The organism is Heliomicrobium sulfidophilum, assembly GCF_057715735.1.
This window is the reverse complement of the sequence record NZ_JBVTZZ010000005.1, coordinates 459,302-516,972: the sequence shown is the minus strand read 5'-3', so window position 1 is coordinate 516,972 and position 57,671 is coordinate 459,302. Positions and strand designations below refer to the sequence as shown.

Sequence of the window (57,671 nt, the reverse complement as noted above, 5' to 3'; positions counted from 1 at the left end):
TGGCGATCAGTTTCGCGTAGAACAATTTTTCCTTCATAGGCATCCCTTTCATGTGGCAGTACCGGTTTAGTCGGTGCAACACCTGGCTTTCGGTCATGACCAACACCTCGCTTCTTTTACTGCTTTGATTTTAGAGTATTACGATAAATATATAAAATAACATGCGCAAAGTCAAGAAAAAAATTCCGAAAAAAGAAAAATCACCGAAAAATAACCATCTGTGCTGAAAGAGTGAGCCAGTCCTTGGATACAGGTCAGTAGCAAGAGCATGCTCAATGTATGGGACAGTGGTATCCCTTCCAGAGAATAGGTTTCTGTAAAAACTTATGAAGATAAAGAGGGATTGAGGAAGGATTTCAATGAATTTTTAAAGAAATTATGGATAAATCTTTGAGTCAGAAATGGACGTTCAAATAAAGAAGAAGCAGGAGCGATTCAGAATGAAGCTGTTTTTTGAGTGCATTCCTTGTGTAGTCGGCCAATTGAAACAGACGGCAGAACGATTTATCGAGGACGAAGAAGCGCGTTACCGCGTCATCGATGACACCTTGCGCCGCTTTGCCGGTCAGATCCGCCGGGACACAAGTGCGCCGGCTCTTGCCTTGGAATACCAGCAAGTCATTCAAAAACACCTGGCTGTGGATGATCTCTACTTGGAAGAAAAGCAGTTGTATAACCGGGAAATGGAAAGGCTATCACAGCGTTTTCGCGCCATGATCGATGAAAGCGCTGACCCTTTGAAACAGGCCATCTGCCTCAGCGCTGCCGCAAATATCATTGACTTTGGGATTATCGGCGATCTGGAACCCGACTATGTGCAGTCGATGATCCTGGAGAAAGCCAAAGCAGACGAAGAATACTCTGACTTGGATTCATTGAAGAAGGAATTGGCTGATGCTCGTCGGCTACTCTACATCGGGGACAACTGTGGAGAGGTGGTCTTAGACCTCCTTGTGCTGGAGACCCTGCGCCGCCTCTATCCCCGGTTGGAAATCCTTTTTGCCGTTCGGGGTCAGCCCATCCTCAATGATGTGACCATGAAAGAAGCCCTCGAAGTCGGCATTGACCGTTTTGCCACTGTTGTATCCAGTGGTTCTGTCGTGCCAGGCACCATCTTAGAGCAATGCACACCGGAATTTCAGCAGTTATACCGGGAATGCGACCTGGTCTTGCTGAAGGGAATGGGGAACCTGGAGACGGCAAAACAAGACGAAAGAAGCGCCTATTTTGTCTTTATGGTCAAATGCCCCTTCATTGCCAGTCACTTGAAGAAAAACATGCACGATATATGTGTGCTCAAGGGGAACCACCTCTATCTAGAAAACCGAAGATCATAGCCTTGGCCGAGCCCCTGCAGGTGAGCCTGGAAGATGATTGAAGTCATTTTTCAAAAGGTCTTGACAGTACTTTGATATAAAACTAAAATAAGAGCATAAAGTTTGATATCAAACTAAAAACGGGGTGTCAAGAGCAGGCGAAAGGGAGTGGGGACCTGCGAGAGGAAGTGTGCCATGCGAAAGAACAGCGCCATCTATCTGATCGGCCGCGTCCGGGGAAAGGTTCATCAGTTTCTGGAGCAGCAACTGAGAGATCAGGGGATTGACGATATCATCGTCTCCCAGGGCCACATTCTTGCCGCCTTGTACAAGAACCAAGGCCAGTTGACCATGAAGGACCTAGCGCAACGGGTCAAGCGAGATAAATCGACGATAACCTATCTGGTCGACAAGTTGATCCGCAATCACTATGTGATCAAAGTGAAATGTCAAGAAGATCAACGGGTCACCTGGGTCAAGCTTACAGATAAAGGGATTGCTTTTCAGCCGATCTTCGACGAGATATCTCGTAAATTGATCGAGCAATTCTATCTTCCTTTCACGGAAGAAGAAGCAGTACTGCTGGAAAGGCTCCTGGAGAAGGGGAACGTACACTGGCCTGATTGATGGCTGTAAGGGTCATCAAGGAGAATAAAAGGAAAAGTGGAGGGTTTTAACATGAAGATCGTTGCCTTGATGGGAAGTCCGCGCAAGGGCGTCAATACAGAAGCACTGGTGCAGGAAGTGGCTCGTGGCGCCGAAGAAAAGGGCGCTCAAGTAAAGCAATACCACCTCAACGAGATGCAGATCAAAGGCTGCCAAAGCTGTTTTGGATGCAAGCGACAGGAGAACTGTGTCGTTCGAGATGAGGCGGCTGCGATTCTCGAAGATATCAAGGATGCCAAGGCCGTCATTTTCGGCACGCCTGTCTATATGTGGCAGATGACAGGTCAGTTGAAACTCCTTGTCGATCGACTTTTTGCCTTCATGAACGCTGATTACAGCAGCAAATTGACACCAGGCAAGAAGGTGCTCTGGGCGGTGACGCAAGGCCAGCCAGACAAAGGCGCATTCATGCCCTATTTCGAGAATGCCGGGAAGATGTTGCAAATGGTCGGTTTTGGCGAATACAAAATCCTCGCGGCAGGTCGTTGCGGTATGCCTGGTGATGTAGAGAAGCAAAAAGAGACCCTTGAAGAAGCGCGCGCGCTCGGCCGTTGGTTGGCAGAATAACATATACAAAGTGGTGGATGTTTGATAATGAAGCCCCTGGCCATTTGATGGTCAGGGGCTTTTGGGTGCGCCCCTTGCTTATGGCTCCAGCGTAAACTCCCAGGCGCAGTAACCGTCGCTCTTGGGATCAGGCGGGCACTGGAGGCAGCGTGTCTGGATCCGGGAGTCGATGGCTTGGGCAAAGGTCGTATACTCGACGATACCGACTTCCTTGCAGGGGAAGAGGTCCATCTTTTTTCTCTCCCGGGCAGACTGCACCCGGCAGTCAATCATCCGGAAGATGAGTTTGTTTGGCGACTCGCGGACGATCGATTGTTCATTGATAAAGGCATAGAGCCGGTATTGCAGCGCTTGCTCCAAAGCATCAAGGCCGCCCTGTTCAGGTAATCCCAAGAATTTTTTGATGCGCTGGGCTTCGATGGGGCTGAAGCGTTCCCAGGCGGCTTTGTCTGCCTCGATGGCAGCGGCCATGCCGTATGTTTTCTCGATGGCCTGAAACCAAAGCCCATCATGGGCCAGCCAGCGCTTGGCTAAGTCTTCGATAAATTCTGAAAACTTCTCCTTTTCCCAATCCAATGGCTTCATTACCGTACCTCCAAAACATTTTTCCTGGCCAATTCTCTTGGGAGAGAACCGCTATGGCTATATATACGAGCAAAGCCAAGAAAAACCTTTTATTGCCGTACAAGAGTATTGACAAAATTTTTCGAAAATTATTAAAATAGTGACTGTGCTCTTGATGACAGGTCGGCGCAAAAACCGGAGTCACCATGAGCAACTTGCTTCGTTCTGGAGGTGAGCGGTTGTTCAAAAAAATTCTCATCGCCAACCGCGGAGAGATCGCCCTTCGCATCATCCGAGCGGCCCGGGAACTGGGCATCGGGACGGTAGCTATCTACTCCGATGCCGACGCCGAATCGGCCCATGTGCAAGGGGCAGATGAAGCCTACCCGATTGGTCCGCCGCCAGTGGCGCAGAGCTACCTGAATGGGGACAAGATTATCGCAACGGCGCTGGCTTGCGGCGCCGACGCCATTCATCCCGGCTACGGATTGCTATCGGAAAACCATGGTTTTGCCCAGGACTGTGCGGATGCGGGACTGACCTTCATCGGCCCTTCACCGGCGATCATCCATGACATGGGCAACAAGGTGCAGGCGCGCCGCATTATGTCCACGCTGGGGGTGCCTGTCGCGCCGGGGACTTTCGAACCAGCCGCTTCCTTTGACGAGGTGTTGCAGGCGGCGCAAGCAGCGGGATATCCCGTCCTTGTCAAAGCCGCTGCTGGCGGCGGCGGCATTGGGATGCAGATCGCCCAGAACGAAGAAGAATTGACAGCGGCATGGGAAGGTTGCGCCAGTCGCGCTGTTCGATACTTTGGCAATGGCATGGTTTTCATCGAAAAATACTATCGCGCTTGCCGCCATGTGGAGATCCAGGTGCTGGCTGACCGCTACGGCAATGCCATACACCTGGGAGAAAGGGAATGCTCGATTCAGCGGCGCAACCAAAAGGTGGTCGAAGAAGCGCCAGCGCCGTTGGTGCCGAGAACGCTCATTGCGCAGATGGGCAACGTGGCTGTTCAGGCCGTCAAGTCCCTAGGTTATGTCAATGCAGGCACAATGGAGTTTCTCGTCGATGAGGACGGGCGTTTTTATTTTCTTGAAATGAACACACGCTTGCAAGTAGAACATCCAGTGACCGAGATGGTGACGGCTGTGGACATCGTCAAGGAACAGATCGCCATTGCTGCAGGGGAGCGGCTGACATGGGACCAAGCGTCCATTGCCCCCAAAGGGCATGCCATCGAGTTTCGCCTCTATGCGGAACATCCGGTCACATTCCTGCCTTCGCCAGGAACGATCACGAAGCTGTCTTTCCCAGAAGGACAGGGTGTCCGCGTCGATAGCTGGGTTTCGGCAGGCAGCCGGATCACCCCCTACTATGACCCCTTGATCGCCAAGATCATTGTTCACGGCGGAAGCCGGCAGGAGGCGATTGAGAAGTGGAAAGAGATCCTTCCCACCATTGTCGTCGAAGGGATTCAGACGAACCTACCCTTGTTGCAGGAATTGCTGACCCATGAGGAATACCTGGCCGGGCGGGTGACGACACGTTTTCTGCAGGAACACCTGGGGAGACGGCAGTAAGGGAAAGGCCAGAAAAGGGCGGAGAGATGGATACCATAGCCGTCCAGAAGGCCGATTGAATCACGGGATCGACAGCATGGGCGGAAGGAAAAAACAGGAGGGATGAAGGCGATGAAGAAGATCCTAGCCGATATGGCGGGCACCGTTTTTCGAATCCACGTGGAGCCGGGCGCGTCTGTTCAAGCCGACCAGGATGTAGTCATCTTGGAATCGATGAAGATGGAGATTCCCGTCCAGGCCAGATTGGCCGGGACTGTCGTAGAAGTGAAGGTGGCTGAGGGTGACTTCGTCAACGAAGGCGATGTCCTCATGATTGTCGAATGAGCACAACCGTAGAAAGTCCCAGTTCAACGGTCCAAGTGTGCCTGCAAGGCTCTGTGGCGATCGTGACGATAAACCGGCCTGAGGTCATGAACGCGCTGGACCTGAAGACGCTGCAAGCCATCCGGACGATTTGCCAGTCGCTGCGGTTTCAGCCGCAGGTTCATTTGGTCGTCTTCACCGGCGCCGGCGAAAAGGCCTTCAGCGCCGGCGCTGACTTAAAAGAGCGAGCCGCCATGACGCCCTTGCAGGTGCGCGAGTATATATACATGATTCGAGAGACGATGAACGACATTGAAACACTGCCGCAACCGGTCATTGCGGCAGTCAATGGCATTGCCTTGGGCGGCGGGACGGAGCTGGCCCTGGCGGCCGATCTCCGCATCGCTGCCCATCATGCCGTGCTGGGGCTGACGGAGACGCGGCTGGCCATCCTGCCGGGCGCTGGCGGCACCCAGCGGCTGAGCCGTCTGATCGGCGCCGGTAGAGCGAAGGAACTGATCTTTACGGCCCGTGTCATCAAGGCCCAAGAGGCGGCCCACATCGGCCTGGTCAACCAAGTCGTGTCGGCGCCGGAACTGATGCAGGCTGTCCAAGGGCTGGCCGAGGAAATTTTGAAAAATGGGCCCGTCGCGCTGCAGCAGGCCAAGTATGCCATCAATTATGGCATCGAAGCGGAACTCCGCACGGGATTGGCGCTGGAAAGCAAGGCCTATGAGGTATGCATCCCCACAGCCGATCGCACGGAAGCCCTGCAAGCCTTTAAGGAGAAGCGGGCGCCTCAGTTTCGGGGAGAATGAGGGGGGAGATAGACCATGGCGAAGGCGCAACAGAGGGATCTCGATGAATTGATGGAAAAAGCCTATGCCGGCGGCGCCGAGAAATACCATGCGGCCAATGCTCGTCTGGGCAAAAGCTTTGCCCGTGAACGGATCGCCCGACTGCTCGATCCAGACAGCGCTGTGGAAGATGCTTTGCTGGCCAACTGCCTGGCTGAGGACCTGCCTGCCGACGGCGTCATCTGCATGGTAGGCACCATCCATGGCCGTCCCGTCTGTGTCATGGCCAACGACTCCACCGTAAAAGCGGGCAGTTGGGGGCAGCGGACGGTAGAAAAAATCCTTCGCATCCAAGAGACGGCCCTAGACTTGAACATTCCGATCCTCTATCTTGTCGACTCCGCCGGCGCCCGGATCACCGATCAGGTGGAAATGTTTCCTGGGCGACGAGGCGCAGGGCGTATCTTCTATCATCAGGTGATGCTGTCGGGACGGGTGCCCCAGATCTGTCTGCTCTTCGGCCCTTCGGCCGCTGGCGGCGCCTATATTCCGGCTTTTTGCGACATCGTCGTCATGGTTGAAGGCAACGCCAGCATGTACCTGGGATCGCCGCGCATGGCCGAAATGGTCATCGGCGAAAAGGTGACCCTGGAAGAGATGGGTGGAGCCCGCATGCACTGTTCCGTTTCCGGTTGCGGCGATTTTCTCGTCAAAAGCGAGGAAGAAGCCATCGAACTCTGTCGCCGGTATCTCAGCTACTTCCCTCAAAACTGCCAGGAAAGCCCAGCCGCCGTCGAGGCCGTGCTGCCGAAGGAAGGTAAGCGGCCCATTACGGACATTATCCCGACGAACATCAACGCGCCTTTTGACATGCACGAATTCATCGAAGCCATCGTCGACGGCGGGAGTTTTCTGGAAGTGAAAAAACTCTTTGCCGGCGAAGTGATCACCGGATTGGCGAGGCTGGGAGGGAAAACGATCGGGATTGTGGCCAACCAGCCGCGGGTCAAAGGCGGTGTGCTCTTCATCGATTCAGCCGACAAGGCGACCCGTTTCGTCCAACTCTGTGACGCTTTCCACATTCCCCTGCTCTTTCTGATGGATGTGCCCGGCTTCATGATCGGCACTAAGGTTGAGCGCGCCGGTATCATCCGTCACGGCGCCAAGATGATCTGCGCCATCTCGGAAGCGACGGTGCCCAAGATCTCCGTTGTTGTTCGCAAAGCCTACGGGGCCGGCCTCTACGCCATGTGCGGCCCTGCCTTCGAGCCGGACGCTTGCCTGGCCTTGCCGACTGCCAGCATCGCCGTGATGGGACCCGAAGCGGCAGTGAACGCCGTCTATTCGAAAAAAATTGCCGATCTCCCGCCAGAGGAACGTCCTGCCTTCATCGAAGCGCGCCGACAGGAGTATCAGGAAGACATCTGCCTGGCCCACTTGGCGTCGGAGCTGGTTGTTGACGCTGTCGTCCGGCCGGAGCGGCTCCGGGAAGATCTGATCCGGCGTTTTGGATTCTACCAGAGTAAAAAGATGGTTTTTTCGGAACGCAAACATGCGGTGACGCCGGTCTAAACCGGTGTCACCGGGTGTAAAATATTCAGAAATTTCAAAATAAATGGAGGTGCTTTGCCGTGAACTTTGCCCTTTCACCTGAACAGGAAGCGGTGCAGCTACTAGCGAGGGAGTTTGCTCAGGAAAAAATCGCGCCAGGGGCGGCTGACCGGGATAAGACAGGGGAATTCCCCATCCATATCTTCCGGCAGATGGGTGAACTGGGGCTTTTGGGATTGCCTTTTCCCGAAGAGGTGGGCGGAGCCGGCGGTGACACCACCGCCTATGCCTTGGCTGTGGAAGAGATCGCCCGTTGCTGTGCTGCGACAGCCCTCTCCTATGCGGCCCATATCTCCTTGGGCTGCTCGCCCTTCTATCTCTTCGGGACGAAGGAACAACAAGAAAAATGGCTGGCGCCCCTGTGCCGCGGCGAATTCCTGGGCGCCTTCGGCTTGACCGAACCGAACGCCGGCTCTGACGCCGGCGGCACCCAGACGAAGGCCCATCTGGAAGATGGCCACTGGGTGATCAACGGAAGCAAGTGCTGGATCACGAACGCCTCCTATGCCGGTTGTGTCGTTGCCACGGCAGTCACCGACAAGGGCAATGTCTATGGATCGATCAGTTCCTTTATCATTCCTACCGGAACGCCGGGATATACGGTCCGTTCCCGCTACGAAAAGCTGGGCATGCGGGCTTCAAACACCTGTGAACTTTTTTTTGATGAGGTGAAGGTGCCAGAAGAGAACCTGCTTGGCCAACGGGGACTGGGGTTTAAGCAGTTCCTAAAGGTCCTCGACGGCGGGCGCATCGCCATCGGGGCGCTGGCCGTCGGCATCGCCCAGGCTTCATTGGATGCGGCTCTCAAGTACGCCAAAGAGCGAAGCCAGTTCGGGCAGCACATCTCCAAATTTCAAGCCATCGCCTTTAAGCTTGCCGATATGGCCATGCAGGTAGAAGTGGCTCGCAACATGGTTCACAAAGCAGCATGGCTGAAAGACAACGGACGTTCCTACAGCAAAGAGGCGGCCATGGCGAAACTGTACGCCTCGGAAATCGCTACGAAGGCGGCCTTGGAAGCGATTCAGATCCATGGCGGCTATGGCTATGTGAGCGAATTTCCGGTAGAACGGTACCTGCGCGACGCCAAGCTTTGCGAGATCGGGGAAGGAACCTCTGAGATCTTGCGCGTCGTCATCGCGCGACAGTTGGGTTGTTTTACTAAGGAAAAAAAGGACGTCATGGCTGACAGTCCGGTCAATCAAGAGACGCAGCAGAAGCGGCTTGCTGCCCGCTAACCGGAACAGGGGAGGAAAGGCCATGCGAGAAGCGTCATGGATGAAAAACTGCCCTTTGCCGCAGAAGGCGATCATTGGAGAATGCTGGGCCCGCGATGGCCTGCAAAACGAAGGCGCCTTCATTCCCACGGCGGACAAGGTGCGCATCATCAACCGGATCCAGCAGGCCGGTTTCACCCGCCTGGAGGCGACCAGCTTTGCCCATCCCCAGTACCTGCCGCAGTTTAACGATGCGGAAAGGGTGTTGCAATCGATCGACCGCCTTCCTGGCGTGCGGTTTCGCGCCATCGTTACAACAAACCGGGCCATGGCGAGGGCGGTGGCGGCCAAGGCGGAAGGCTATGGCGTCGACGAGATCTCCCTGGTGCTCGCCGCTACAGATGCCTATAACCGCCACAATGTCAAGATGGACCGCCAAGAGAACATGCAACGCTTGGAGAGCTTGGCCCGCCAGGCCGTCGACAGCGGTCATGACGTCATTGGCTGGGTGCTGACGGCTTTCGGCTGTCCCTTTATGGGTGATGTGCCCTTTGAAGAGGTGGCGCGGTTGGCCAGGTGGTGGAAGGAATGTGGCGCTGCCCAGATCGGGCTGGGTGACACGACAGGGATGGCCAATCCCCGCCAGGTCGCCCAGTTGCTCGATTTTCTGCGTGATCAGGGGTTTGTTGAAACCGATCTGATCCTTCATTTCCATGACACCCGCGGGACAGGGTTGGCCAACAACCTGATGGCCCTGTTGAAGGGTTTTGTCTACTTGGACAGTTCCCTCGGGGCTATCGGCGGGCAAGCGCGAACGGGCGCCGCGCCCAGCCAGGCCGGACATGGCGGCAACACCTGCACGGAAGACCTGGTGGCGATGCTCCAGGAGATGGGGGTAGAGACGGGGATTGACCTTCCCGGTCTATGCGGACTGGGCGTCGAAGTGGAACAAGTGATGGGGAGGACCCTTCGCGCCAACGTGCTTCGTTGTGGACCTGTATGCCATTCGCCCCGGCGGGAGCAGGGGGCACTGGATTAAAGGATGGAGAATGACCAGAACCGATGGAAACTGATTCAAAATCACGGGAAGACCGATGAAACAAGGAGGCTGCTTATGCCCGACTTGCTGCGTTGCACCATCGGGGAGTTGTTGGATGACAGGGCAAACAAGTTTGCCGAACGGGACGCCCTTATCTACACCGATTACCGGAATTTACGCCTCAACTACCGGCAGTTTAAGGAAAAGGCCGATCAGGTGGCCAAAGGCTTGATGGCCCTTGGCGTAAAAAAAGGGGACAACGTGGCCATCTGGGCGACCAACTACCCCGAATGGCTCTACCTCCAGTTTGGGAGCGCCAAGATGGGCGCCGTGCTAGTGACGGTGAACACCAACTACCGCACCTATGAGTTGGAATACCTCCTGCGCCAGTCCGACTCAACGACCCTCTTATTGATCGATGGCGTCCGCGACAACCGTTACATCGACAGGATCAACGAGATCTGCCCGGAGTTGCATGAGAGTGAGCCCGGCCATTTGAAGAGCTCGCGCCTTCCCTTGTTGCGCAATGTCGTTTTCATTGGGCGCGATCCGGAGGAGAAACATCCGGGCATGTTCAGTTGGAACGATCTCCTCCGGTGTGGTGAAGGGGTGTCCGATGAAGCCGTGGCGGAGCGCCAGCGTTCCTTGCACCCGGATGAGACGATCAACATGCAGTACACCTCCGGGACGACGGGATTCCCCAAGGGCGTCATGTTGAGCCACTTCAACATCATCAATAACGCCAAAGCCGTCGCTGAGAGCCAGAACCTGACCGAGCAGGACCGCCTTTGCTTCCCTGTGCCGCTGTTCCACTGCTTTGGCTGTGTCATGAGTTCTCTCGCCTGTGTCGTCAAAGGCGCCGCCATGATCCCTATCGAGACCTTTGATGCGAAGGCTGTCCTGGAAGCCGTACAAAAGGAAGGCTGCACCGCCCTCTATGGCGTTCCCACCATGTTCATCGCCGAGCTAGCCCATCCTGAATTCCGCCAATTTGATCTCTCGTCGCTGCGCACGGGAATCATGGCTGGCTCGCCATGCCCCATTGAGGTGATGCGCAACGTAGTGAACCAGATGGGCGCCAGGGAAATCACCATCGCCTATGGGCTGACGGAGTTCTCGCCCGTCATCACCCAGACCCGAACAGATGATTCCTTGGAGCGGCGTGTGACAACGGTGGGCAAGGTTTTGCCGGGTGTAGAGGCGAAGATCGTCAACCCTGCTACAGGGGAGGAAGTCCCACCAGGGATGCAGGGGGAACTCTGCGCCCGTGGTTTTGGCGTCATGCAGGGGTACTACAAAAATCCAGAAGCCACCGCTGTTGCCATCGATGAAGAGGGCTGGCTCCATACGGGTGATCTGGCTGTCTGTGACAGTGAGGGCTACTACAAAATCACCGGACGGGCCAAGGATCTGATCATCCGTGGCGGCGAGAACATCTATCCTCGCGAGATCGAAGAATTCCTCTACAGCCACCCGAAAATCAGAGACGTGCAGGTAGTCGGCGTGCCCGATATGAAGTACGGCGAAGAGGTGCTCGCCTGTATCATCCTCAAAGAGGGCGAGACGATGACCGAAGAGGAATTGCGCCAGTTCTGCCTAGAGAAGATATCGAGACACAAAGTTCCCCGCTACATCCGGTTTGTCGATTCCTATCCCATGACAGCATCCGGCAAGATCCAAAAATACAAACTCAAGGAAAAGTACATTCAAGAGTTGGGGCTGACAGAGGCGCAACAGGTGGAAACGGCATGAGCGGCGCGCCGCTCTGGCAGCCGAGTCCCGAACGGATCGGCCAGTCCAACCTGACTGCCTTCCAAGCCTTTGTCTGGAAAAAGACCGGACGGCGATTTGCATCCTATAAGGAGATGCATCGTTGGTCCATTGAGGAAAAAGGCGAGTTTTGGGGCGCTTTTTGGGAGTACGCCAAGATCATTGCCTCACAGCCCTATGAGAAGGTCTTGGAAAACGAGGGGGATATGGCGAAGGCACGCTGGTTTAGGGGCGCCCGGCTCAACTTTGCCGAAAACCTGCTTCGCTACCGCGATGACCGAACAGCCCTGATCTTTCGCGATGAGGCCGGACAGCGGCGCACCATAACCTATGGTGCCCTCTATGCCGCCGTTACCGCCTTGGCGACACAGCTGCGCCGCCAAGGCATCCAGCCAGGAGACACTATCGCTGGCTATATGCCCAACCGGATCGAGACGGTCATCGCCATGGCGGCCACGACGGCCATCGGCGCCATCTGGTCTTCGGCGTCGCCTGACTTTGGCGTCCATGCCGCCGCAGACCGCTTCGGCCAGATCGCGCCGAAGCTCCTCTTTGCCGTTGACAGCTATGTCTACAACGGCCGCCAACATGACTGCCTGGAGCGGGTAATCCACCTGGCAGAAAAAATTCCTTCTATTAATAAAGTGATCATGGTCCCCTATGGGCAGGAAGGATCGGACATAGCGGCACGGCTGACATCGTTTCCGAAGGGGAGCCTCTATGGAGATTTTCTTAGAGATCTAGCGCCTTGCCCGACATCTGCAGGCGCGCCTGCACATCGTCAACATTCAGAGCCTCCGCCTCTTGAGAAGGATGCTTTCCCCTTTGCGCAACTGCCGCCCGATCACCCCGTGTACATCCTCTATTCCTCCGGCACCACCGGCGCGCCGAAAGCCATCGTCCATAGCGCCGGCGGCACACTGATTCAACACTTGAAAGAGCTATGCCTGCATACCGACCTAAAGCGCGACGATGTCATCTTCTACTACACCACCTGTGGCTGGATGATGTGGAACTGGCTCGTCAGCTCTTTGGCCGTCGGCGCAACAGTCCTCCTCTATGACGGTTCACCCTTTTCCCCTCGGCCGGACCATCTCTGGCAGATCGCCGACGAAGAGGGCGTCTCTATCATGGGCGTCAGCGCCAAATACATTGCCGCCATGGAACAGGAAGGATTGGCGCCGCGAAAAACCTTTCCATTATCGCGGTTGCGGACGATCCTGTCGACTGGTTCGCCCCTTTCGGCCAACAGTTTTCGTTACATCTACGAAGGCATCGGCGGCGATGTCTGCCTCTCTTCCATCTCCGGCGGCACCGATATCATCTCCTGTTTTGCCCTCGGAAACCCCACATTGCCTGTCTACCCCGGCGAAATCCAGTGCATCGGCCTCGGGATGGATGTGGCAGCCTTCAGCCCTGAGGGCAAGGTGGTCTACAGGGAAAAAGGGGAGTTGGTCTGCCGATCGGCCTTTCCCTCCATGCCGCTCGGCTTTTGGAACGATCCTGACGACCAGAAGTATCATGCCGCCTATTTCAGCGCCTACCCCGGCGTCTGGCGCCATGGCGATTTTTTGGAGGTCACCGAAAGAGATAGCCTGATCATCTACGGCCGCTCTGACGCTACCTTGAATCCTGGAGGTGTCCGCATCGGCACGGCGGAGATCTACCGCATCGTGGAGAAACTGAGCGGCGTCGAGGACGCGCTGGCCGTCGGATATAGGAGAAACAATGATGAGCGTATCATCCTTTTTGTCAAAACAGAGAAGGATGCGCCACTGACAGCGGATATGACAAAGGCCATCTGCCAAGCTCTGCGCCAGGAGGGCAGCCCCCGTCACGTCCCTTACCGGATCTTCCAGGTCCCCCTGATCCCCTATACGATCAATGGCAAAAAGGTCGAACTGGCTGTCAAAGACCTGCTTCACGGCCAGGAACCGTCCAATGGGGACGCATTGGTCAACCCGGAGGCCTTGGCGTGCTATGGGGTCTTTCGGGAACTGTTGGCTCAATCGGGGTGAAGGCCGTGAACCCGCATTTTATCGGTGGAGATGGAGCCAAGGCTGAGTGCGACGGGAAAGGTGTATCGTTGGAGCGAGGAATTGAAGCAAAAGAACCCATTGACAAAACCATATCAAAGGAATATAATTCGATATACATAAAAACATACCTGAATAGTATGGATTGACCAAATGCACGGTTCATCGGGCTGATCAGAAAGACTGAAGGCCTGTTGCAGCGTTCTCCTTCTTCTCGAAGAAAAGGGAGAGCTGTGACAGGTCTTTTTTCTTTTAAAAAATGACGACGAAGAAGGACGTGGCATTTTCTTGAGTGAGAGACGATATTGGGATAAGTCGATAGAGACCTTATCTCGGAGCGAGCTGGAAGCATTTCAGTTGCGCCAGTTGCAGCAACATCTTGAGTGGGCCTATGCAAAATCCCCCTACTACCGGGAAGCCTTCGACCAAGTTGGCGTTCAGCTTGGCCAGTTGACGAGGCTGGAGGATCTGCAGCGTTTTCCTCTTACCAATAAGCAGGTGGAGCGGGAACGGCAAGCCAAGGTTCCTCTTCTCGGCGATATGCTGGCCGTGCCGGAAGAAGAGGTCGTCTATATCTCGGCATCAAGCGGTTCCACGGGGATGGCCACCTTGAGCCCGTTTACTGCCGAAGACTTTGAAGACTTCCAGGAAGCCCAGGCACGCCTTTTCTGGGCGGCCGGGATGCGGCCTCGTGATCGCTATGTGCACGCCTTGAACTTTACCCTCTTTGTCGGCGGGCCGGACGTCATCGGTGCCCAGAAGCTAGGCGCCTTATGCATCTGGGCAGGCGCGATTCCTTCCGAACGGCTGTTACATATCATGAAAGAATTGCAACCCACCGTCACCTGGACCACACCGTCCTACGCTTGGTATCTGGGCGAAACGGCCAAAAAACACGGCCTCGATCCCGCCAAAGACCTAAGCATCCGGCGAATCATTGTGGCTGGCGAACCCGGCGGCTCTATTCCAGCTACCCGGCAAGCCATCGAAGCACTGTGGAACGCCGAGATTTACGATTTCTACGGCATATCCGATATTTACGGCGCCTGCGCGGGCATGTGCGAGGTGCGTGATGGATTGCACCTTGTAGAAGACCAGATCCTGCTGGAGGTGCTCGATCCGCAGACACAGCAGCCGGTTTTGCCTGGAGAAGCCGGTGAAATGGTCTTGACGACGCTTCGTAAACGGGCCCGTCCGATGATTCGTTTTCGCACGGGTGATATTGTCACAAAACTGCCCGAGCCCTGCCCCTGCGGCCGCACTCATAGCCGTATCCGTGTCCTCGGTCGGATTGACGATATGTTCATCATTTCTGGAGTCAACATCTTCCCCAGTGACATCGAGTATGCTGTGCGCAACCTGAAGGAACTCAACGGCGAGTACCGCATCACCCTGTTCACGGAAAACCATCTGTCCAAGTTCCGCCTAGAGGTGGAAAGTCGTTCCCCCGAAGCGTCAGCGGAGATGTTGGCAGACAAGCTGAGCCATGGGATCAAAAGCCGCTTGGGTGTTCGTCCGGCGCAAATCAATGTGCTTCCGCCCGATAGCCTGCCTCGGTCGACACACAAAGCAAAGCGGGTCATCGATTTGCGTGATTGAGCGGGCGCACAATCGATTAAATGTAGGAAGCCATGGAAGAAAACGTGCAGAAAGGAATCCTGCCATGCCACAACCGAGCAGTCGACTTCAGTTTTTTGGTGAATCGGTGATCCGGCGGATGACACGGGTGGCCAACGCCTGTGGCGCAATCAACCTGTCTCAAGGCTATCCCGATTTCGATCCTCCGCAAGCATTGCTGCAGGCGCTGGAGCGGGTGACCTATGAGGGCCCCCACCAGTATGCTGTCACCTGGGGAGCACCTCATTTTCGAGAAGCCTTAGCCAGAAAACAGACTTCCTTCATGAACATTCCCCTCGATCCGGAACAACATATCGTCGTTACCTGTGGCAGCACCGAGGCGATGATGGTGGCCATGATGACGGTCTGCGACCCTGGCGATAAGGTGATTGTTTTTTCGCCCTTCTATGAGAATTATGTGGCCGACACGATCTTGACAGGCGCCCACCCGATCTACGTCCCCCTGCGCCCTCCGGAATACCGCTTTGATGAGGCAGAACTGCGCCAAGCCTTTGCGCAAAAACCAAAAGCGCTGATCCTCTGCAACCCGGCCAACCCCAGCGGCAAGGTCTTTCTCCGCGACGAACTGGAAGTGATCGCTCGCCTGGCCGAAGAGTTTGACACCTTCGTGATCACCGATGAGGTCTATGAACACATCGTTTATGAGCCTTACGAACATATCTACTTTGCTTCATTGCCGGGGATGTTCGAACGCACCCTGTCCTGCAGCTCTCTCTCCAAAACCTATGCCATCACCGGCTGGCGTCTCGGCTATGTCATCGCACCGGCCCATCTGATCGATGGCGCGCGCAAGATCCATGATTTCTTGACTGTCGGCGCGGCGGCGCCGCTGCAAGAAGCGGCAGTAACGGCACTGCGTCTGCCTCCAGCGTATTATCGGCAACTGTTGGAGGAATACAGGGAAAAACGGGACACCTTCCTAGACTACCTCGATCAGACCGGTTTATCCTACACGACGCCCCAGGGGGCCTATTACGTCATGGTGGACATCTCTCCTTTTGGATATGAAAAAGATGACACCTTCTGCCAATGGCTGGCCCAGGAAATCGGCGTCGCTGCCGTGCCGGGATCAAGTTTTTTCCGAGAGCCTGTTCACCGATGGATCCGCTTTCACTTCGCCAAGCGGAAAGAGACACTGGAGGAAGCCGGCCGTCGCTTGCTCCGCGTAAAGGAGTATATCAGATGATTGAAATTCGATGGCTGGGCCGGGGCGGGCAAGGGGCTTTTACGGCGGCACGGCTGCTCGGCTTGTCGGCTGCGTTGTTTGAAAACAAATACGCCCAAGCGTTCCCCTCTTTCGGACCGGAACGGCGGGGCGCTCCTGTCTCCGCCTTCACGCGAATTGCCGATCAAAAGATCACCGATCGCAGTGAAGTCACCCGCTGTGATTACCTGGTGATCCTTGATGAATCCTTGTGGAAGACGCCTCTTTGGCATGATCTGAAACCGGGCGGAACAGTGCTCGTGAATGCGGCCAATCCCATTGAGTGGTATGGCCGGGCCCTGGCCGACAAACCGGATGAAGAGAGGCGAGTCGAGGAAGGGCTTGAGCGAAAAGCGAGCGCCCTTGACGCCCTGGCTATCGCCCGCAAAGGGATCGGCAAAGCGATCGTCAACACGGCCATGCTGGGGGCGCTGGTCGGACTCTCGCGGATCATTTCGCTGGAGGCTGCCATTGAGGGGATTCGCCATGAGATGAAGCCGTCGCAGGTGGCGGGGAACCTTGAGGCATTGACCTTGGCCTATAAGAAGGTGAGCCCATGAAAAGGCCGCGCATTCAATCTTTTTCGCGACCGAAACACATTCGCGATTACCCGTTCGGGCCCCATTTTCAAGGGGGTCACCTGGTCGACAACGCCGTGGGTTGGCGCCTCGAAAGACCGACGATCTGTGAAGACAGATGCGTGAACTGCCTGCGCTGTTATCTCGTCTGTCCCGAAGGCGCTATTTATCGGGTGGAGAAGGCGCTGCGGCTCGATGAAGAGTTTTGTAAAGGCTGCGGCATCTGTGCTTGCGAGTGTCCAATTCAGGCGATTCAGATGAGCAGGGGATGAGTGACGATGACGCAAGAGAAACAGTTTGTCTCTGGCAATGAAGCGGTGGCGATCGGCGCTCGTCTCGCCCGTCCCCAGGTGATCACCGCCTATCCGATCACCCCTCAGACGGTGGCGATGGAACGGCTCTCTGAGATGGTGGGAGAAGGCAAGTTGCAGGCTGAATTCATCCTCGTCGAGTCGGAACACTCCGCCTTATCGGCAGCGATGGGCGCCAGCGCTTTTGGCAGCAGGACCTTTACAGCCACCTCGTCACAGGGTCTTCTCTACATGGCCGAATGTCTTCACTACGCTAGCGGCGGTCGTTTTCCCATCGTCATGATGAATGCCAACCGCTCCGTCGCCCTACCGTGGAGCATCTATGGCGACCACCGCGATTCCCTCTCACTGCTCGATTCGGGGTGGCTTCAGGTCTATGTGGAAGATGCCCAGGAGGCGCTCGACATGATCATCCAGGCCTATGCCATTGCCGAACATGAACAGGTCTTGACACCGATGATGGTCAATCTGGACGGCTTCACCGTCACCCATACATACGAACCCATCCAGGTTCCCTCTCAAACGTCAGTGGACGCCTTTCTGCCAGCCTATGCGTCACCGATTCGAATGGACCTCCACAAGCCGCTCAATATGGGATTCAGTTCGACGCCGGCAGACAACATGGCCTTCAAATACCAGCAACACCAGGCGGCAGAGGCAGCCCGCACCATCATCAGCCAAGTCGATAAGGATTTTGGTGAGCGCTTTGGGCGCACCTATGGCGGGCTGGTAGAGACTTACTGTTGCGACGACGCAGAGTTGATGTTGATCACCTTGGGATCGGTCACGGGTACTGCTCGCCAGGTCGTCGATGCCTTGCGAGAGCGGGGTTGGAAAGCAGGACTGTTAAAAATCCGTTTTATGCGCCCCTTTCCCCACGAAGCGATCGTCCAAGTGGCCCGCAAAGCCCGTGCTGTCGGTGTGCTCGATCGGGATATCTCCTTCGGTTATGAGGGGGCTGTTTACACAAATGTGAATTCCGCTCTGGCAGGAAACCGCCAGATTCCGCCGACATTGAATTTTATCGCCGGATTGGGCGGGCGGGACATTCGGAAAGAAGATATGGAATACATGTTCAGCCGCCTGGCAGCGGCTGCCGACGGCCACCCCTATCAACGGGTTGAGTTCGTCCATCTGGGGGTGATGACGGGTGAGTGAAGGAGTCCATGATTCGGTGAAAAAGGCCGTCAACGTGCGAACCCTGACCGATCAGGAGTTTTTCTTCGGTCACAAAGCGTGTGCTGGTTGTGGCGGGGCGCTCGCCGTCCGGCTCGCCTTGAAAGTGCTGGGAGAGCGGACCTGTGCCGTCTTGCCGGCCGGGTGCATGTCTGCCGTCGGTTTTATCTACCCCCAGATGGCCTTTGGCGTTAACGCCATTATCTCCACATTTGCTGGCACTGCATCGATGCTCTCGGGCATGGCCGCTGCTGTCCGCGCCCAGGGGTTGCAAGATGTTCACCTGATCGGATTTGCTGGCGACGGGGGAACCGCCGATATTGGTATCCAGGCGCTATCGGGCGCTATCGACCGCAACGAGAAGATCATCTATGTCTGTTATGATAATGAAGCTTACATGAACACAGGAACACAGAAGAGCGGCTTAACCCCCTTTGGCGCCCATACGACAACGACGCCAGCCGGCGCTGTCTCTCGCGGTGCAATCAATAGCAAGAAAAACATGTTCGACATTGTGGCCGCCCACGGTATCCCCTATGCGGCGACGGCCAGCATCGGCCACATCCAGGACTATATGAACAAAATCCAGCGGGCCGCTGCCGTTGATGGCACTGCCTACATCCACGTCTTATCGCCTTGCCCCACCGGATGGGGGATCCCATCGGATCAGACGCTGGCTGCTGCTCGAGAAGCCGTTGACAGCGGTTTGTGGATCCTGGCGGAGTACGAACAGGGGAAGTATACCGTAAACAAAGAACCGCAACCGTTTCGCCCCGTCGCAGAGTACCTCAAAAAGCAAGGTCGCTTTAAGCACCTGTTGCCGGAAGATGTAGAGAAGGTTGAGCGAGAACGAGATAAGCGGTGGGGATACATACGACAACATTGGCACCATTCGCAATAACCTGCCCAGAAGGAAAGGGTACTCTAAAAATGGTTAGGAGGAAACAAAAATGAAAAAATGGCTCCGTTCTGTCTCTGTCTTGCTCATGGTTGCGTTGGCAGGCACACTGGCCGGTTGCTCCGCTTCCGCCCCTACGTCCGGGGCAGCGACGGGCGATTCACAAAAGAAGAAGCTGGTGATCGGCTTTGCGCCAGGTCCCTACAGCGATATGTTCCAAAAAACCATTCAGCCCAGCCTGGAGAAAAAAGGGTACACCGTGGAAATCAAAGAGTTTAGTGACTATGTGCAGCCTAATCTCGCCCTGGCTAATAAAGAATTGGACGCCAACCTCTATCAGCACCGGCCTTACCTGGAGAAATTCTCGGCAGATAAAGGCCTGAAACTGTCACCCGTTGTCACCGTCCCTACCGCTGGCCTCGGCATCTATTCCCATAAGATCAAAGCTGCGAATGAACAGGAACTGAAGGCAGCGTTGAAACCGGGTGATGAAGTTACCTTGGCCAACGACCCTACGAACTTGGCTCGCGCCTTGCGGCTGCTGGCAAAACACGGGCTGATCACCATGAAAAAAGACATTGACCCCGCCAAAGCCTCCGAGAAAGACATTGAACAAAACCCCTATGGGTTGAAGATCTCTCCCGTTGAGGCGGCTCAACTGCCTCGCACACTGGACAGTGTCGCCCTTTCCGTTATCAATGGGAACTATGCGATTGCTGCGGGGATGTCCCTTTCTTCTGCGATCATCAAAGAGGAACTGGCCGATGATTTGAAAAACCTGGTGGCCGTTCGGACGGACGACCTCGATCAGCCTTTCGTCAAAGACATCAAAGAGGCGATAGAGTCGGAAGCCTTCAAAAATGGGATCGAAGATCCCGCAGGTATCTTCAAGGCCTTTCAAAAGCCCGACTGGTATAAAGCGAAGTGGAATCTCAAATAACCATGATTGATATTCAACAAGTAAGTGTCACCTTCACCGGTTCCGGGCCGGAGGTGCATGCCGTGAAGGACGTTTCCCTTCAGATCCGGCAGGGAGAGATTTTTGGCATCGTCGGCGCCAGCGGAGCAGGGAAAAGCACCTTGCTCCGCACGATCAACCTCTTGCAGCGGCCGACCCAAGGCAGCATCTGCATCGACGGTGTCGATATCACCGGCTATACCGGGGAGGAACTGCGCCGGATTCGCCAGCAGATGGGCATGATATTTCAACAATTCAACCTGATTCGCACCAAGACGGTCTATGATAACATTGCCTTCGCCATGAGGGTTGCGGGAGCGCCCAAAGAAGAGATCCCCAAACGGGTCTGCGAATTGCTGGAGCTTGTCGGCCTCAGCGGTAAGGCCGATGCCTATCCGGCGCAACTGAGCGGCGGTCAAAAACAAAGGGTAGGGATTGCCCGGGCGTTGGCCAACCATCCCAAGGTCCTATTGTGTGATGAACCCACATCAGCCCTTGATTTAGAAACCACAAATGCCATCCTTGAATTGTTGAAAGCGATCAACCGCAAGCTGGGCATCACCATGGTCCTGATCACCCATGAGATGGCAGTGGTCAAAAAAATCTGTGACCGCGTAGCGGTGATGAGCGGCGGCATGGTCGTGGAAAGCGAAAGCGTCCTCAACGTTTTCGCCAACCCCCAACATGCATTCACACGGCAGTTGGTCTATCATTCCTATGATTTCGAACTTCCTGAGCGGCTGTTGCGGCAGGCGCCGGGGCCAGTCTGGAAGATCGTCTATTGCGGCGACCATGCCGAGCATCCTGTCATATCCGATACGGCCCAGAACTTTCAGGTGGACATCAACATCTTGCACGGAAAGATTGAATACATCGGAGATCAGCCATTAGGCGCCCTCCTCGTCACGATCCGAGGCGCATCCGCCGATATCTCCCGTGCGATTGACCATATCCGCACCAAGGCATACCGGGTGGAGGTGGCCCATGGAAAAGGTTAATTGGCAGGCGATTTCAAGCGACCTGATCAAGGCGCTTGGTGAAACGTCCTATATGGTAGGAATATCCCTCGCCTTATCCATTGTTGTCGGTATCCCCCTTGGGCTTTTGTTATATGTCACGGAAAAGGGATTGTTTGCTGAAAACCGAGTCGTAAACCTCCTGGGGGGATTCGCCGTCAACGTCATTCGTTCCACGCCTTTTGTGATTCTCCTGGTGTTGCTGCTTCCGGTTACGCAGCGTTTGATTGGAACGACGATCGGCCCGATTGCCGCTTCGGTGCCCCTTTCGGTCGCCGCTGTGGCCTTCTATGCTCGGCTGGTACAGTCATCGCTGTGGGAGGTGGATCGTGGCGTGCTGGAAGCGGTCGACGCCATGGGCGCACCGCCCTGGATGATCATCAAAGACGTCTTGCTGTCGGAAAGCTTTCCTGGGCTGGTGCGGGGCCTCACAGTAACCGCCGTCAGCCTGATCGGCTATTCCGCCATGGCCGGCATTGTTGGTGGCGGGGGAGTTGGCGATCTGGCTATCCGCTTTGGTTATTACCGTTATGAAACGGACATCATGCTGATCACCGTTGTCGTGTTGATTGTGCTGGTGCAGATCGTGCAAAGCGCCGGCGATTACCTGGCAAAAAGGGGAACAAAATAAGGGGAGCGAGAAAAGATCCATGGACCGACGGATTGCTCGATCAGATGTAAAAAAAGAATATTCAGAACATTCTTGACATTGCAAGTCGGTTATTTGATAATTTAGCTAATCCAGAAAAAACTGGATAATAAATAGAAGGGTGGTATCCACAGTGCTGTATCCCTTTCCTGGTCAGCCGGAGAGCAAAGTGACCTTCAAGGCCCAGTACGAAAACTTTATCGGCGGACAGTGGGTGCCGCCTGTTGACGGGGAGTATTTTGACAACATTTCACCCGTCACTGGCAAGGTCTATTGCCGAGTCGCCCGTTCCAATGGCAAAGACATCGAAAAGGCCCTCGACGCCGCCCATGGCGCAAGCGAAAAATGGGCGCGGACCTCTGTGACCGAGCGGTCAAACCTGTTGCTGAAGATCGCCGATCGGATGGAAGCAAACCTGGAAAAGCTGGCCATTGCAGAGACCTGGGAAAACGGCAAGCCCGTCCGGGAAACGTTGGCGGCAGACATCCCCCTGGCGATTGACCATTTTCGCTACTTTGCCGGGTGCATTCGCGCCCAGGAGGGTTCTATCTCGGAGATCGACGACCACACTATCGCCTACCACTTCCACGAGCCTCTTGGGGTGGTGGGCCAGATCATCCCCTGGAACTTCCCGATCTTGATGGCAGCCTGGAAACTGGCGCCCGCGCTGGCCGCCGGCAACTGCGTCGTCCTCAAACCGGCTGAACATACCCCTACGTCCATCCTATATCTGGTGGAGTTGATCCAGGACCTGTTGCCACCCGGCGTCCTGAACGTCGTCAACGGCTTCGGACTGGAAGCCGGCAAACCCCTCGCTTCCAGCCCCCGGATCGCCAAGATCGCCTTCACCGGTGAAACGACGACGGGCCGCCTGATCATGCAATACGCCTCCCATAACATCGTGCCCGTCACCCTCGAACTGGGCGGGAAGTCGCCAAACATCTTCTTTGAAGATGTCTGCGCCGCCGATGACACCTTCCTCGACAAGGCCGTCGAAGGATTCGTCATGTTCGCCCTGAACCAGGGCGAGGTCTGCACTTGCCCCTCCCGGGCGCTGATCCAGGAATCCATCTATGACCGGTTCATGGAACGAGCCATGGCGCGGATGCAGGCGATCAAACAGGGAAATCCCCTTGACACGGAAACAATGATCGGCGCTCAGGCCTCCCAGGAACAACTGGAGAAGATCCTGGCCTATATCGATCTGGGCAAGCAGGAAGGGGCCGAGCTTCTGGCTGGGGGAGGACGCAACCACCTGCCTGGCGAGTTGGAGGAGGGCTACTATATCAAGCCGACCGTCTTCCAAGGCCACAACAAGATGCGCATTTTCCAGGAGGAGATCTTCGGACCGGTGCTTTCGGTCACGACCTTCAAAGACAAGGCGGAGGCACTGGAACTCGCCAACGACACCCTCTATGGACTGGGCGCTGGTGTCTGGACGAGAGATGCCAGCACCGCTTACCGGATCGGCCGTGGCATCAAGGCCGGTCGCGTCTGGGTCAATTGCTACCACATCTATCCGGCCCATGCGGCCTTTGGCGGCTACAAACAGTCCGGCATCGGCCGGGAGACCCACAAGATGATGCTGAATCACTATCAACAGACGAAAAACCTGCTCGTCAGCTACAGTGAAAACCCGCTCGGTTTCTTTTAACCGCGCTTAAGGCACGCGACGGGCGGTACGTACTTGCCGGTTTGTTGCCCCTTTGAGGCGCGAAGATGGAGCCAAAGGTGATCGTGATGGAGCCAAAGGTAATCGCAACAGAGGAAGCGCTTCGTTGGATCGAGGAATTGAAGCGCAAGTATGGTGAACTCCTGTTTCATCTATCCTGCGGTTGTTGTGACGGCAGTGACCCGATGTGCCATCCCCGTGGTGATTTCATCATCGGAGAGGCCGACGTTCTCCTCGGGGAAGTCGGCGGTTGTCCCTTCTATACGGGGCGGTCCCAGTCAGACTACTGCCGGCACACCCAGATCGTCGTGGATGTCATCAAAGGCCGCCCTGGCGGCTTCTCCCTCGGTGGGGCGGAAGGGATTCGCTTCATCGGTAGGTCCAGGGTTAGCACAACGTAAATGTGAAGATGATGAAAAACGACGAGAAGAGGAAATAAGCAGGATTGACAACGAGATGACAACGATATGGTGAGAGACGAGAAAACCGTATTGGCCATTGCCACTACGGTTTTCTCGTTCTCAAAGGGGCTTCGGCAAAAGAGACGTTTCCCTCCTTATAAAAGCATGACATCGGTCACGTGAGGATCATGATCACCGGGTTGAAGGCGGTAGACGTGGAGCATGAATGGGCAGACTTAGGGATGCAACCGGATAGGGTATAGCAGTAAAAAACAAATGCATCCCGAATTTGGGTTGCCCCTAATTGTCTTACACAGAAGTGCTGGAACACTCGGCGCTACGGCAGGCGCATTTGCCGTCACAGCCAGCGCAGCCGCCGGAGGCGCAGTGACAGGATCCTTCTTTCAAATTTTTCGCCTCCCGGTAGAAACCACGCAGCGTCAACCAGGCGATTGCCAGCGCGAGGCCGGCAGTTGCCAGAAAGGCGGTAATGACTTCCATAGGTTTCCCTCCTTACGCTTCTGTTAGAGTCCGGCACGCCTCTGTCCAGAGCCAGCCAGCGCTTATCCCCCAAATCCGAGCAACCGCCCGACCTGATACACAACCAGCGATACCACCCAGGCCAGCGCGAAGGGGTAGACGGCGCCCAGCATGGTCCATTTCCAAGAGCCAAGCTCCTTTTTCAGGGTGGCCATCGCGGCCATACAGGGCGTGTAGATGAGGGTGAAGACCATAAAGGCGTAGGCGGAGAGGGCGGTGAAATGGACCTGGGCGACGGGCAGCATCTGAGCAGCCGCATCGACGGCCTCCTCGGACAGTTCGCCGATGCCGTAGACGATGCCGAGGGTGGAGACGACGGCCTCCTTGGCGAGGATCCCCGTGAGGACGGCCACGCCGGCTTCCCAGGAGGCGAAACCATGGAAGGTGAAGAGGGGGGCGATGACGCTGCCGATGGCGGCGAGGAGGCTGTCCTGGATCTCGGCGGGGCCTTCCAGGTTGAAGCTGCTCAGGAGCCAGATCAGCACGGACATGCTGAAGATGATCGTGCCGGCTTTGACCAGGAAGCTTTTGCCCTTTTCCCAGGTCTGGGTCAAGACCGTCTGCCAGGCGGGCATCCGGTAGGGGGGCAGTTCCATGACGAAGGGTTCAGACTCGCCTTTTAGGAGGGTGTTCTTGAAGAGAATTCCCATCAAGATGGCCAGCACGATGCCGAGCACGTAGAGGGAGAAGACGACAAGGCTTTCGTTTTCGGCGAAAAATAGGGCGGTGAAGAGGGCGTAGATGGGCAACCGGGCGCTGCAGGACATGAGCGGCGCGATCAGGGCGGCGATGCGGCGGTCCCGCTCCGAATCGAGGACGCGGGCGCCCATGATGGCGGGGACGGAGCAGCCGAAGCCGATCAGCATGGGCATGAAGGCTTTGCCGGAGAGGCCGATCTTGCGCATGGCCTGGTCCATGATGAAGGCGACGCGGGCCATATAGCCGGAGCCGTCGAGGATGCTGATGAACAAAAAGAGCGTGAAGATGATGGGGACGAAGACGAGGACGCCGCCCACGCCGGCGATGATGCCGTCGACGACGAGCGATTGCATCCACTCTGCCACGCCGAGCGAGACGAGGGATTCCGACGCCCACTCAGTGAAGGGACCGCTAATCCACTCATCGAGCAGATCGGCCAGGGGTTGGCCGACCCAGGTGAAGGTGATCTCGAACATGAGGTACATCAAGGCCAGGAAGATGGGGATGCCAAGAACGCGGTGGGTCAGGATGTTGTCCAGGCTGTCACTGAAAGACGCCTCCAAGGTGCCCTCCATCCGCGCCGACTGGGCCAGCACCTGGGAAATGAAGGCGTAGCGCGCTTCGATCAGGCCGTCTTCGTCTCCAGCCGCCCGCAGGGAAGCGGCCTGCGCCAAGTAATCGACCAGCAGGGGTTCCTGTAGCGCCTTGTCCCTTGCCTCGGCGATGGCCGGACCGAAGCGTGCCACTAAGTCTTTGAGCCCTTCTTTGCGCGTGGCGATGGTGGGCACGACGGGGACGCCGAGGCAGCGACTGAGGGCATCCCTGTCGATGTGGACGCCCTTTTGCTTGGCCTCGTCGACCATGTTGAGGGCGATCAGCAACGGCGCGCCGGCTTCGATCAGTTGGACGGTCAGGTAAAGGTTGCGCTCCACATTGGAGGCGTCGACCACATTGACGACCACATCGGGCTTCTCGTCGCGGAGGTAATCGGCGACGATTCGCTCTTCCAGTGAATAGGCGCTGATGCTGTATGTACCAGGCAGGTCCACAATCGTGAAGGTGGCGTCCTCTTTTTTCAGCCGGCCGACGGCTTTTTCCACAGTGACGCCGGGCCAGTTGCCGATGTGCTGGTGGGCGCCGGTGAGGGCGTTAAAGAGCGTTGTTTTGCCGGTGTTCGGGTTGCCGGCGAGGGCGATGGTGATGGCTGACATGACGTTGCATCCCTCCTATATGACCATGATTTGTTCGGCTTCCGCCTTGCGAAAGGAAAGGTTGTATCCCTTGATCTGCACTTCGATGGGATCGCCCAGGGGGGCGACTTTCACCACCCGGATTGTGGCGCCTTTTAAGACGCCCATGGCCATCAACCGGCCTTTGGCCGTTCCTGTGACCATCACTTTTTCGACGACGGCTGACTGTCCTGGTTTCATTTCTTTGAGGGTTTTCACCGGCCGACCTCCCTTTCCGCGCAACAATCAATCACATCGATTTTATCTGCCAGGCCTTTTCCCAGCATGACCTTGCTGCCCCGGACTTCCACCACCATGGGACCGTCGCTGGTCTGGCAGATGGTGATCGGCGTTCCGGGGGTGAACCCCATCTCCTCCAGATGGCGTCTGGCTTTGGGACAGCCCTCAATCTGACATATGATCACCCGCCGTCCGCGGTTGACCCGGCTAAGCGGAGAGCGCATTTTGTTCATCCCCTTTGCTGTGAATGGGGCAATGATGGCAGCGTGATTGGACTTCCAGCAGCTTATGTAAGAGTTGCTCCATGATCTGTCCCTGAAGCTGGGAGACGGTGATCGGCGGGCCGCCTCGATGGTGGCGTTCAGGGCGAGCAGTTTCGTTTGTCCGGCGATGGTGTGGATGGCCGACATCATCCCATCGAGCCGGCGGGCATGATCCTGAAGTTGGGCGGTGATCCGCGCCGCTTCCTGCACCCGGTTGTTGATGTCCGACAATTCTTGGCTGGCGCTGTTCAGGTTTTTCGCGCCATCCTCGGCCAGACGCCGCGAATCCTCCAGGGAACGTAGGGCTTCACCGACCTCGGAGAGCGCCCTCTGGGCGTGGCGGTTTAACTCATCGACCATCCCCTGGCTGCACAAGGCGGTTTCATTGGCTTCGGCCACCTGGTTTTGCACTTCTTCCCCTGTGGCGATCAACTCGCTGTTGCCGCGCAGGGCCGCTTGCACCTGGGACGTCAGTGCTTCAATCTCATCATTTAACCAGTCTGGGGGCCGATCCCGGTAGAGCGTGACTGGTCCGGTCGGCTCCGCTACAGGCCTTGCTTTTTGAGCAAACCAGCTCTGGAAAAAGCTCAACCCTGTCAACCTCCTCGTCACACCGCAAAAGCGGCGACAGTCGCTATGAGGAATTTAACAGAGAATGAAAATCATTGTCAATTACGGCGATAACCGTTCTCCGGCGTTTATTTCCATTTATCTTTCTCTGACGAAGGCGCAGATAAATTTGCGTAAATGAGAAACATTTTCATTTATGGGGCGGTAGGCTTTTGTATTCAGTCCTGCCGTTGTAGGGGGGTGGCGATTGTCGGGTGGCGTTAGATGCGCGAAAGGGAGAGCCTTTGCAAGCTCTCCCTTTCGCTTTTCTCTTTCTCTCTTTTCACTGAAACAGGCCGGCGGCGGGGCAACTCATTGATCTTTTTGAAACCGTTGTTTTTGCGTCGACGATGTTACACCGCATCAGCCGCGCCGGAGTTGCCGGCATTAGACCTGCTCTTTGAGGATCTCCACCATCTTGGCCAACTCGCTGATGGCGCCGGTGAGCGCTTCCAGTCTCCCCTCCATGCGAATCAGGAGGTAGGCGGCCAAGGCCACAGGAAACCCCACGTTGGCAATGGACTGGAGAAAGGCGTCCACGTGAGCACCTCCGTTATGTCGGGTGTTTTTCGATTAGGGGTTATACAGGTCGGTCACGTTGGACGACACCAGTCGCACGTCTTTTTTACTGACCAGGTCGCCGCCGGTGGTCGTGAAGACGTTCATGGCGATGATGGTGTCCATGGCCGCCGTGACCTGGGCGGGGGTGAGATCGGCTTTGGGGTCTTTGATCCGCAGGACCACTTCCCGGCCCAGTTGGTTGGTGAAGACCAGTTCGAGCGTCTCTTTTGTTGCCACGTTGAGTCACCTCCTTATCTTGCCTATTTGAGGAAGGGGCGTAGAAAAACAGGTGTGGCAGGATAGGATTAGGCTTCGATCAGTTGGTTCGTGTCGACGCGGGCGATCCGGCTGACGGGGATATTCATCAGGCCGGAGAGCGCCTCGGCGGCGGCGAAGACGCTTTCATCCGTCGCCGATGGTTTGAGGCCCTTGAAGTCGCGGTTTTGGAACAGGGGCTCTCCTTTGGCGTTCGTTCCCGTCTGCGTCACCAGACGCAGGCTGGCGTTGATGGGGCTCTTGCTGACTGCCATTGCTGACCACCTCCTTTCGAACGTTTGTTCGTGGTTGCCACGGTTAGAGATTACCATTCCAATGGGGAATTGGACAAACCTGGAGAAGGGGCAGGAGCGGAAAACACTACGAACATATGTTCGATTTACACCTTCTATCTCGCCGGATCGAAGGATTCCAGATTCCAAATTTTCTTTTTGCTTCTATTGTCTTGGATTGTCATGGGCCAGAAATCGGACAAAGAAAAAGGGCTGCTGAACCTACCAGCAGCCCGGAGAGACTAGATCATGCGGCGATGATGAACATTCCCTTTCCTCAACGAGGCGAACCCGACTGGGCAAACCCAGCGAACCCAACGAGGCGAACTCAATCTAGGCGAAGCGCGCCCATGTCTCGGCCGGCTTGCGGCTGCGAGGGGCTGCATCCTTGGCCCTCGTTTCCGGGTCGAGCAGATCCGCCGTCCCGGGGTATCCGAGAAAGACGACACAGACCACCCGCTCCTCTTCGCTGATGCCGAAGGCTTCCCGGAGGGCCGGCTCGCTCCACCCGGCCGTGGGGTGGCTGCGCAAGCCCCGTTCGGTCGCCTGGATCAGCAGGTTTTGCACCGCCAGGCCGCAGTCGAAGAGGTAGTAGGGCTTCCCGTCAATGATGGCGTCGTCCTTTGGGTTGGCGTAGACGATAAAAGCGAGGGGCGCGGCGGCGGCCCATTCGTTTCCCTTGGCGAGACAGCCTGAGAGCTTGTCCAACCCTTCCCGGGAATGGACGGCGATCAAATGCCATGGCTGATAGTTGCGGCAGGACGGCGCCCAGCGGAAGGCCTCGATCAGTTCTTCGATCGTTTCCGACGGCACGGGGGTGGGGAGATAGGCGCGTTTGCTTTCCCGGTTGACGATGGCGGGCAGAATGGCCACGAACAACCCCTCCTAAACGATTTTTTAGACGGATAGACAATGGTTTTTATGGGATATAGTTGGTTATAGTTGATTCGGCGCCGATCATGTCAGTCCTTCCAAAGAGACTCCTTTCCGGGCTTTTTATCGCGCTTCGACCAGGCCCTTATTCTAGCCCTTTTTATACCGGGATAGTGTTGATTTCTTTCCGCTTCAAAAAGTGTGTCTGTTCCTTCCTGATGTGCTATCATAAAGTGATATGGCTGAAACGCAAATGGGTCAAGGAAAGGGGGGAGGCAGGGTGCGTCCATCGTCTCCGGTGTCACAGGTGTCTTTCGCCCGCAGGAAGGCCGGCCGGCTGAAACCGGTGGGGCCGATCGAAGATTGGCAGGCTTTTTTCCAACAGGAATTTGATCGGGCCTTCCGGCGGCGCGGCCATAGCGCCATCGGCCTAGGGTCGGTGGAGGCCTGGGCGCGCTATGACCGGTTCATGGAGGCGTTGCAAGCCCGCAGCGCCCATTGGCCCCCTGCCTCCGCCGCCTGGCTCTGCCTTCATGGCCGCCTTTACCTGCTCAGCCGGATGGAAGAGGCGAACCGACTGGAGGGCCGGGTCTATACGGCTGACATCATGCAAAGGATCACGGAAGAACTCTCGGCGTCCCTCGCGAAAATCCGGAATGAGGGATGGACCGAAGAAGCCATTCCGGTCATCGACGCGGCGGCGGAGTCGCTTCGCTGGCAGTACCTCTCTTCCTCGTCCTCCTGGGGCGTCGATTGGCTCTACCTCTACCGGTTGCTCTGGATGCGACTCTTCAGTGAACGCCAGGCCGAGGCGGAGGCGGAACGATTGGAGCAGTTGCTGGAAAAAGCATCGACGCCTGCTGTGGTGCGGGACCGGGCGCTTTTGGCCCGTGCCCATTTTGCCATCGCCGCCGATGAGGACGAAGGGGCGCAGGTGCGGTTAAACGGGCTGAGCGAAAAGGCCCGCTTCACCATCGTCCGGGACCTGCGCTTTTACCTGGAAGGGTTCAGCCGCTTCCGCCTCTGGGAGCGACTGCTTGCCTGGCTGCGCTGGCTCGTCCCCTATGCCGGGACGGCCGACACGGCCAGCTATGAGGCCCTTTGCCTCTATTGGAACCAGGCGGCCCATACCTGCGGCGTTCAGGAGGAGTTTTTGGAGATCCTCCGGCGCTGGCTCCCCCGGAGCCGCCGTCTCTACAGCCACTATCTGGTGGAACGGAAATTGCACCGCGATTGGGTCCGGTTATGGCTGCATCATGGGACCGGCTTTCATGAGATCGACGGTGCTGTGTTGCGCGTCGTTGAGACCCAGGAGCCCGCGCTGCTCCTGCCGCTCTATCACCAGCAGGCGATCCGTTGCATCGGTAAGAAAAACCGCGCCGCCTACCGCGAGGCGGCGGAACTGCTGAAAAGGCTGAGCCGGATCTACCTGCGCCTGAACCGGGGTGATGAGTGGGACCGGTTTATGGCGGAGTTGACCCAACGCTACGGCCGCCTCCGGGCGCTCATGGAAGAGTTGCGGAAAGGAACGCTGATCTCGCGATGATCAGGTGCTATATATGAAAGTGCATATCTGCTGGATTCCGAACAGGGGCTTTTTCCTCTGGGGCGATCGTCCCTTCGGCTATGGCAGCGATCCCCTGGACCGGGCGCAGGAGTGGAAGTTCCGCCTCTTTGCCGACCATCAACCCTCTTTCTACGGGTCCTTCGTCGACGTGGAGGAATGGGAGGGCCAGGCGGGCCTTCTGTTGCCGCCCGCGCTGGCCTTGGACTTTCTGCTCCAGCCGCCGGTGAGCGACTTTTTCTGCTGGGACTGGTCCTCTGAGGTTAAGCAATTGCAACAGATCGCGCCGTCGGTCGCCGTCGCGCTGGCCGAGAAGCGGTGGCATCCGGACTACCGGCTCTGGCGGCAGGGGCGGAGAGGACTGCGGCTCGACTTGCACACGGAAAAAGAGCAGGCGCCTGGACTCCCTGATATATGTGATCAACGCGATATAAGCGATCATAGCGGTCAACTTGCCGAGTGGACGGCGCTGCTCATCGACGAGCAGATCGCCGGCGATATCACCGCCCGCCAGCAATGGGAGCAGTGGATCGCCGACTGTCCCATGCTCCATCCTGATTATCCGCGAGAGGGAGCTTTTCTCGACGAGGACGATTGGCTGGAGGCCATCGGTTGGAGGGAGGACAAGGCGCCCTTTGTCGTGGGCTTGCGGCTCTTGGAGCCGGAGGAAAGCGATTCATGGCGTCTCCAGATCCTTCTCTTTGACCGCGAAGACCCCGCTCACGTGTTCGAGGTGCCGCCTTCGGCGACGGAGGATGACCTGGATAAAATCCTTCCGGCGCCCTGGAAACCTTACGCCGGGCGGATCGGTCGCGCCGTTCACAAGTGGGTGGCGCTGGCGCCCCAGTTGCGTATCCAAAAGAAACAACCACAAATAAAAGAGGCGCTGACCGAAGGGGAGGCCTGGACCTTTCTCGCCGAAGACAGCCTCCGTTTGGCCCAAGCGGGCGAAAGGATCCTCCTGCCCCGCTGGTGGGATGACCTGAAGAAAAAAGGCGTTCGCCTGAAGGCTGTTTCCCGCTCCATGCCGGGGGATGATGAAGAATCCTTTCTCGGTATGGACCGCCTCGTCCGCTTTGATTGGAAACTGGCCGTCGGGGAGACGGAACTGACGGAAGCGGAGTTTCGCGAGGCCGCCCGCCAAAACCGGCGGTTGCTGCGCATCCGGGGACAGTGGGTGCAACTCGATCCGGGCCTCGTCCGCCAGGCCCTCAAGGTGATGAATCGCAAAGGCGGCGAGATGGACCTCGCTGAGGTCTTGCGGCTGCATTTTATGACGCCGTCACTGACCGATACGGTTCAGACAGTTCCGGGTGACCGACTTCCGACTGCCGCCTTTCCGGATGATCCCGATGGCAACGCCGCATCCGGCTTGTTCGAATCGGCCCCATTATCCATTGAAGTCGAACTGAACGAACAACTGGCGAAGATGGCCCAACAACTCTCCCAGCATTCGGCGGGGCCGGTCCTGGCGGAACCGCCCGGCTTTTGCGGCAAACTGCGGCCATACCAGCGCATCGGCCTGACCTGGTTGTCCTTTTTGCGCCGCTTCGGCTTTGGCGGCTGTCTGGCCGACGATATGGGGCTTGGCAAGACGATCCAGTGGATCGCCTATCTGCTTCAGATCAGGGATGAAAAAAAAGTGAATACGGCTTTTTCGCCCTCGCTCCTCATCTGCCCCACTTCGGTGCTGGGCAACTGGCAGAAGGAACTGGCCGCCTTCGCCCCCTCCTTGCGGGTCTATCTCCACTACGGCGCCCAGCGGGCCAGAGGAGAGGAATTCACCAAGGCCGTGGCGGAAGCCGATCTGGTCCTCACCACCTATGGCCTGGCCCATCTGGATGAAGCGGACCTGGGCGCGGTGCAATGGGACTGCCTCTGCCTCGACGAGGCCCAGAACATCAAAAACGTCTATACCAAACAGTCGGCTGCCGTCCGGCAGTTCGCCGCCCGTCATCGCGTCGCCTTAACAGGGACGCCGATGGAAAACCGGCTCTCCGAACTCTGGTCGATCATGGATTTTCTCAACCCCGGCTACCTCGGCGGCGCGAACGACTTTTTGCGCCAGTTTTCTCATTCCGCCGGTCGCGAAGGGGAGGAGGCCGCAGCCGAGCAGGTGCGCCGCCTGGTGCGCCCCTTTCTGCTGCGCCGCGTCAAAAGCGACCCGGCCGTCGAGCCGGATCTGCCTGACAAACAGGAGTCCAAGGAGTTTTTGCCCCTCACGCTGGAACAGGCGGCCCTCTATGAAAACATCATCGAGGAGATGTTCGAGAAGATCGACGAGGAGGCGGGGATGAGTCGGCGAGGGACGATCCTGGCGACTTTGACCCGTTTAAAACAGGTCTGCGACCATCCGGCGCTGCTGCTCAAGGAGAAGTCGCCCGCCGATTTTCGCCGTCGCTCGGCCAAGGTGGACCGCCTGCTTGAAATGGTGGAGGAAGTGAGGCAGGAGGGAGACGGCTGCCTTATCTTCACCCAGTACGTGGAGATGGGCCGTCTGCTCCAGGCTTCCATGGAAAAGGAACTGGGCGAAAAGGCCGAGTTTCTCCATGGGGGCATCCCGAAAGCCCGCCGTGATGACATGATCGAACGGTTCCAATCGGGCCGCGACTTTTTCATCCTCATCCTCTCTTTGCGAGCGGGCGGTTTCGGTTTGAACTTGACCGCGGCCAACCATGTCTTCCACTTCGACCGCTGGTGGAATCCAGCCGTAGAAAACCAGGCCACAGACCGGGCCTACCGCATCGGCCAGCACCGCCATGTGCAGGTGCACAAGTTCATCACCCTCGGCACCCTGGAAGAGCGCATCGATGAGATGCTCGAACGGAAACAGGGCCTCAACGACCGCATCGTCGGCAACGGCGAAGCCTGGGTGACGGAATTGTCCACCCGGGAGCTTCGCGAGATCTTTGCCTTGCGCCGCGAGTGGGTGGGGCGGGAGTGACGGAGAAGCGATTTCCTGAAAACAGAAAAGGGGAGCGGCCCTCCTTATCGTCCGAAAGCGCCAAGGACGATGAGGAGGGCCGTTTTTTTGCGGCTATTTCTGGTTTTTAGGGGGTGGATCCGGAGTAATTCCAGATTAAATACGAACTAATTCCGGATTTAGCCCGGTGTTAGTCCGTTGACACACCCCCAAAATATGATTATACTGTGTATAGATATAATACACAGTATACAAGGGAGCGCTGCCATTGACCCCGATCACCTTGTCACCGACATCCCCCATACCCCTCTACGACCAGATCACCAAACAGATCAAGGAATCGATCCTGCGGGGTGAACTGGCGCCTGGTCAGGCCCTTCCCTCGATCCGCCAACTGGCTCAGGAGTTGGGGACGAGCGTCATCACGGTCAAGCGGGCCTACCTGGAACTGGAGCGAGAGGGCATGATCCTGACCCGGCAAGGTTTGGGCTGTTACGTGGCTTCCGTGGAACAACAGCGTCTGGAATCAACCCGGCGTGAAACCGTGGTGGCGCAACTGCGGCAGGCCGTTGCCGAAGCGAAACGGTTGGGCATGACCGTGGAAGATGTGCAACAACTTTTTGCGGAACTGATGGCGAAACTGGCGAAGGAGGAAGAACGATGACACCGATCCTGGCCCTCGATGGTGTTACGAAACGCTACCCTGCTTTTACATTGGAAAAGGTGTCCTTGACGCTGTCCCCTGGCGCCATCATGGGCTTAATCGGCCCCAACGGCGCCGGTAAAAGCACCTTGCTCAAGGCCACTCTGAACCTGGTGCGCCTCGACGCCGGTTCCATCAGCATCTTCGGACTTGACCACCGGCATCATGAGCAGGCGATCAAGCGCCGCATCGGCTTCGTCAGCGAAGAGATCTCCTTTTACGACAGCTTGGCCGTATCTGAATTGGCCGCTTTCGTATCCACCTATTACCCCACCTGGGACCAAGAGCTGTTAGGCCGCTTACAAAAGCGCTTTGCCCTGACGTTAGAGAAAAAAGTGGGCGATCTGTCCAAGGGGAACAAGATGAAACTCTCCCTCTGCCTCGCCCTGGCGCACCGGCCTGAACTCCTCATCCTCGATGAGCCGACAGCCGGCCTCGATCCGGTGGCGCGGCGAGACCTGCTGGAGGAGATGCTCGACGTCATTCAAGAGGAAGATCGGTCCGTCCTGTTTTCGTCCCATATCACATCCGATGTGGAGCGGGTGGCCGATTACGTTACCCTGATCCATGAGGGGCGGATCGGTTACACCGGTCTGCGCGACGACCTGCAAGGAGCCTGGCGCCGGATCCTGATCAGCGGCGACTTTCCGCCGGAGGTGCGGCCCCATCTCCTCCATGTGAAGCCTCGCTTCGGCGGAACCGCCGGCGTCACTGGCGATTTCGAATCGCTCCGCTGCTGTTGGCCCGGTGGCATTCCTGACGGCGCCGTCCTGGAGGCGGTCAGTTTGGAAGAGATCCTGATCGCCCTGGCGAAGCGAGGGTAGAGCGCTATCTTAGAAGAAAGAGGCGATTGTTGATGTGGGAACTGGTAAAAAAAGATTATCAAATCCAAAAAAAATCCCTCCTGTCCCTGGGGGTGTTGTTAGTGCTTGCCGCCGGATTCATCCTGAGCGGCTGGCTTGATCCATCCGATGTTGGCGGTGTTTGGGGTATCATCATCACCATGTATGCCTTTAGCTACACCGGTGGAACGGTGATCTACGAGGAGAAGACTCGCGGCTACCTTTTTTTGCGCTCCCTCCCCCTCTCCGCGAGGCAGATTGTGACGGCCAAGTTTGCCGGCAGCCTGTTGGCTTCGCTGGCGACATCCTCGCTTGTAGCCATCCTGCTTGTCATCGTGGAATTGATTTATTCCCCTAAAGAGATGATTCTGCCGGTGGTGATTTTCTGTGTCAGCCTCTCCATCATCTTGAACGGCTTGATCTTGACGCTGTCCTTCCGCTTCGGTTATGTGACGGCGATCCGGGTTTTAGCCATCATCGCCTTGTCGCCGCTGTTGACCTTCGCCGTTCCCATCGATTGGCTCGTCGGCATCGTCCACAGTGTCACCGATTATGTGGACGGGCACATGGAGACGACCCTCGCCGGTTTTGCTCTTTTTTCCGTCGCTATTCAGACGGCTTCGCTTTTTTACAGCATTCATTGCTTCCAGGACGCCGATCGGATCGACCGTGTGCTAAAAAGCTGACGATTCCTTGTTACGGATCATCCATATGGCCATGAAAAGGTTTTGGTTCAAGCAACTACGCCAAATGACGACAATAATAATGGAATTACCCGAAAGCGATGAAAAATAACAAAAATAACGATAAAATGGCAGGATTTATGTAACCAATTGGCCGGTTCATGCGTCTAGTAAATAGGGCGTCTTTGTCTGCGCATCCCCCTATGGAACAGAAAGAGGGAAAAGCTGAAGGAACAGAATGCTCCGAAGGAGCCGGAGGTAGGGATGAACCGAGAAAAACCTGATGGACTCGAAGGAGGAGCGACGTTGAACCAGATCGTTATCAAAAACGCGCGGATTTTGACCATGGCCACAGAATCGCCGCAACTCCTGGAAGGGGACATCCGCATCGAAGGCCCCTTCATCCGCGAAATCGGACGGTTGGCTGGCAACATCGCCGAAGCGGATGATATCACCGTCATCGACGCGGCGGGGAAGGTGGTCATTCCTGGGTTGATCAACTGCCACAACCATGCGGCGATGGCGCTCTTTCGCGGCTATTCCGATGACCTTCGCCTCATGGAATGGTTAAGCGAAAAGATCTGGCCCGCCGAGGAGCGCCTCGACGGCGACGCCGTCTATGCCGGCACGATGCTGGCGGCGGCAGAGATGATCAAGTCGGGCACGACCACCTTTGCCGACATGTACTTCTTCATGGACGATGTGGCCCGGGCGGTGCAGGACTCCGGCATGCGGGCGACCCTCTGCCAGGGGCTCCTCTTCATTGACAATCAGGCCGAGCGGCGTCTGGAGGCCACCCGCCGGCTCTTCGCCGGCTGGCACGGCAAGGCGGAGGGGCGGATCACCGCCATGGTCGGCCCCCATGCGCCCTACACCTGTCCCCCGGACAAATTGCAGGCCGTCATGGCCCTGGCGAAAGAACTGCAAGCGGCCGTCCATATCCACCTCTCCGAGACGGTCGAGGAAGTGGACCAGATGTTTGACCGCTATGGCAAGTCGCCCGTCCGCTACCTGGCCGATCTGGGGCTCTTCGCCGAACACCACGTCCTCTTGGCTCACGCCGTCAACCTGTCCCGCGACGACATCCACCTGCTCAAAGGGCTCAGAGGCGGCGTCTCCCACAACCCCGTCAGCAACCAAAAGCTCGGCTGCGGCGTCGCCCCTGTCCTGGAACTGCGCCGCCAGGGTGTCACCGTGGCGCTGGGGACCGATGGGGCCGGCAGCGCGACGACGCTCGATCTTTTCGAAGAGATCAAGGCAGCCGCCTGGCTGCAGAAAAACCGCACCGGCGACCCGACGGCGCTGACGGCCTACCAGGCTTTGCGCATGGCCACCATCGAAGGCGCCCGGGCGTTGGGGATCGACAAGGAAATCGGGACGATCGAACCGGGCAAGCGGGCCGACCTCATCCTGATCGACATGAACAAGCCCCACCTGTTCCCGCAACACGACATCTGCGCCCTGTTGGCCTACGCCGCCAACGGAGCCGATGTGGACACCGTCTTGATCAACGGCAAGGTCGTCATGGCCAACCGCCGGCTGTTGACCATGGATGAATCCCTTGTGCTCGCCGAGGCGGCCGCGGCGGCCCGGCGGGTCATCGAAAGCTGAGAGAGAAAGGAAATGACGTTTTGCTTCAGTCACTTAAAACACGATGGCAGGATGTATGGAAAAAACGCAAGCGATGGATCGCGGCGATCCTGGTTGTAGCCGTTGCCAGCGGTGGCTGGCTCGCGTTGCGGCCGGCAAAAGGACCGTCAGGCGTACCGGTAAACGCCCAGGCGATCGCTGCCGGCGATCTGGACGTCTCTGTCGTCGTCTCCGGCAAAATCGAACCCTATGCGAAGGAAAACATCACGGCCCGTGTCAAGGGAAAACTGGTCAAGGTCTTCGTCGAAGCCGGGCAGACGGTCAAAGCCGGCGATGTGCTGGCGCTGATCGATAAAGAGGACATGAGCCGCAAGGAATCAGACGCCCGCGTCAACCTGGAAGTGGAACAGCTCAACCTGGAGAAAAGCCGGCAGACGGCCCTCTATGAGTTGGACAAAGCGCGCGAGACGGCGGAACAAAGCCGCAAGAAGATGGAACTGAACAAGAAAAACCTCGACCGCGTGCAGTCGCTCTTTGACAGCGGCGCCGCCACGAAAAAGGAACTGGACGAGGCCGTACATACCTATGAAGATTCCACCGCCCAGCACCGCAACGACCAGCGGCGCGTCGAGTCGATTGAAAGGAATGACTTGGGCACAGACCTGAAGCTGAAAGAAGCGCAGGTCCAACTAAAACGACAAGATTGGGAGACGGCGGCCCGCGACCTTGACGAGTGCGCCGTCAAAGCGCCCATGGACGGCATGGTCCTCGAGGTCCCCGTCGACCCTGGCGACTATATCGCCCCGGAGACGAAGATCGCCGTCCTCGGCCGGACCGACCGGCTGAAGATCAAAGCGGACGTGAGCGAGGCCGACCTTCCCCTGATCGGGATCGACATGGCCGCTCAGGTCACCGGTCCGGCCCTCGGCGACAAAGAACTGACCGGAAAAGTCACCGTCATTGCGCCTCAGGCTGTGACGAAGGAGAAAGAACAGACGGAAAGAACGACCGTGCCGGTCACCGTCGAAGCGGACAACCCCGAAGGCGTCGGGCGGCCGGGGACCAACGTGGACCTGCGCATCCGGGCGGCCCATCTGACGAATGTGCTCACGGCGCCCCACGAAGCGATTCGCGAATCGCGCAACGGCAAGGAAGCCCTGGTCGTCCGCGACGGCGTCGTGGCCATCTCTCCTGTCGTGACGGGCATGGCCAACGACATGACGGTGGAAGTCAAATCGGGCGTTCAGGCCGGTGACACCTTGATCCTCAACCCGCCCGAGGAGTTGCAAGAAGGGACGCCTGTCGTCATCCTGCCGCCCAATGTGCGCCTGCCGGGCCAGGGGGTGAAGTGATGACGCCCACTGTGTGCCTGGAAGGGGTCGGCAAGACCTACCAGACAGGCGCCGTCGCCGTGGAAGCGCTCAAGGACGTGAACATGGACGTCTATGCCGGCGACTACCTGGCCATCATGGGACCGTCCGGCTCGGGCAAGTCGACGCTGATGAACATCCTGGGCTGTTTGGACCGTCCCACGGCGGGACGCTATCTGCTGGACGGTCAGGATGTGGCGACCCTCGATGACCGGCAATTGGCCCGGATCCGCAATAAAAAGCTCGGCTTCGTCTTTCAAAACTTTCAACTCCTGCCGCGCATCGATGCGCTGGCCAATGTGGAACTGCCCATGATCTACGCCGGCCTCAGCGCCAGGGAGCGTCGCCAGCGGGCGGAAGAGGCGCTGGCCCGCGTGGGGTTGGCCGAACGGATGCGTCACAAGCCCAACGAACTGTCGGGGGGACAAAAACAGCGCGTCGCCATCGCCCGGGCGCTTGTCAACCGGCCCTTGCTCCTCCTGGCTGACGAGCCCACGGGCAACCTGGATTCAAAGACCAGCATCGAGATCATGGAGATCTTCCAGGACCTCAACGCGGAAGGCACGACGATCATCATCATCACCCACGAACCGGATATCGCCGCTCACGCCAAGACGGCGGTCACCTGCCGCGACGGCCGCGTCGCCCTGCGAGAGGGGGAAGGGCAATGAACATCTTCGAACTGTTCAAGGTCGCCTTGCAGGGGATCCGCGTGAACAAACTCCGTTCCAGCCTGACGATCCTGGGGCTGGTCATTGGGATCGCCGCCGTCGTCACCGTCATCACCGTCAGCGAGGCCGGCCAGGGCTACTTAAAACAGCAGATCCAAAAGTTCGGCTCCACCATCTTCACCATCTACCCCAACTGGAATGATGAGACGACCGACATCGACATCGAAGACATGACCATGGAAGATGTGGTCGCCATGAAAGAACTGATCCCCGAACTGAGCCATGTCAGCCCCATGATCCAGTTTCAGTCCATCCTGGAGGGGAAGAAGGCGAATAAGCGGGCTTCCATCTACGGCGTCAACGAGTCCTACTTCTCGATCCGGCGCAACCTAAAGATCACCCAAGGGCGCTTCCTCAACGCCACCGATGCCTCAGGCGCTCGCGCCGTCGCCGTGGTCAGCAAGGAACTGGCCAAAGAGCTCTTCGGCCACACCGATGTGGTCGGCCTGACGATCAAGTTGGAAGCCCGCACAGTCACCATCATCGGCGTTTATCAGGAGGACAAGTTTGCCCTCGACCAGAGCCGGGACTTGACGGCCTATGTGCCGATCACCTTTGCCCAGTTCGCTTTTGACATGTCCCGCATCTTTGCCATCGAGGCGGCGGCCCGCGATGAGAGCGTCGTCACGGTGGCGACGGAGAAGGCGAAAAACCTGCTCAACCGGCGTCACCACACGAAGGACCACTACAGCGTCAACAGCATCCAGGAGACCATGGGAGAGATGAATCAGGTGACCGGCATCATCGCCGGCATCCTCTCCGGTGTGGCCGCCATCTCGCTCCTCGTCGGCGGCATCGGCGTCATGAACATCATGCTCGTGTCGGTGACGGAACGGACGAGAGAGATCGGCCTGCGCAAAGCCTTAGGCGCCGAACGGCGCCACATTCTGCTCCAGTTTTTGATGGAGGGCGTTGTCCTCTGCCTCTTCGGGGGAACCCTGGGCGCGATCGTGGGCCTCGGCGGCAGTTGGGCCTTGGCCCGCTTCGTCGGCGTCGACGCCCCCTTTTCCTGGACAGGGCTGCTCGTCGCTTTCACCGTCTCGAGCCTGATCGGGATCTTTTTCGGCCTCTATCCGGCGAACCGGGCGGCCAAGCTGGATCCGATCGAGGCGCTCCGTTACGAGTAACGCCATTCCACGTCAGTCGCCAAGGAGATATGGAAAAACCCCCCTAGATCGCCGCTGCTTGAACAGCAGCGGCTTTTTTTTGCGAACCGGCAGGGATATTCCAAGGTTTATGGAAATACACAATATTGTGAAAAATCTTTTGATTGCTTAAACTGGAAAATACTCATCTATTCAGTCAATAGATCGGTACGACGGAAATAGGGTAGAAGCAAGAGGGGAAGAGGCCGGTGGGTGTTTGGTGATGATGCTATCAAAACAGTACAGCGTTGGCGATGTGCTGAAGCAGGATGTCTATTCCATGCAGGGCCAATTGTTGATTCCCCGGGGCACGCCTGTCAGCGAGCGGCTGTATGGGCAGATCTGCAAGTGGGAAGAGATCGGGGTGCTCGTCGATAAGGGAACCGCCCATGGATCGGAAGGGGGCAGCGATGAGCTCTCGTTGCTGTTCCAGAAAAAAAGCAAGGAAGAAGACATCCTCTATCACCAGGCGATCGAGACCGTGCGCGATGTCTTCCTGGACATCCGGGAAGGACATGTCTTTAACCAGGAGGCGGTCCAGGAAAAAGCCTCTGAAATCGTCTCGTCGGTGATCCACGACGAAAAAGTCGGTTTTCGGCTAACCCGATTGTGGAAGGCCGACGACTACACCCTGCACCATTCCGTCGATGTCTGCCTGCTGTCCATCCTGATCGGGCTCACCCTCGGCATGGAACAGGAAGAACTGGATGAGCTGGCTGTTGGGGCCATCCTCCATGACGTTGGGAAGATCTATATCCCGCGGGGCATCCTCAACAAAAAGGGGGCCCTTAACAATAAAGAGTATGAGACGATCAAAAAACACCCTGTCTTCGGCGTTAAGTATTTTCAGGAGACGGGCATGGACTTCTCCGATGCCCAGTTGTACTGTATCCTTCAGCACCATGAGCACTGTGACGGGACCGGCTATCCCCAAGGCCTGAAGTACCCCCGAATTCATCTGCACGCTCGCGTCGTCGCTGTCGCCGATGTCTTCTCGGCGCTGACAGCCGACCGTCCCCAGCGCGCCTCGATGGATCAGTTGCACGCCATCGATATCCTCTGCCGGCAGTCGCGGAGCCACCTCGACCTGCACATCGTCAGCGTGCTGATCGAACGGTTGCGGGAATTGCTGCTGCACACGCGGGTCCGCCTCAACAACGGCGATGAAGGCTATGTGGTCGACTTTTTTGAAAGCTCCCCCCTGCAACCGACCGTGCTGGTCACCCAGGACGCCTTCGGGCGCAAGGTGGTCAGCCCCTACCTGGTGCACCTGCGTCAGGAGAAGAATCTGACGCTTCAGGAGATCCTCACCGGGAGGAAAAGTTAGCGCGAATCGCAGAGTCGCCCCGCCGATGGGGTGGCTTTTTTATCCGGCAGGGAAAGGCCGGACCCCTATGGAAAAGAATAGGGTAAACCAAAACATTAGAATCGCCGAAACAAAGGATATGAAGAGAATACCGGCAGAAAGGTGAGCGAAAACAGGTGAGACGTTTTACAGTCCGCGCCTTTTTTGACGGCATGAATCGCATTTTGGAAAAAGAAGCCAAAGAGGCCCTGGCCAGCCTGGAATTCCGTGTGAAAGCCGAACTGCTGCCAGAACGGATGCCCATCGGCCAGGCTTGTCTCTGGTCGGTCATGGACGAAGAAGGTCGCACCATGTACTGGATGGTGCCGGAGAACCTGGCCGCGCGCTTCCGGCCGGGCATGGTCGTCGCCGCCGTCGGCCATCCCGTCGTCTGGCCTTCGAGCAAACGGGGAAAGCGGCTCGAATGGCTGCAGGTGAAGAACCTGGAACCGCTCTCCCTGGGCGAGATGCCGCGGCAACTGCAGGCGAAGTGCCTGGCTGACGAAGGGCTGCTAGGCCGCCGTCCCCGGCGGGATTGGCCCGTCGATGCGGCGCGCGGCTCAGTGCGGGTCCACCTGGTCATCGGCGACAAAGACGCGGCCCTGCCGGGCCTGCGCCATCAACTGCGCAAAGGGCGCCGGTTTCAGGTGCAGGTCTATCCGGCTAACATGAACAAGGCTGATGAAGTGGCCGCCGCCATCACCAAGGCCGCCCACACTGGCGGACAGTTTCTCTTTCTCATCCAGCAGGAGTCGGACAACGTCCTGCTCTTTGACGATCCCGCCGTCTTGCGGGCGCTCTCTCAAAACGGCCTCTACACCATCCTCGTCCAGCCGGACTGCAAGATAAAACCCTTCGGCTACTGGTGGGTTGACGAGTGGCTCGACAATCCCCGCCTGGCGGTGCAGCGCATCGTCAGCCGTTGCTGGGCCATCTGGAAGGGGCCCCGAGAGAAAGAGCGGTTGAAGCAGGCTGTCCTCGATCAGACCCAGAAGGACCGCTCCCGCTTCGCCTCCGAGTTGAGCCGCCTGCGCAAGGAGAACAGCGAACTGGCGGCCCAGGTGGCCACCCTCAGCCCGCAGCGGATCGAGGAACTGGAGAAGCGCCTCAGCCAGGCCGAGGGTGAACTGAAGCGCTCCGAGGAGCGCCGGCGCGTCGTCCTCGCCCAGTTGTTCGACCTGGAACAGGAACGGGACGATCTTAAGCGCAAGGTGGCTCTCCTGGAGAGCGGGGGGATCCTGCCGGAAGCGACCAATGACGTGTCCGCCGAGGTGGAAAAAGTCCGCCGCCAGGAAGAATACCGCCGCATGCTCGTCGAGGACGAGCGGGACCGCCTGGAAGTGGAAAACAAGCGGCTGTTGGCGCGCCTGGAAGAGACGGCGCCCCTGGTAGTGGAGGAACTGCGCCAGAAAGCGGCTACTTCCGAGATGGAACTGAGCCGCTCCGAGGAACGGCGTGAACAGTTGTCCGAGTTCCTCTTCCTGCTGGAACAGGAGAATCGCGAACTAAAAGGCCGACTTGGCTTCCGAGAGGAACTGGAGGCGCCAACCGATGGGCGTCCCTTGTCATCGGAGGAGGAACTGCTCATCGGCAAGGCCCGCCTCTATGAAGAGATCCACGACCTGCTCGTCAAAGAAGAGTTGGAGCGCCTCCAACGGGAAGTGAAGCGGCTGCGCGACCTGATGGAGTCCTGCTCGCCGGCGCTGCTCATGTCCCTGCGCGACGAGTTGGAGATCACCCGCGCCCAGTTGGAGCAATCGGAAGCCCTGCGGGAGGAACTGCAAAAGGGGCAGGAGAACATGCGCCAGGAATTGCGGCGGGTGCGGGATGAGCGGCTGGGGACTGGCGGCGCGCGACAGATAGGCGAGGAAAGCGTCGTTGCTTCGAAGTTATTGGAGAAGTCGTCGCGTAGGGATGAAGCCGAGTTTGTCGCAGGACTGACGGCCTTGTCCGAGATGGCAACGAAAGGTGAAACCGGTGAAAGGGCGCAACGTGACCGGGAGCAAGGGGCACAGGGACAAGGGACGCACGAGCTAGGGACACAGGAGCAAGGAGAACAGACGGATGACCTGTTGGGCAAGGCCGTGGAGTTTTTCCGTCACGGATTCCGGTTAGGACGGAAGAGGTAAAGCGAAGAAAAGGTCTACAAGAAGGTAACCCTCGAAGGAGAGAGGATGCGGAAAAGGAGGTGGAAATATGAAGACCACCCTTACACACGTGAACAAGAAGGCTCCTGGAAGGTCATCGACATTCTTCCCTATCGAGAAGTGTGAGCGTCTAGGCTATCTCTTTTTCCGAAAAAGCACATGCTCCAATACCATCACTGTCACCACTCCAACGACAAACCCATTCCCCAAAATCGGCCGCCACATCGCCGGGAACCCGGCGGTCACTGCCGGAGGCAAAAAGGAGATCACCGTCCCCAGCAAAACAGGCAGACCCACGATATACCCATTGTCCATCGACAATGGGTTTTCTGATTCATAAATGATCCGCAAGCCTGTCGCCACCTGGGCGCACATGATGTACAGGAGCAGTGTGCCGATGACCACGGGCGGGATGTTGCCGAGCCACTGAATCAGCACTGGAAAAAAGGAGGTCCCGAGCAGGAGGATGGCCGTGGGCGCCAAGGTGAACCGGGAGGCACAGCGCGTCGAAGCGATCACGCCGGGACTTAAGGAGAAGTTGACCGGACCGATGACGCCCAGGAAGCCGGAGAGGATGTTGGCCAAACCGGTCACCGTCACCCCCCGGCTGATTCGCTTCGGCATTTCGGAGGCCCCCACCATCGCACCGACCGATTGCATGGAACCGAGATCATTGATAAACAGCGCCAGGTACGTGAACAGGAACGAGACGATTAACGCCGGTTCAAGGGGGAAATGAAGCGTAAGTCCATGAAAAAAGGACGCAAAGACCGGTATGGCGGTGTTACCGGAAACGCCGCCAGTATCTGGAATCCCGCTCGCAACAACCCCGGCAGAGCCGGTTATGGTTGACATGGTTCCTGCGGCAAGCGTGTGTCCGGTCGAACTCATTGATCCTGCAATCCCCAGGCCCGCAGGAGAGAAGGTCAGAAAATAGAACAGCGATCCTGCCAGCATGGCCCAGATGATCAGCGTCGATTTCCACAGGCCCGACAAGACCCGGCTGACCGACACGAGTGTCAACAAAAAGGCCAGGGAAAAGAGCAGGTGAAGCGGGGGAGAGACCCCTGTCTCCGGGGCGATGATCAGGTTCAGGATGGTCGGCAAGAGGGTAAAGGCGATCAGGAGCAAGATGACGGCCACGACTCTAGGCGGGAACAAGCCTTTCAAGCGCCCCAGCCAACCGGTGGCGCTGACGATGGCAAGCAAGCCGCCGCCGATCATCGTCGCCGTGTACATTCCATCGATGCTGCTGCCGGCGTTGGCCGTGATGCCGATGAGCAGCACAGAGGCGGGTCCGGTGATCAGGGGAAGGCGATGGCCCCAGTAGATCTGGACCAGCAACATCACCGCCGTGGCGAAGAACAGCTTTTGCATGTACAGGATCTGCGCCCCCGGATCGGAGAAATGCAACCGGGCGACGATTTTTCCGAGGATGATGATCAGCGGGACTGTGATCGCCAGCCACTGCAACCCGTAGATCAGGTTCTCCCACAAGGGAAGCCGTTCGTCCAATCGATAGCGGCATTCGTTCAACAGGATCACCCCTAGAAGGATTTTGACTAAATCTATAGAATCAGGATAAATTGCGGTTTCAAATATTTAGAAATATATACTATGGAGTGCGACGGCGCTGGATACCCAAGTATTCCCCGACCCGGAAAAGGCGATTTCGATGGAAAAAGCGCTGGATCTGTACAGCAAAAAACAGTCCCTGCGGTTGGCTTACCGCTTACCTGACACGGACCAAGCGCCTGTGGTGAAAGCGCAGTCACTGCCGGAGACGAAGGGAATCATCCCACCGGAATTACCCCCCAAAAAATAGACCGCTACATTTTTATGTAAGCCCATCCTTCTCCGGGCATCCTAAAGACGGAGGTGATGGGCTTTCTTTGCAGAACGTCATCAGGCTCCCGGTCTGAGCGAAGCGGATGAATTGGCAGTGCTGATGGTCATCCAACAGAGTTATGAACAATCGGCCTGGGATACACGGCTCTTTATGAGGCGGGTGCAACGCGCCGGTATCACCATTCCCCCCGATGTTCAGGAACTGCTGGAAGAACGGATCGAAACAGCGATCGCCGTCTCCGAGTCTTCCCAGAACGAGATCTGGCGACGAGGAACCCATCGGCTCCAGTAGGCGATCTTACCTTCGGGTGAGGTCGCTTTTCTATGTTCGGTGGTGCTGGCTTCTGCCATTGTCCGATTCAAATACGAAATCAGGTGAGTCAGAAATCTGCTGGTCAACAAGAAAACTGTCTCGTAATTCTGAAAAATATGCTTGCCGCCTCCTCCCTGAACTCTGTACAATGGAGCCATAGTCGCTGAACAAAAGCGCCACAAAAGGCAGCCTTGTTGCGCACGAGGAGAGGAGAGACGAGCGTGAGCGAACCGATTCGCAAAATCATGCTGGACGAGAAATCCATTCCCACCGCTTGGTACAACGTGCAGGCCGACATGCCGAACCCTGCCGAGCCGGCCCTTCATCCCGGCACCTTGCAGCCCCTGGGACCGGCCGATCTGACGCCGATCTTCCCGATGGAACTGATCAAGCAGGAGGTCAGCACCGACCGCTGGATTGAGATCCCCGAAGAGGTTCGGGAACTGTACAAACAGTGGAGACCCACGCCCGTCTACCGCGCCACGGGACTGGAAAAACTCCTCGATACACCGGCCAAGATCTACTACAAGTACGAAGGGACAAGCCCTGCCGGCAGCCACAAGCTGAACACGGCCCTCCCGCAAGCTTACTACAACAAGGCGGCCGGCATCAAGCGCCTCGCCACGGAAACGGGCGCCGGCCAGTGGGGGAGCGCCCTGTCACTCGCTTGCACCTTCTTTGGCCTGGAATGTGTCGTCTACATGGTGAAGGTCTCCTATAACCAGAAGCCCTACCGCAAAGCCTTCATGCAGGTCTACGGCGCCGAAGTTATCCCCTCGCCGTCGATGCGCACCGCTTCGGGCCGCCATGTCCTCGAGATGAACCCCGATTCGCCCGGCAGCCTCGGCATCGCCATCTCCGAAGCCGTCGAGGACGCCGTCTCCCGGGAGGACACCAACTACGCCCTCGGCAGCGTGCTCAACCATGTCATCCTGCACCAGTCGGTCATCGGCCTCGAGGCGAAAGCCCAACTGGCCATGGTCGACGAATACCCGGACGTCGTCCTTGGCTGCTGCGGCGGCGGCAGCAACTTTGCCGGCATCGCCTTTCCCTTCCTGGCCGACCGCTTCCAGGGCAAAAAGGTGCGCCTCGTCGCCGTCGAGCCTGACGCCTGCCCGACGCTGACCAAGGGCGTCTTCGCCTACGACTTCGGCGACCTGGCCAAGCTGACGCCAGTGACCAAGATGTACACCCTTGGCCATGACTTCGTGCCCCCTGGCTTCCACTCCGGCGGTCTCCGCTACCACGGCGACTCGCCGCTTGTCAGCCAGCTCTACCATGAGGGCTTCCTGGAAGCCCAGGCTTATGGGCAGACGGCCATCTTCGAAGCGGCTCTGGCCTTTGCCCGCAGCGAGGGGATCATCCCGGCGCCCGAGTCGGCCCACGCCATCGCTGGCGCCATCGCCGAGGCCAAGGCGGCCAAAGAGGCCGGCGAAGCCCGCACCATCCTCTTCTGCCTCTCCGGCCATGGCATCTTCGATCTGGGCGCCTATGAGGCCTACCTCGGCGGCGGCCTCAAGGATGTGCCCTACTCGGAAGAGGCCCTGGCAAAGAGCCTGAATAACCTGCCGAAGATGTAGGCGCGCGCCCGACATCGAATCAGGCCAAGACCGAATCGTTGCTCAAAAGCCGTCCCGAACAATCTGCTGGAGTTATAAAATGGACTTTACGGAAGAACGGGGAATACCCCCGTTCTTTTCGTTTTTTCATCGAATGATTATGATACGGTCTCCATACATACCAGCAATGAATATATGTCAGTGCCTGGTGCTTTGAGGGTGATTTTTTTTATCTGAATCGTCAGGAGCCTATCCAAAAAAATCTAAAAGGTGGTCGTTCGACGTGGCAGCACGGCATGGCATCGGAAAATGGTTGCTTATCGGCGGACTCACGATCGGGATCTGGAACGCAACCCTTCTGTCTCCGGCTCTGGCGGCTGTTCCCCAGGTCTACATCAACAACACAGCGCTTACCACCAACGCAGCCCCCGTCCATCAGCAAGGCATTTTGCAGGTACCAGCAAAAGAACTGGCGAGCGCTCTCGGCGGGAGTTTTGCTTTTGATGCGGCCACGAACCAGGGAACCTTCAAGGTTGGCGACGATGAAGCGGTGTTTCTGCTCAACTCGCCGACAGTCACCTTCAACGGCAAGTACGTCACCGCCCCGGCGCCCATGGTCATGACCAGCAATCGCTTCATGGTGCCAGCCGACTTCCTCTGTGACTCCATGGGACTCGTCAGCGTCGCCAATGGCGACCTGCTTCAGGTGTACAAGCCGATGAACGGCAAGATCACCTACTCGGTGATGAGCGGTGACACCCTCTGGCGGATCTCTCAGAAGTTCAGCACAACCATTTCCTCGATTCAGAGCCTGAATGACTTGACTTCTGACTACCTTTATGTGGGCCAGAACCTAACGATCATGCCTCAACTTCCGCCGGCGGTGACCGTCTCAGCGACGATGTCCAGTTCCGGCACATTCTTCAGCAGCCCTAGTTTTAGCGCTTCCGCTCTCGGGTACCTCCAGCCTGGAACGACGCTCACCATCGTCGGCAAGTCGGGCGATTGGTATAAGGCGAAATCCAACTTGGGTGTCGGTTATGTGTACCGATCTGTCCTCCGTGTGAACCAAAATGTCACCCCGGCTCCGGCGCCAGCCAATGTTTTCGCCGCAAAAATCCCGGTAGATACATCCAGAGATATGGTGACATACAAATCTTATACCGTTGTTAGCGGCGATACCGTCTGGGCGATTGCAGAGAAAAAGGGAATCCTGAAAGATGAACTCTGCGCGGTTAACGGTTTGGGCGACGGTTCCAGCCTTAAAATCGGCCAGGTCTTGAAAATCCCAGTACACACCATCGCCCCGCAGCCGGTTCTCGGAGCGCAGTATGGTGAGGTCCTCGATTGGTTCAGCCAGGGCCAGTACGTCTTCAGCATTGGCAAAGTGGGCAAGTTCGTCGACTTGGCCACGGGCCGCAGCTTCATGGCCCAGCGCACCATGGGCGCCTACCATGCCGATGTGGAAACACTGACTGCTGCCGATACGCAGGCGATGAAAGAGATCTTCGGCGGCTTTAGCTGGAACCGCCGTCCCTTTGTCCTCGATGTCGATGGCCGTAAAATTGCAGTCTCCCTCGCTGGCATGCCTCACGCTGGCGTAGACAGCGCCCCTTATCTGGCTAACGTGTCCTGGCGAAGCGGCAACTTCGGTGGCGGCCCCAACTACGACCGGATCAAGGGCAATGGGATGGATGGCCACTTCGATGTCTATACCCTCAACAGCATCGGTCACTCGGAACCGACAGTCAGCGCGCCCCATCAGCTAAACGTACTGATGGCAGGCGGACTGGAGTAGGGCAGTACGTCCGGTCCTATCAAAGCCACTAATGGACCCACTTCTATGATGGTTTGCGAGGGCAACGCCTGTCAGGTCCAATGGAATCGTTGAGGAACGATGGATTGACTCATTCATCTTCCATATTGCAGATGCGATGCCTAGGGCTTGGGTAATTATGGAAAGTAAAATAGAAGAAGCAGGTGCTGCTTAAAGGCCAGCGCCTGCTCTTTTTTATAGTTCTCTGAAGCTACTTCTGCTTGTCGCTGTCGACAACCCGGGCGTCGACCGGCTTCGCCTTATCGCCAGGCGTCTTTTCTGGGGTGACTTCTTCTTTAAATTCGCGGATGCTCTGACCGAGGCCCTTGCCGATCTCGGGAAGCCGCTTTGCGCCGAAGAGGAGCAGCACGATGCCCAAAACCACCAGCCATTGCCATATGCTAGTGAACAATCCGAAGGTGTACACGCCAAATGCCTCCTGCCGTCAGGCCTCTGTTTCAGCCCTGTTGATGCTTTTTTTAGATGATTACATCAAGTATACCAGAACGATGAGGCCGTCTCAAGTTTCCTGGCGCAGCGGTGTCGAAAAATGCGGACCCGGCTCAGCATAAAAAAGGAAAAGTGAGCCGATAACAAGAATTAATCCAAGTGGAGGCCACCTTTTGGTTGCGGAGGAACCCTTAAGTGGGGTTGCCGTTCCGCAACGGTGATCTTTGCCTAAAAACGAACAGAAGCGCAGAAAGCAGGGGTGTACTGCTTTGACGACATCGAAACTGAAAGACCCGTCCCTGGACAGGCTCTTCGAGGCCGTCTTGCTGCTGGGGGACGTCGACGAGTGCTACCGTTTTTTCGAAGACATCTGCACGGTCGCGGAATTAAAGGCCCTCGCCCAGCGGCTCGAAGTGGCCAAGATGCTGGAACAGGATGCGACCTATACCCACATCGCCGAAAAGACCGGTGCCAGCCCGGCCACCATCTCCCGGGTCAAGCGCTGCCTTATCTACGGCGCTGACGGCTACCGCCTGATCCTCCAGCGGCTACGCGACAAAAAAAGCGTTGACACTCCCCAGACCCCGTGATACGCTAATAACGTCACTTTTTCACTTCACCTAGTTAAAGTGATAAAGCAATTAAGTGATAGAGCAACGGAGAAAAGGGGATGGCGAGACGATGGCCAAAGAGGGAAACCTCCTGCAGATCCCGCCGGGGATGCGGGACTTGCTGCCCGGCAATGCCCGGGAAAAACGCTTGTTAGAAAACGAATGGGTGAAACTGTTTTCCTCCTGGGGCTATCAGGAGGTGGCCACACCAACCGTGGAATATCTGGACACACTGGCCCTCGATACGGGGGAGGAGATCCGGGACCGGCTCTTCCAGTTCTTTGACCGCCAGGGCCGCATCCTGGCTTTGCGTCCCGAGATGACGACGCCCATCGCCCGGCTCGTGGCGACGCGTCTTAGGCAGTGTCCCTTCCCGCAGCGCCTTTTTTACGCCGCCAACGTCTTTCGCTATGAAGAACCCCAGGCGGGGCGTCAGCGGGAGATCTCCCAGGCCGGCGTTGAACTGGTCGGCGCGCCGGGACCGTTGGCGGACGCCGAAGTGATCGCCTTGGCCGTCGAGGCCTTGCGCGCTTCGGGGCTGGAGGATTTTCAGATCTCCCTTGGCCAGATCGAGGTCTTCAACGGCGTCATGGAGGAACTGCCTCTCGATGGCGCCACGAAAGCCCGTGTGCGCGCCCTGGTGGCGAAAAAGGACTTTGTCAGCTTGGAAGAACTGCTGGCCACGTCAGGTCTCGACAAGGCCCAGTCGGATCTGCTGTTGAAGCTGCCCACGCTGCACGGCGGTCGGGAAGTGCTCATTCAGGCGCTCCCCCTGGCTGTCAACGACCGCGCCCGCTGCGGCCTGGAAAACCTGCGCGCCGTCTACGAAGGCTTGCGGACTTTCGGAGTCGAGGACTATGTGGCCATCGACCTGGGCGTTCTGCGCGGCTTTGATTACTATACCGGCGTGGTCTTTGAAGGCTACACGGTCGGACTCGGCTTTCCCATCTGCGGCGGCGGCCGTTATGACAGTTTGCTCGGCCAGTTCGGCTTCGACACCCCCGCCACCGGTTTTGCCCTCGGCCTCGACCGGGTGCTCCTGGCCCTGTCTCGCTCCCGCGAACCGAAACCGGCCCCGGCGTCCGATGTGGTCATTGGCGGCGGCAACCCTTGCAAGATCCAAGCTGAGGCGACACGGATGCGCAAAAACGGCCTCAGCGTCGAGATCGACCTGATGAACCGGAGCGAGGCGGAACTGGAACAGTACGCCGCCGCCCGGGGGATCGCCCAGTGGTTTTACTACCCTGCCGGCCAGAGCGGTGAGGCCGAAGGGGAGAAGGGGGACGGTTGTTGCGCCGGAGGAACGGCGGTTGAGGAAGGATGCCTGGATGCCTGTCTGGATGGGGAGAAGGAGCGTCTCTGCCTAGAGAACGGCCCCATCCTGTCCGATATCGGAAACCTGATGGGCCCGTCGATCAAGAGGCCTACCGAAGACGCTGCGCCGATGACCGCAGGGGAAACTGCCCAGGGTGCTGCGGCACTTTCTGAACCCATGCCAGTCTGTCCGCCATCAAAGGAACAATAGGGGGGTAGGGACGATGAAAGATATGCTCACGGTGGCGCTGCCCAAAGGCAAGCTCTTTGACGACGCCATCGAACTGCTCCAGGAGGCCGGTCTCAACACCAAAGGGCTGTCGGAAAACAGCCGCAAGCTGGTCATCCATCAGGAAAAGGACCGGGTCAAGTACATCATCTGCCGCCCTACCGACATCCCCACCTTTGTCGAGTACGGCGCCGCCGACTTCGGCATCGTCGGCAAGGATACCATCGTCGAACAGGACAAGGACATCATGGAACTGGTCGACCTCCGCTTCGGTTTCTGCCGTTTCGTTGTGGCCCTGCCTGACGCGGCCGCCAAGGGGCGCGACTTGACCCAATTCAACTACCGCCGCGTCGCCACCAAGTTTCCCAAAGTCGCTGAAACCTTTTTCGCCGAAAAAGGGATGCAGGTGGAGATCATCAAGCTCCACGGCAATATCGAACTGGCCCCCGCTGTCGGCCTCGCCGACATGATCGTCGACATCGTCTCGACAGGGCGCACTTTAAAGGAAAACAACCTGACAGCAGTGGAAGAGATCTTTACGGCCACGGCCCGCCTGGTCGCCAACCGGGTGGCCTACCGCTTGAAACATAAACGCATCCAGCCCCTCGTCGAGCGGGTGCGCAGCCTCGTAAAAGACAAAGAGGTGACCTATTAGGATGGTGCGCCGGATCAGCTATCCGTCGGCCGAGGCCGACGCCTACCTTCAGAAAAAGAGCTTTGACGATGTCCAGGTGGCCGAGCGGGTGGCCGAGGTCGTCGCCAACGTCCGCAACGGGGGCACGGCGGCGCTTTTCGAATACACGAAGCGCTTCGACGGCGCTGATGTGAACGAGGCGAACTTCCGCGTCAGCGAGGCCGAGATCGCAGCCGCCTACAGCCAGGTCGACCCCGAGGTGCTCTCGGCCCTGCGCCGCGCCTGCGAGAACGTTCGCCGCTTCCATGAAAAACAGCTCCGGCCCTCTTGGATCGAGCCGGAAGCCGACGGGACCATGCTCGGCCAACTGATCCGTCCCTTGGAGCGGGTCGGCGTCTACGTTCCCGGCGGGCTCGCCTCCTATCCCTCGTCGGTGCTGATGAACGCCGTGCCGGCCAAGGTGGCCGGCGTGCCTCAGGTCGTCATGGCCACGCCGCCCGGCAAGGACGGTTCGATCAACCCCTACTCGCTGGTGGCGGCCAGAGAGGCCGGCGTCGACGAGGTCTACCGCATGGGCGGCGCCCAGGCGGTGGCCGCCATGGCTTTCGGCGTCGGGTTGAAGGCTGTCGACAAGATCACCGGTCCCGGCAACATCTATGTGACCCTGGCGAAGAAACAGGTCTACGGCACCGTGGACATCGATATGCTCGCCGGCCCTTCGGAGGTCCTCGTCATCGCCGACGAGAGCGCCACGCCGGCCTATGTGGCCGCCGACTTCCTCTCCCAAGCGGAGCATGACGTGCGGGCGGCGACCGTCCTCGTCACCCCATCGGCTGCCCTGGCTGAAGCCGTCGAGGCCGAGATCGAGCGCCAGTTGGCCATCCTGCCGCGCCGGGAGATTATGGAGCAGGCCTTGCGCGACAACGGCGCCATCTTCATCGTCAACGATCTGGAACAGGCCTGCGAGGTCTCGAACCGCTTCGCGCCGGAACACCTGGAGGTCTTGACGGAAACGCCCTTCGCCCTCCTGGGCAAGCTGACCCAGGCCGGCGCCATCTTCCTCGGTCCCTACTCGCCCGAGCCGGTGGGCGACTACTTCGCCGGCCCCAACCACGTCCTGCCCACGGGTGGCACCGCCCGTTTCTATTCACCCCTCAACGTGGACACCTTCCAGAAAAAGACGAGCGTCATCGCCTACTCGAAGGCGCGCTTTGACCGCGACGCTAAGGATATTATCGCCCTGGCGAAGGCGGAAGGACTGGACGCACACGCCAACGCTGTGGCTGTGCGGCTCGAAAAGTAATCAGCCAAGCTGCGTTGAAAAGAAGCTGCCTCAGACAAGTAAAGCCGCTTGGAGCAACATCTTGCTGGAAAGAACGATAAACCTGGCTGGAAATAAGAATCAATCTGCTGTAAAAGAAACAAGAAAGGACTCCGCCAATGAATGATCCGTTGCGCTGGGTGCGGCAAGACATCCGCCACATCGTGCCCTACCAGGCCAAGGTCTATCCGGAAGGGGTCAAGGTGGACGCCAACGAAAACCCCTTCCCCTGGCCGGCTTCTTATGTGGAAAAGCTGCAAAAGGACTTGGCCGCCCACCCCTTTTCCCGTTACCCGGACGGGGAGGCCAAAGACCTGCGCCAGGCCTTGAGCGCCTACACGGGGCGCGACCCCAATGAGATCCTCGTCAGCAACGGCTCCGACGAGGCCATCCAGCTCATCCTGCTGACCTTCGGCGGTCCCGGCTTGGCGACGGTCATCTCCAACCCCACTTTTGTCATGTACGCCATGGCTACCCGTTACATGGGCGGACAGGTGATTGACGTGCCGTTGATCGAAGAGTCCGGGACCTTCCGCCTCGATGTGGAAGGACTGATCGCCGCCGCCAACCGGGAGGAGTCGCGGGTGATCATCATCTGCAACCCCAACAACCCGACAGGCAACAGCTTTGCCGAAGCAGACATCGAAGCGGTCCTGCGCGGCACCGACAAGATCGTCATCGTCGACGAGGCCTACTACGAGTTTTACGGAAAGTCCATGGCCGGGCGAATCGGCGAATTCCCGAACCTCGTCGTCATGCGCACTTTCTCCAAGGCCTTTGCCCTGGCCGGCTTGCGCGTCGGCTACACCATGGCTTCCCGGGCGATCATCAACGAGATCCACAAGGTCCGCCAGCCTTTCAACGTGAACGCCTTCTCCCAGCGCTCCGCCGCCATCGCTTTAGAGGAAAAGGCGGCCTTTGAGGCCCAGGTAAAAACCATCCTGGCCGAACGGGAGACCTTGATCCCGCAACTGAAGCGCTTCGACTGGGACGTTTTTCCCACCGACGCCAACTATGTCTTCTTACGCCTGCGCGGCGAATCGCCGGCAGAGCGGGCCGCCCTGGCGGCGTCGATCCACCAGGGATTGATGGACCGGGGCGTGCTGATCCGCAAGCTCGGCGGCGGACCGAGCCTCGACGGCACCTTGCGCGTCACCGTGGGACAACCGGAGGAGAACCTGCGCCTGATCGCGGCGCTGGAGGGGATGAGCGAGGCGCCGGCAAGGTCTCAGGCGTCGGCGGCACCCGTAGCATCGTTGGTGTCGACATCGCCGGCTTCTGCGCTGTCCGCAGCGCCCATGGCATCCGCTGAACCGGTTCGGGGATGGAGGGTTTAAGATGACGGCGATGAGAGGCGCATCTTTTGTCCGCAACACTGCCGAGACGCGGATCTCCATCGACCTTTTTCTTGACGGAAAAGGGGTCTTTGATGGGACGACGGGCATCGGCTTTCTTGACCATATGTTTACCCTGCTGGCCCGCCACGGCCAGTTGGACATGGCCATCGGTTGCCAGGGCGACCTGGAGGTGGACACCCACCACACCGTCGAGGACCTGGGGATCTGCCTGGGCAACGCGCTGGCCCAGGCGTTGGGCGACAAAAAAGGCATCTGCCGTTACGGCCACGCCTATGTCCCTATGGACGAGACGCTGGTGCGCGTCTGCCTCGACCTGAGCGGCCGCCCCTTTCTCGTTTACAAGGCGAAGATTCCTGTGGAGCGTGTCGGCCAACTGGAGACGGAGATGGTGGAAGAGTTTTTCCGGGCGATCTCCAACACGGCGGGGATGAATTTGCACATTCACCTGCTCGAAGGCGGCAACGGCCACCACATCATCGAGGCCATGTTCAAAGCCTTTGGTCGGGCGCTGCGCCAGGCCATCGCCATTGATCCGGACAACGCGGGCCGGGTATTGTCGACGAAGGGCGTTTTATAGAAGGGTATATTTAATTGAAGCTTTATCTTTGGCAAACATAGTGACCAGCCAAACTGACCAATCAATAGCGACCAAACCATAATGAACGAGCAATATTACCAAGCCAACATAGACCAAGCTCTAGCAAAACAAAACGTCATACCGCAGAAAAGGGGGCGAAGGGCATGATCGCCATCATCGACTACGGCATGGGAAACCTGCGGAGCGTCCAAAAGGGGCTGGAGAAGGCCGGCTATGCCGGTTTCGTCACCAGCGATCCCGAAGCGGTGCGCAGCGCCCCCGGCGTCATCCTGCCCGGTGTCGGCGCCTTTGCCGACGCCATGGAGAACCTGCGCCAATCGGGCATGATCGCGCCCATCATGGAGACTGTCGCCGCCGGCAAGCCCTTCTTGGGCATCTGTCTCGGCTTTCAATTAATGTTCGACGCCAGCGAAGAGGGCGGCCATTTCGAGGGCCTCGGCATCTTCCCCGGCATGGTCCGCCGCCTGCCGCCCGGCCTGAAGGTTCCCCACATGGGCTGGAACGAGCTGACCGTGCGCCGCGAAAGCGCCATCCTCGCGGGGATCCCCTCGGGGGCGGAGTACTACTTCGTCCACTCCTACTACGTCGATCCGGCCGAGCCGGATCTGGTGATCGCCACCTCTGACTACGGCTTCGACTTCTGCGCCGTCGCCGGCCGGGGCAGCGTCTCCGGCGCCCAGTTCCACCCGGAAAAATCGAGCGACCTGGGACTGCGCATCCTCCAGAACTTCGGAAAGCAGGTGGAAGGCTCATGCTGATTTTTCCGGCCATCGACTTAAAAGGCGGCCGCTGTGTCCGTCTCTACCAGGGGCGGATGGAAGACGCCACCGTCTACAACGACGACCCGGTCAGCCAAGCCCTCGCCTGGCAGGCCAAGGGCGCCCAGATGATCCACCTCGTCGACCTGGACGGCGCTTTTGAAGGGGAGCCGAAAAACCTCCCTGTCATCCAGGCCATCTTGGAGGCCGTGACCGTCGCTGTCCAACTCGGCGGCGGCATCCGCGACTTGAACATCATCGACCGCTACCTGCGCCTCGGCGTT

57 protein-coding genes (2 of these 57 running past the window's edge) are annotated in these 57,671 nt (G+C 57.8%); 45 read left to right on the top strand and 12 right to left on the bottom strand.

Going from position 1 to position 57,671, the window contains the following annotated elements; all coding sequences use genetic code 11:
* Window positions 1-97, bottom strand: the 5' portion of a protein-coding gene (locus AC0CW1_RS08185; protein ID WP_488182576.1) for a hypothetical protein. The gene continues 95 nt to the left of window position 1, outside the view; 97 of the gene's 192 nt are visible here — the first part of the coding sequence; the start codon lies at window positions 95-97; the stop codon falls past the left edge of the window.
* Window positions 98-440: 343 nt separating this feature from the next.
* On the opposite strand from AC0CW1_RS08185, the gene AC0CW1_RS08180 reads away from it, so the two are divergent.
* From AC0CW1_RS08180 to AC0CW1_RS08170, 3 genes are all read left to right on the top strand, one after another.
* Window positions 441-1,337 (top strand): damage-control phosphatase ARMT1 family protein, encoded by an 897-nt coding sequence (locus AC0CW1_RS08180; RefSeq protein WP_488182575.1) that lies wholly within the window; start codon window positions 441-443, stop codon window positions 1,335-1,337.
* Window positions 1,338-1,511: 174 nt separating this feature from the next.
* On the top strand, window positions 1,512-1,943 hold the full coding sequence (locus AC0CW1_RS08175; protein ID WP_488182574.1) for a MarR family winged helix-turn-helix transcriptional regulator: 432 nt from the start codon (window positions 1,512-1,514) through the stop codon (window positions 1,941-1,943).
* Between the two features lie 51 nt (window positions 1,944-1,994).
* Window positions 1,995-2,549, top strand: a complete 555-nt coding sequence (locus AC0CW1_RS08170; RefSeq protein WP_488182573.1) for a flavodoxin family protein — start codon at window positions 1,995-1,997, stop codon at window positions 2,547-2,549.
* A 78-nt stretch (window positions 2,550-2,627) separates the two neighbouring features.
* On the opposite strand, the gene AC0CW1_RS08165 is transcribed toward AC0CW1_RS08170, so the two are convergent.
* A complete protein-coding gene (locus tag AC0CW1_RS08165; protein WP_488182572.1) occupies window positions 2,628-3,134 on the bottom strand; it encodes a DUF6125 family protein in 507 nt (168 codons plus the stop codon).
* A 218-nt stretch (window positions 3,135-3,352) separates the two neighbouring features.
* Between AC0CW1_RS08165 and AC0CW1_RS08160 the strand changes: the two genes are divergently transcribed.
* The 19 genes from AC0CW1_RS08160 to AC0CW1_RS08070 all read left to right on the top strand — a co-directional run bounded on the left by AC0CW1_RS08160 (window position 3,353) and on the right by AC0CW1_RS08070 (window position 23,973).
* Entirely contained in the window at window positions 3,353-4,699 is a 1,347-nt protein-coding gene (locus AC0CW1_RS08160) for an acetyl-CoA carboxylase biotin carboxylase subunit (protein WP_488182571.1), read from the top strand.
* Between the two features lie 111 nt (window positions 4,700-4,810).
* Window positions 4,811-5,023, top strand: coding sequence for an acetyl-CoA carboxylase biotin carboxyl carrier protein subunit (locus AC0CW1_RS08155; protein WP_488182570.1), 213 nt, complete (start codon window positions 4,811-4,813; stop codon window positions 5,021-5,023).
* Window positions 5,020-5,820 carry an enoyl-CoA hydratase-related protein gene (locus AC0CW1_RS08150; RefSeq protein ID WP_488182569.1) on the top strand — a complete coding sequence of 267 codons (801 nt, stop codon included), beginning with the start codon at window positions 5,020-5,022 and terminating at the stop codon, window positions 5,818-5,820. Before AC0CW1_RS08155 ends, AC0CW1_RS08150 begins: the two co-directional genes overlap by 4 nt.
* Before the next feature lie 15 nt (window positions 5,821-5,835).
* On the top strand, window positions 5,836-7,371 hold the full coding sequence (locus AC0CW1_RS08145; RefSeq protein WP_488182568.1) for an acyl-CoA carboxylase subunit beta: 1,536 nt from the start codon (window positions 5,836-5,838) through the stop codon (window positions 7,369-7,371).
* A gap of 59 nt (window positions 7,372-7,430) precedes the next feature.
* Window positions 7,431-8,648: an acyl-CoA dehydrogenase family protein gene (locus AC0CW1_RS08140; RefSeq protein WP_488182567.1), complete on the top strand. Its 1,218-nt coding sequence runs from the start codon at window positions 7,431-7,433 to the stop codon at window positions 8,646-8,648.
* 22 nt (window positions 8,649-8,670) lie between these two features.
* Window positions 8,671-9,666, top strand: a complete 996-nt coding sequence (locus AC0CW1_RS08135) for a hydroxymethylglutaryl-CoA lyase (protein ID WP_488182566.1) — start codon at window positions 8,671-8,673, stop codon at window positions 9,664-9,666.
* Between the two features lie 75 nt (window positions 9,667-9,741).
* Window positions 9,742-11,418 carry an AMP-binding protein gene (locus AC0CW1_RS08130; RefSeq protein ID WP_488182565.1) on the top strand — a complete coding sequence of 559 codons (1,677 nt, stop codon included), beginning with the start codon at window positions 9,742-9,744 and terminating at the stop codon, window positions 11,416-11,418.
* On the top strand, window positions 11,415-13,454 hold the full coding sequence (locus AC0CW1_RS08125) for an acetoacetate--CoA ligase (RefSeq protein WP_488182564.1): 2,040 nt from the start codon (window positions 11,415-11,417) through the stop codon (window positions 13,452-13,454). The genes AC0CW1_RS08130 and AC0CW1_RS08125 overlap by 4 nt, the downstream gene beginning before the upstream one ends.
* A gap of 306 nt (window positions 13,455-13,760) precedes the next feature.
* A complete protein-coding gene (locus tag AC0CW1_RS08120; RefSeq protein ID WP_488182563.1) occupies window positions 13,761-15,071 on the top strand; it encodes a phenylacetate--CoA ligase family protein in 1,311 nt (436 codons plus the stop codon).
* A gap of 64 nt (window positions 15,072-15,135) precedes the next feature.
* Window positions 15,136-16,296, top strand: a complete 1,161-nt coding sequence (locus tag AC0CW1_RS08115; protein WP_488182562.1) for a pyridoxal phosphate-dependent aminotransferase — start codon at window positions 15,136-15,138, stop codon at window positions 16,294-16,296.
* A complete protein-coding gene (locus AC0CW1_RS08110; RefSeq protein WP_488182561.1) occupies window positions 16,293-16,874 on the top strand; it encodes a 2-oxoacid:acceptor oxidoreductase family protein in 582 nt (193 codons plus the stop codon). The genes AC0CW1_RS08115 and AC0CW1_RS08110 overlap by 4 nt, the downstream gene beginning before the upstream one ends.
* On the top strand, window positions 16,871-17,164 hold the full coding sequence (locus tag AC0CW1_RS08105) for a 4Fe-4S binding protein (protein WP_488182560.1): 294 nt from the start codon (window positions 16,871-16,873) through the stop codon (window positions 17,162-17,164). The genes AC0CW1_RS08110 and AC0CW1_RS08105 overlap by 4 nt, the downstream gene beginning before the upstream one ends.
* Window positions 17,165-17,170: 6 nt before the next feature.
* On the top strand, window positions 17,171-18,361 hold the full coding sequence (locus tag AC0CW1_RS08100) for a transketolase C-terminal domain-containing protein (protein WP_488182559.1): 1,191 nt from the start codon (window positions 17,171-17,173) through the stop codon (window positions 18,359-18,361).
* Window positions 18,354-19,280, top strand: a complete 927-nt coding sequence (locus tag AC0CW1_RS08095) for a thiamine pyrophosphate-dependent enzyme (RefSeq protein WP_488182558.1) — start codon at window positions 18,354-18,356, stop codon at window positions 19,278-19,280. Before AC0CW1_RS08100 ends, AC0CW1_RS08095 begins: the two co-directional genes overlap by 8 nt.
* A 49-nt stretch (window positions 19,281-19,329) precedes the next feature.
* The gene (locus AC0CW1_RS08090; protein ID WP_488182557.1) at window positions 19,330-20,217 is read left to right on the top strand and encodes a MetQ/NlpA family ABC transporter substrate-binding protein; all 888 of its coding nucleotides are present in this window, start codon (window positions 19,330-19,332) and stop codon (window positions 20,215-20,217) included.
* A gap of 2 nt (window positions 20,218-20,219) precedes the next feature.
* On the top strand, window positions 20,220-21,233 hold the full coding sequence (locus AC0CW1_RS08085; protein WP_488182556.1) for a methionine ABC transporter ATP-binding protein: 1,014 nt from the start codon (window positions 20,220-20,222) through the stop codon (window positions 21,231-21,233).
* Window positions 21,220-21,882: a methionine ABC transporter permease gene (locus AC0CW1_RS08080; RefSeq protein WP_488182555.1), complete on the top strand. Its 663-nt coding sequence runs from the start codon at window positions 21,220-21,222 to the stop codon at window positions 21,880-21,882. The genes AC0CW1_RS08085 and AC0CW1_RS08080 overlap by 14 nt, the downstream gene beginning before the upstream one ends.
* A gap of 151 nt (window positions 21,883-22,033) precedes the next feature.
* Window positions 22,034-23,554 (top strand): aldehyde dehydrogenase, encoded by a 1,521-nt coding sequence (gene adh, locus AC0CW1_RS08075; protein ID WP_488182554.1) that lies wholly within the window; start codon window positions 22,034-22,036, stop codon window positions 23,552-23,554.
* Window positions 23,555-23,619: 65 nt separating this feature from the next.
* Complete coding sequence (locus tag AC0CW1_RS08070) at window positions 23,620-23,973, top strand: DUF779 domain-containing protein (protein ID WP_488182553.1); 354 nt, start codon at window positions 23,620-23,622, stop codon at window positions 23,971-23,973.
* 309 nt (window positions 23,974-24,282) lie between these two features.
* Here AC0CW1_RS08070 and AC0CW1_RS08065 read toward each other — a convergent pair whose 3' ends face one another.
* The 8 genes from AC0CW1_RS08065 to AC0CW1_RS08030 all read right to left on the bottom strand — a co-directional run bounded on the left by AC0CW1_RS08065 (window position 24,283) and on the right by AC0CW1_RS08030 (window position 29,535).
* Window positions 24,283-24,474 carry a hypothetical protein gene (locus AC0CW1_RS08065; protein ID WP_488182552.1) on the bottom strand — a complete coding sequence of 64 codons (192 nt, stop codon included), beginning with the start codon at window positions 24,472-24,474 and terminating at the stop codon, window positions 24,283-24,285.
* Window positions 24,475-24,536: 62 nt separating this feature from the next.
* Complete coding sequence (feoB, locus tag AC0CW1_RS08060) at window positions 24,537-26,423, bottom strand: ferrous iron transport protein B (protein WP_488182551.1); 1,887 nt, start codon at window positions 26,421-26,423, stop codon at window positions 24,537-24,539.
* A 15-nt stretch (window positions 26,424-26,438) separates the two neighbouring features.
* On the bottom strand, window positions 26,439-26,660 hold the full coding sequence (locus AC0CW1_RS08055) for a FeoA family protein (RefSeq protein ID WP_488182550.1): 222 nt from the start codon (window positions 26,658-26,660) through the stop codon (window positions 26,439-26,441).
* Window positions 26,657-27,535, bottom strand: coding sequence for a FeoA family protein (locus AC0CW1_RS08050; RefSeq protein ID WP_488182549.1), 879 nt, complete (start codon window positions 27,533-27,535; stop codon window positions 26,657-26,659). Before AC0CW1_RS08050 ends, AC0CW1_RS08055 begins: the two co-directional genes overlap by 4 nt.
* A 405-nt stretch (window positions 27,536-27,940) precedes the next feature.
* Entirely contained in the window at window positions 27,941-28,093 is a 153-nt protein-coding gene (locus AC0CW1_RS08045; protein ID WP_488182548.1) for a YvrJ family protein, read from the bottom strand.
* A gap of 33 nt (window positions 28,094-28,126) precedes the next feature.
* Entirely contained in the window at window positions 28,127-28,351 is a 225-nt protein-coding gene (locus AC0CW1_RS08040; protein ID WP_488182547.1) for a DUF2922 domain-containing protein, read from the bottom strand.
* A 68-nt stretch (window positions 28,352-28,419) separates the two neighbouring features.
* Window positions 28,420-28,644, bottom strand: a complete 225-nt coding sequence (locus AC0CW1_RS08035) for a DUF1659 domain-containing protein (protein WP_488182546.1) — start codon at window positions 28,642-28,644, stop codon at window positions 28,420-28,422.
* 351 nt (window positions 28,645-28,995) lie between these two features.
* On the bottom strand, window positions 28,996-29,535 hold the full coding sequence (locus AC0CW1_RS08030) for a nitroreductase family protein (protein ID WP_488182545.1): 540 nt from the start codon (window positions 29,533-29,535) through the stop codon (window positions 28,996-28,998).
* Between the two features lie 280 nt (window positions 29,536-29,815).
* Here AC0CW1_RS08030 and AC0CW1_RS08025 point away from each other — a divergent pair, with 280 nt between their 5' ends.
* The 11 genes from AC0CW1_RS08025 (at window position 29,816) to AC0CW1_RS07975 (ending at window position 44,560) form a co-directional block, all read left to right on the top strand.
* Complete coding sequence (locus AC0CW1_RS08025; RefSeq protein WP_488182544.1) at window positions 29,816-31,081, top strand: hypothetical protein; 1,266 nt, start codon at window positions 29,816-29,818, stop codon at window positions 31,079-31,081.
* Window positions 31,082-31,094: 13 nt separating this feature from the next.
* Window positions 31,095-34,043 (top strand): DEAD/DEAH box helicase, encoded by a 2,949-nt coding sequence (locus tag AC0CW1_RS08020; RefSeq protein ID WP_488182543.1) that lies wholly within the window; start codon window positions 31,095-31,097, stop codon window positions 34,041-34,043.
* Between the two features lie 247 nt (window positions 34,044-34,290).
* A complete protein-coding gene (locus tag AC0CW1_RS08015; RefSeq protein ID WP_488182542.1) occupies window positions 34,291-34,686 on the top strand; it encodes a GntR family transcriptional regulator in 396 nt (131 codons plus the stop codon).
* Window positions 34,683-35,549: an ABC transporter ATP-binding protein gene (locus AC0CW1_RS08010; protein ID WP_488182541.1), complete on the top strand. Its 867-nt coding sequence runs from the start codon at window positions 34,683-34,685 to the stop codon at window positions 35,547-35,549. The genes AC0CW1_RS08015 and AC0CW1_RS08010 overlap by 4 nt, the downstream gene beginning before the upstream one ends.
* 32 nt (window positions 35,550-35,581) lie before the next feature.
* Window positions 35,582-36,253, top strand: a complete 672-nt coding sequence (locus tag AC0CW1_RS08005) for an ABC-2 transporter permease (RefSeq protein WP_488182540.1) — start codon at window positions 35,582-35,584, stop codon at window positions 36,251-36,253.
* Between the two features lie 303 nt (window positions 36,254-36,556).
* Window positions 36,557-37,861, top strand: coding sequence for an amidohydrolase (locus tag AC0CW1_RS08000; protein WP_488182539.1), 1,305 nt, complete (start codon window positions 36,557-36,559; stop codon window positions 37,859-37,861).
* Window positions 37,862-37,881: 20 nt separating this feature from the next.
* Window positions 37,882-39,192 (top strand): efflux RND transporter periplasmic adaptor subunit, encoded by a 1,311-nt coding sequence (locus tag AC0CW1_RS07995; protein WP_488182538.1) that lies wholly within the window; start codon window positions 37,882-37,884, stop codon window positions 39,190-39,192.
* Window positions 39,192-39,881 (top strand): ABC transporter ATP-binding protein, encoded by a 690-nt coding sequence (locus AC0CW1_RS07990; protein WP_488182537.1) that lies wholly within the window; start codon window positions 39,192-39,194, stop codon window positions 39,879-39,881. The genes AC0CW1_RS07995 and AC0CW1_RS07990 overlap by 1 nt, the downstream gene beginning before the upstream one ends.
* Window positions 39,878-41,068, top strand: coding sequence for an ABC transporter permease (locus tag AC0CW1_RS07985; RefSeq protein ID WP_488182536.1), 1,191 nt, complete (start codon window positions 39,878-39,880; stop codon window positions 41,066-41,068). The genes AC0CW1_RS07990 and AC0CW1_RS07985 overlap by 4 nt, the downstream gene beginning before the upstream one ends.
* A gap of 241 nt (window positions 41,069-41,309) precedes the next feature.
* On the top strand, window positions 41,310-42,413 hold the full coding sequence (locus AC0CW1_RS07980; RefSeq protein WP_488182535.1) for an HD-GYP domain-containing protein: 1,104 nt from the start codon (window positions 41,310-41,312) through the stop codon (window positions 42,411-42,413).
* 155 nt (window positions 42,414-42,568) lie between these two features.
* Window positions 42,569-44,560: a hypothetical protein gene (locus tag AC0CW1_RS07975; protein ID WP_488182534.1), complete on the top strand. Its 1,992-nt coding sequence runs from the start codon at window positions 42,569-42,571 to the stop codon at window positions 44,558-44,560.
* Window positions 44,561-44,713: 153 nt separating this feature from the next.
* Here the strand turns inward: AC0CW1_RS07975 and AC0CW1_RS07970 are convergent, their stop codons facing one another.
* Window positions 44,714-46,114 (bottom strand): uracil-xanthine permease family protein, encoded by a 1,401-nt coding sequence (locus AC0CW1_RS07970; RefSeq protein WP_488182533.1) that lies wholly within the window; start codon window positions 46,112-46,114, stop codon window positions 44,714-44,716.
* Between the two features lie 139 nt (window positions 46,115-46,253).
* Between AC0CW1_RS07970 and AC0CW1_RS07965 the strand changes: the two genes are divergently transcribed.
* The 4 genes from AC0CW1_RS07965 to AC0CW1_RS07950 all read left to right on the top strand — a co-directional run bounded on the left by AC0CW1_RS07965 (window position 46,254) and on the right by AC0CW1_RS07950 (window position 50,096).
* Entirely contained in the window at window positions 46,254-46,403 is a 150-nt protein-coding gene (locus AC0CW1_RS07965; RefSeq protein ID WP_488182532.1) for a hypothetical protein, read from the top strand.
* Window positions 46,404-46,520: 117 nt separating this feature from the next.
* Complete coding sequence (locus tag AC0CW1_RS07960; RefSeq protein WP_488182531.1) at window positions 46,521-46,718, top strand: hypothetical protein; 198 nt, start codon at window positions 46,521-46,523, stop codon at window positions 46,716-46,718.
* 266 nt (window positions 46,719-46,984) lie between these two features.
* Entirely contained in the window at window positions 46,985-48,319 is a 1,335-nt protein-coding gene (locus tag AC0CW1_RS07955) for a TrpB-like pyridoxal phosphate-dependent enzyme (RefSeq protein ID WP_488184115.1), read from the top strand.
* Between the two features lie 262 nt (window positions 48,320-48,581).
* Window positions 48,582-50,096: a LysM peptidoglycan-binding domain-containing protein gene (locus AC0CW1_RS07950; protein WP_488182530.1), complete on the top strand. Its 1,515-nt coding sequence runs from the start codon at window positions 48,582-48,584 to the stop codon at window positions 50,094-50,096.
* A gap of 229 nt (window positions 50,097-50,325) precedes the next feature.
* Here the strand turns inward: AC0CW1_RS07950 and tatA are convergent, their stop codons facing one another.
* On the bottom strand, window positions 50,326-50,541 hold the full coding sequence (gene tatA, locus AC0CW1_RS07945) for a twin-arginine translocase TatA/TatE family subunit (protein WP_488182529.1): 216 nt from the start codon (window positions 50,539-50,541) through the stop codon (window positions 50,326-50,328).
* A 292-nt stretch (window positions 50,542-50,833) separates the two neighbouring features.
* Here tatA and AC0CW1_RS07940 point away from each other — a divergent pair, with 292 nt between their 5' ends.
* The 8 genes from AC0CW1_RS07940 to hisA form a co-directional block, all read left to right on the top strand.
* Complete coding sequence (locus tag AC0CW1_RS07940) at window positions 50,834-51,154, top strand: YerC/YecD family TrpR-related protein (protein WP_488182528.1); 321 nt, start codon at window positions 50,834-50,836, stop codon at window positions 51,152-51,154.
* A 91-nt stretch (window positions 51,155-51,245) separates the two neighbouring features.
* Complete coding sequence (gene hisZ / locus AC0CW1_RS07935) at window positions 51,246-52,700, top strand: ATP phosphoribosyltransferase regulatory subunit (protein ID WP_488182527.1); 1,455 nt, start codon at window positions 51,246-51,248, stop codon at window positions 52,698-52,700.
* Between the two features lie 13 nt (window positions 52,701-52,713).
* The gene (gene hisG, locus AC0CW1_RS07930) at window positions 52,714-53,373 is read left to right on the top strand and encodes an ATP phosphoribosyltransferase (protein WP_488182526.1); all 660 of its coding nucleotides are present in this window, start codon (window positions 52,714-52,716) and stop codon (window positions 53,371-53,373) included.
* Between the two features lies 1 nt (window position 53,374).
* Complete coding sequence (gene hisD / locus AC0CW1_RS07925; RefSeq protein WP_488182525.1) at window positions 53,375-54,655, top strand: histidinol dehydrogenase; 1,281 nt, start codon at window positions 53,375-53,377, stop codon at window positions 54,653-54,655.
* Window positions 54,656-54,792: 137 nt separating this feature from the next.
* Complete coding sequence (hisC, locus tag AC0CW1_RS07920) at window positions 54,793-56,010, top strand: histidinol-phosphate transaminase (RefSeq protein ID WP_488182524.1); 1,218 nt, start codon at window positions 54,793-54,795, stop codon at window positions 56,008-56,010.
* Between the two features lie 10 nt (window positions 56,011-56,020).
* The gene (gene hisB / locus AC0CW1_RS07915) at window positions 56,021-56,608 is read left to right on the top strand and encodes an imidazoleglycerol-phosphate dehydratase HisB (RefSeq protein WP_488184114.1); all 588 of its coding nucleotides are present in this window, start codon (window positions 56,021-56,023) and stop codon (window positions 56,606-56,608) included.
* A gap of 164 nt (window positions 56,609-56,772) precedes the next feature.
* Window positions 56,773-57,387 (top strand): imidazole glycerol phosphate synthase subunit HisH, encoded by a 615-nt coding sequence (hisH, locus tag AC0CW1_RS07910; RefSeq protein ID WP_488182523.1) that lies wholly within the window; start codon window positions 56,773-56,775, stop codon window positions 57,385-57,387.
* Window positions 57,381-57,671: the beginning of a 1-(5-phosphoribosyl)-5-[(5-phosphoribosylamino)methylideneamino]imidazole-4-carboxamide isomerase gene (hisA, locus tag AC0CW1_RS07905; protein ID WP_488182522.1), read on the top strand. Its footprint extends 447 nt past the window's final position; only the first 291 of its 738 coding nucleotides appear in the window; its start codon is at window positions 57,381-57,383; its stop codon lies beyond the right edge, outside the window. Before hisH ends, hisA begins: the two co-directional genes overlap by 7 nt.

Excerpts from the sequence above, each read along its gene's own strand:
- AC0CW1_RS08155 (WP_488182570.1), top strand. The coding sequence starts at position 4,811 with ATGAAGAAGATCCTAGCCGATATGGCGGGCACCGTTTTTCGAATCCAC.
- AC0CW1_RS08180 (WP_488182575.1), top strand. The coding sequence starts at position 441 with ATGAAGCTGTTTTTTGAGTGCATTCCTTGTGTAGTCGGCCAATTGAAA.
- feoB (WP_488182551.1), bottom strand. The coding sequence starts at position 26,423 with ATGTCAGCCATCACCATCGCCCTCGCCGGCAACCCGAACACCGGCAAA.
- AC0CW1_RS07985 (WP_488182536.1), top strand. The coding sequence starts at position 39,878 with ATGAACATCTTCGAACTGTTCAAGGTCGCCTTGCAGGGGATCCGCGTG.
- AC0CW1_RS07955 (WP_488184115.1), top strand. The coding sequence starts at position 46,985 with ATGCTGGACGAGAAATCCATTCCCACCGCTTGGTACAACGTGCAGGCC.
- hisB (WP_488184114.1), top strand. The coding sequence starts at position 56,021 with ATGAGAGGCGCATCTTTTGTCCGCAACACTGCCGAGACGCGGATCTCC.
- AC0CW1_RS08135 (WP_488182566.1), top strand. The coding sequence starts at position 8,671 with ATGCGAGAAGCGTCATGGATGAAAAACTGCCCTTTGCCGCAGAAGGCG.
- AC0CW1_RS08105 (WP_488182560.1), top strand. The coding sequence starts at position 16,871 with ATGAAAAGGCCGCGCATTCAATCTTTTTCGCGACCGAAACACATTCGC.
- hisZ (WP_488182527.1), top strand. The coding sequence starts at position 51,246 with ATGGCCAAAGAGGGAAACCTCCTGCAGATCCCGCCGGGGATGCGGGAC.
- hisH (WP_488182523.1), top strand. The coding sequence starts at position 56,773 with ATGATCGCCATCATCGACTACGGCATGGGAAACCTGCGGAGCGTCCAA.
- AC0CW1_RS08085 (WP_488182556.1), top strand. The coding sequence starts at position 20,220 with ATGATTGATATTCAACAAGTAAGTGTCACCTTCACCGGTTCCGGGCCG.
- AC0CW1_RS08090 (WP_488182557.1), top strand. The coding sequence starts at position 19,330 with ATGAAAAAATGGCTCCGTTCTGTCTCTGTCTTGCTCATGGTTGCGTTG.
- AC0CW1_RS07990 (WP_488182537.1), top strand. The coding sequence starts at position 39,192 with ATGACGCCCACTGTGTGCCTGGAAGGGGTCGGCAAGACCTACCAGACA.
- AC0CW1_RS07980 (WP_488182535.1), top strand. The coding sequence starts at position 41,310 with ATGATGCTATCAAAACAGTACAGCGTTGGCGATGTGCTGAAGCAGGAT.
- AC0CW1_RS08035 (WP_488182546.1), bottom strand. The coding sequence starts at position 28,644 with ATGGCAGTCAGCAAGAGCCCCATCAACGCCAGCCTGCGTCTGGTGACG.
- hisC (WP_488182524.1), top strand. The coding sequence starts at position 54,793 with ATGAATGATCCGTTGCGCTGGGTGCGGCAAGACATCCGCCACATCGTG.
- hisD (WP_488182525.1), top strand. The coding sequence starts at position 53,375 with ATGGTGCGCCGGATCAGCTATCCGTCGGCCGAGGCCGACGCCTACCTT.
- AC0CW1_RS08080 (WP_488182555.1), top strand. The coding sequence starts at position 21,220 with ATGGAAAAGGTTAATTGGCAGGCGATTTCAAGCGACCTGATCAAGGCG.
- AC0CW1_RS08125 (WP_488182564.1), top strand. The coding sequence starts at position 11,415 with ATGAGCGGCGCGCCGCTCTGGCAGCCGAGTCCCGAACGGATCGGCCAG.
- AC0CW1_RS08145 (WP_488182568.1), top strand. The coding sequence starts at position 5,836 with ATGGCGAAGGCGCAACAGAGGGATCTCGATGAATTGATGGAAAAAGCC.
- AC0CW1_RS08170 (WP_488182573.1), top strand. The coding sequence starts at position 1,995 with ATGAAGATCGTTGCCTTGATGGGAAGTCCGCGCAAGGGCGTCAATACA.
- AC0CW1_RS08065 (WP_488182552.1), bottom strand. The coding sequence starts at position 24,474 with ATGGAAGTCATTACCGCCTTTCTGGCAACTGCCGGCCTCGCGCTGGCA.
- AC0CW1_RS08020 (WP_488182543.1), top strand. The coding sequence starts at position 31,095 with ATGAAAGTGCATATCTGCTGGATTCCGAACAGGGGCTTTTTCCTCTGG.
- AC0CW1_RS08115 (WP_488182562.1), top strand. The coding sequence starts at position 15,136 with ATGCCACAACCGAGCAGTCGACTTCAGTTTTTTGGTGAATCGGTGATC.
- AC0CW1_RS08010 (WP_488182541.1), top strand. The coding sequence starts at position 34,683 with ATGACACCGATCCTGGCCCTCGATGGTGTTACGAAACGCTACCCTGCT.
- AC0CW1_RS08100 (WP_488182559.1), top strand. The coding sequence starts at position 17,171 with ATGACGCAAGAGAAACAGTTTGTCTCTGGCAATGAAGCGGTGGCGATC.
- AC0CW1_RS07965 (WP_488182532.1), top strand. The coding sequence starts at position 46,254 with ATGGAAAAAGCGCTGGATCTGTACAGCAAAAAACAGTCCCTGCGGTTG.
- AC0CW1_RS08150 (WP_488182569.1), top strand. The coding sequence starts at position 5,020 with ATGAGCACAACCGTAGAAAGTCCCAGTTCAACGGTCCAAGTGTGCCTG.
- AC0CW1_RS08070 (WP_488182553.1), top strand. The coding sequence starts at position 23,620 with ATGGAGCCAAAGGTGATCGTGATGGAGCCAAAGGTAATCGCAACAGAG.
- hisG (WP_488182526.1), top strand. The coding sequence starts at position 52,714 with ATGAAAGATATGCTCACGGTGGCGCTGCCCAAAGGCAAGCTCTTTGAC.
- AC0CW1_RS08005 (WP_488182540.1), top strand. The coding sequence starts at position 35,582 with ATGTGGGAACTGGTAAAAAAAGATTATCAAATCCAAAAAAAATCCCTC.
- AC0CW1_RS08175 (WP_488182574.1), top strand. The coding sequence starts at position 1,512 with ATGCGAAAGAACAGCGCCATCTATCTGATCGGCCGCGTCCGGGGAAAG.
- AC0CW1_RS08165 (WP_488182572.1), bottom strand. The coding sequence starts at position 3,134 with ATGAAGCCATTGGATTGGGAAAAGGAGAAGTTTTCAGAATTTATCGAA.
- AC0CW1_RS08110 (WP_488182561.1), top strand. The coding sequence starts at position 16,293 with ATGATTGAAATTCGATGGCTGGGCCGGGGCGGGCAAGGGGCTTTTACG.
- AC0CW1_RS08130 (WP_488182565.1), top strand. The coding sequence starts at position 9,742 with ATGCCCGACTTGCTGCGTTGCACCATCGGGGAGTTGTTGGATGACAGG.